Annotated in this window: 55 protein-coding genes and 2 pseudogenes (2 of these 57 running past the window's edge); 37 read left to right on the top strand and 20 right to left on the bottom strand. The window is 71.8% G+C overall.

All coding sequences use genetic code 11. The features are described 5' to 3' along the window. The 5 genes from ileS to ACVGV2_RS15325 all read left to right on the top strand — a co-directional run. Positions 1-1278 carry the end of an isoleucine--tRNA ligase gene (gene ileS, locus ACVGV2_RS15345; RefSeq protein ID WP_459163050.1) on the top strand. The gene continues 1884 nt to the left of window position 1, outside the view, so the window shows 1278 of its 3162 coding nt (coding positions 1885-3162); its start codon lies beyond the left edge, outside the window; the stop codon is at positions 1276-1278. Between the two features lie 137 nt (positions 1279-1415). Then, the gene (locus ACVGV2_RS15340) at positions 1416-1715 is read left to right on the top strand and encodes a hypothetical protein (protein WP_459163049.1); all 300 of its coding nucleotides are present in this window, start codon (positions 1416-1418) and stop codon (positions 1713-1715) included. Between the two features lie 26 nt (positions 1716-1741). Next, positions 1742-2437: a signal peptidase II gene (gene lspA, locus ACVGV2_RS15335; protein ID WP_459163048.1), complete on the top strand. Its 696-nt coding sequence runs from the start codon at positions 1742-1744 to the stop codon at positions 2435-2437. Next, positions 2434-3366, top strand: a complete 933-nt coding sequence (locus ACVGV2_RS15330) for an RluA family pseudouridine synthase (protein ID WP_459163047.1) — start codon at positions 2434-2436, stop codon at positions 3364-3366. The genes lspA and ACVGV2_RS15330 overlap by 4 nt, the downstream gene beginning before the upstream one ends. 81 nt (positions 3367-3447) lie before the next feature. Continuing rightward, the gene (locus tag ACVGV2_RS15325; RefSeq protein ID WP_459163046.1) at positions 3448-3759 is read left to right on the top strand and encodes a hypothetical protein; all 312 of its coding nucleotides are present in this window, start codon (positions 3448-3450) and stop codon (positions 3757-3759) included. 71 nt (positions 3760-3830) lie between these two features. Here the strand turns inward: ACVGV2_RS15325 and ACVGV2_RS15320 are convergent, their stop codons facing one another. Further along, complete coding sequence (locus tag ACVGV2_RS15320; protein ID WP_459163045.1) at positions 3831-4928, bottom strand: AsnC family protein; 1098 nt, start codon at positions 4926-4928, stop codon at positions 3831-3833. A gap of 365 nt (positions 4929-5293) precedes the next feature. Here ACVGV2_RS15320 and ACVGV2_RS15315 point away from each other — a divergent pair. Then, a pseudogene (locus ACVGV2_RS15315) lies at positions 5294-5716 on the top strand (PHP domain-containing protein); the annotation flags it as partial. A 1071-nt stretch (positions 5717-6787) separates the two neighbouring features. Next, positions 6788-9952, top strand: a pseudogene (dnaE, locus tag ACVGV2_RS15310) (DNA polymerase III subunit alpha); the annotation flags it as partial. Positions 9953-10120: 168 nt separating this feature from the next. Here the strand turns inward: dnaE and ACVGV2_RS15305 are convergent. Further along, positions 10121-12136, bottom strand: coding sequence for an arabinofuranosyltransferase (locus tag ACVGV2_RS15305; protein WP_459163044.1), 2016 nt, complete (start codon positions 12134-12136; stop codon positions 10121-10123). Between the two features lie 138 nt (positions 12137-12274). On the opposite strand from ACVGV2_RS15305, the gene ACVGV2_RS15300 reads away from it, so the two are divergent. Beyond that, entirely contained in the window at positions 12275-12886 is a 612-nt protein-coding gene (locus tag ACVGV2_RS15300; protein WP_459163043.1) for a DUF2567 domain-containing protein, read from the top strand. A gap of 52 nt (positions 12887-12938) precedes the next feature. After that, the gene (locus tag ACVGV2_RS15295; RefSeq protein WP_459163042.1) at positions 12939-13697 is read left to right on the top strand and encodes an LON peptidase substrate-binding domain-containing protein; all 759 of its coding nucleotides are present in this window, start codon (positions 12939-12941) and stop codon (positions 13695-13697) included. A 66-nt stretch (positions 13698-13763) separates the two neighbouring features. On the opposite strand, the gene ACVGV2_RS15290 is transcribed toward ACVGV2_RS15295, so the two are convergent. Next, the gene (locus tag ACVGV2_RS15290) at positions 13764-14498 is read right to left on the bottom strand and encodes an NUDIX hydrolase (RefSeq protein WP_459163041.1); all 735 of its coding nucleotides are present in this window, start codon (positions 14496-14498) and stop codon (positions 13764-13766) included. Between the two features lie 95 nt (positions 14499-14593). Between ACVGV2_RS15290 and nadA the strand changes: the two genes are divergently transcribed. From nadA to ACVGV2_RS15270, 4 genes are all read left to right on the top strand, one after another. Further along, a complete protein-coding gene (nadA, locus tag ACVGV2_RS15285; RefSeq protein WP_459163040.1) occupies positions 14594-15607 on the top strand; it encodes a quinolinate synthase NadA in 1014 nt (337 codons plus the stop codon). Then, a complete protein-coding gene (locus ACVGV2_RS15280) occupies positions 15604-17199 on the top strand; it encodes an L-aspartate oxidase (protein WP_459163039.1) in 1596 nt (531 codons plus the stop codon). The genes nadA and ACVGV2_RS15280 overlap by 4 nt, the downstream gene beginning before the upstream one ends. Beyond that, positions 17196-18053 (top strand): carboxylating nicotinate-nucleotide diphosphorylase, encoded by an 858-nt coding sequence (gene nadC / locus ACVGV2_RS15275; RefSeq protein WP_459163038.1) that lies wholly within the window; start codon positions 17196-17198, stop codon positions 18051-18053. The genes ACVGV2_RS15280 and nadC overlap by 4 nt, the downstream gene beginning before the upstream one ends. A gap of 138 nt (positions 18054-18191) precedes the next feature. Further along, complete coding sequence (locus ACVGV2_RS15270) at positions 18192-19106, top strand: CPBP family intramembrane glutamic endopeptidase (RefSeq protein WP_459163037.1); 915 nt, start codon at positions 18192-18194, stop codon at positions 19104-19106. A gap of 62 nt (positions 19107-19168) precedes the next feature. On the opposite strand, the gene ACVGV2_RS15265 is transcribed toward ACVGV2_RS15270, so the two are convergent. Both ACVGV2_RS15265 and ACVGV2_RS15260 read right to left on the bottom strand, forming a co-directional pair. Further along, positions 19169-19759 carry a rhodanese-like domain-containing protein gene (locus ACVGV2_RS15265; protein WP_459163036.1) on the bottom strand — a complete coding sequence of 197 codons (591 nt, stop codon included), beginning with the start codon at positions 19757-19759 and terminating at the stop codon, positions 19169-19171. Positions 19760-19983: 224 nt separating this feature from the next. Further along, positions 19984-20775 carry a carbon-nitrogen hydrolase family protein gene (locus ACVGV2_RS15260; RefSeq protein ID WP_459163035.1) on the bottom strand — a complete coding sequence of 264 codons (792 nt, stop codon included), beginning with the start codon at positions 20773-20775 and terminating at the stop codon, positions 19984-19986. 398 nt (positions 20776-21173) lie between these two features. Here ACVGV2_RS15260 and ACVGV2_RS15255 point away from each other — a divergent pair, with 398 nt between their 5' ends. Further along, positions 21174-21332, top strand: a complete 159-nt coding sequence (locus ACVGV2_RS15255) for a hypothetical protein (RefSeq protein WP_459163034.1) — start codon at positions 21174-21176, stop codon at positions 21330-21332. A 12-nt stretch (positions 21333-21344) separates the two neighbouring features. On the opposite strand, the gene ACVGV2_RS15250 is transcribed toward ACVGV2_RS15255, so the two are convergent. The 3 genes from ACVGV2_RS15250 to ACVGV2_RS15240 all read right to left on the bottom strand — a co-directional run bounded on the left by ACVGV2_RS15250 (position 21345) and on the right by ACVGV2_RS15240 (position 24763). After that, on the bottom strand, positions 21345-22670 hold the full coding sequence (locus ACVGV2_RS15250; protein WP_459163033.1) for a hemolysin family protein: 1326 nt from the start codon (positions 22668-22670) through the stop codon (positions 21345-21347). Between the two features lie 252 nt (positions 22671-22922). Beyond that, positions 22923-23756: a class I SAM-dependent methyltransferase gene (locus ACVGV2_RS15245; RefSeq protein WP_459163032.1), complete on the bottom strand. Its 834-nt coding sequence runs from the start codon at positions 23754-23756 to the stop codon at positions 22923-22925. A 248-nt stretch (positions 23757-24004) separates the two neighbouring features. Continuing rightward, positions 24005-24763, bottom strand: a complete 759-nt coding sequence (locus tag ACVGV2_RS15240) for a YqeB family protein (protein ID WP_459163031.1) — start codon at positions 24761-24763, stop codon at positions 24005-24007. 195 nt (positions 24764-24958) lie between these two features. Here ACVGV2_RS15240 and hisD point away from each other — a divergent pair, with 195 nt between their 5' ends. The 4 genes from hisD to ACVGV2_RS15220 all read left to right on the top strand — a co-directional run bounded on the left by hisD (position 24959) and on the right by ACVGV2_RS15220 (position 28331). Continuing rightward, the gene (gene hisD / locus ACVGV2_RS15235) at positions 24959-26332 is read left to right on the top strand and encodes a histidinol dehydrogenase (RefSeq protein WP_459163030.1); all 1374 of its coding nucleotides are present in this window, start codon (positions 24959-24961) and stop codon (positions 26330-26332) included. A 78-nt stretch (positions 26333-26410) separates the two neighbouring features. Then, complete coding sequence (locus ACVGV2_RS15230; protein ID WP_459163029.1) at positions 26411-27553, top strand: histidinol-phosphate transaminase; 1143 nt, start codon at positions 26411-26413, stop codon at positions 27551-27553. Next, positions 27550-28170, top strand: coding sequence for an imidazoleglycerol-phosphate dehydratase HisB (gene hisB, locus ACVGV2_RS15225; RefSeq protein WP_459163028.1), 621 nt, complete (start codon positions 27550-27552; stop codon positions 28168-28170). Before ACVGV2_RS15230 ends, hisB begins: the two co-directional genes overlap by 4 nt. A gap of 5 nt (positions 28171-28175) precedes the next feature. Next, on the top strand, positions 28176-28331 hold the full coding sequence (locus tag ACVGV2_RS15220) for a hypothetical protein (protein WP_459163027.1): 156 nt from the start codon (positions 28176-28178) through the stop codon (positions 28329-28331). 20 nt (positions 28332-28351) lie between these two features. On the opposite strand, the gene ACVGV2_RS15215 is transcribed toward ACVGV2_RS15220, so the two are convergent. After that, positions 28352-29500 carry an IS30 family transposase gene (locus tag ACVGV2_RS15215; RefSeq protein ID WP_459163026.1) on the bottom strand — a complete coding sequence of 383 codons (1149 nt, stop codon included), beginning with the start codon at positions 29498-29500 and terminating at the stop codon, positions 28352-28354. Positions 29501-29586: 86 nt separating this feature from the next. Then, entirely contained in the window at positions 29587-31089 is a 1503-nt protein-coding gene (locus tag ACVGV2_RS15210) for a cation:dicarboxylate symporter family transporter (protein ID WP_459163025.1), read from the bottom strand. A 191-nt stretch (positions 31090-31280) separates the two neighbouring features. Here ACVGV2_RS15210 and ACVGV2_RS15205 point away from each other — a divergent pair, with 191 nt between their 5' ends. Together ACVGV2_RS15205 and ACVGV2_RS15200 are read left to right on the top strand one after the other, a co-directional pair. After that, the gene (locus ACVGV2_RS15205) at positions 31281-32960 is read left to right on the top strand and encodes a sensor histidine kinase (protein WP_459166011.1); all 1680 of its coding nucleotides are present in this window, start codon (positions 31281-31283) and stop codon (positions 32958-32960) included. Then, positions 32957-33637 carry a response regulator gene (locus tag ACVGV2_RS15200; protein WP_459163024.1) on the top strand — a complete coding sequence of 227 codons (681 nt, stop codon included), beginning with the start codon at positions 32957-32959 and terminating at the stop codon, positions 33635-33637. The genes ACVGV2_RS15205 and ACVGV2_RS15200 overlap by 4 nt, the downstream gene beginning before the upstream one ends. A 228-nt stretch (positions 33638-33865) precedes the next feature. Here ACVGV2_RS15200 and soxR read toward each other — a convergent pair whose 3' ends face one another. Continuing rightward, positions 33866-34360 carry a redox-sensitive transcriptional activator SoxR gene (soxR, locus tag ACVGV2_RS15195; protein ID WP_459163023.1) on the bottom strand — a complete coding sequence of 165 codons (495 nt, stop codon included), beginning with the start codon at positions 34358-34360 and terminating at the stop codon, positions 33866-33868. Between the two features lie 89 nt (positions 34361-34449). On the opposite strand from soxR, the gene hisH reads away from it, so the two are divergent. From hisH to priA, 3 genes are all read left to right on the top strand, one after another. After that, positions 34450-35076, top strand: coding sequence for an imidazole glycerol phosphate synthase subunit HisH (gene hisH / locus ACVGV2_RS15190; protein WP_459163022.1), 627 nt, complete (start codon positions 34450-34452; stop codon positions 35074-35076). Next, positions 35073-35270, top strand: coding sequence for a hypothetical protein (locus ACVGV2_RS15185; protein WP_459163021.1), 198 nt, complete (start codon positions 35073-35075; stop codon positions 35268-35270). Before hisH ends, ACVGV2_RS15185 begins: the two co-directional genes overlap by 4 nt. A 73-nt stretch (positions 35271-35343) precedes the next feature. Further along, the gene (gene priA, locus ACVGV2_RS15180) at positions 35344-36081 is read left to right on the top strand and encodes a bifunctional 1-(5-phosphoribosyl)-5-((5-phosphoribosylamino)methylideneamino)imidazole-4-carboxamide isomerase/phosphoribosylanthranilate isomerase PriA (protein WP_459163020.1); all 738 of its coding nucleotides are present in this window, start codon (positions 35344-35346) and stop codon (positions 36079-36081) included. A 227-nt stretch (positions 36082-36308) separates the two neighbouring features. On the opposite strand, the gene ACVGV2_RS15175 is transcribed toward priA, so the two are convergent. After that, positions 36309-36773, bottom strand: coding sequence for an ArsI/CadI family heavy metal resistance metalloenzyme (locus tag ACVGV2_RS15175; RefSeq protein ID WP_459163019.1), 465 nt, complete (start codon positions 36771-36773; stop codon positions 36309-36311). Positions 36774-36851: 78 nt separating this feature from the next. Here ACVGV2_RS15175 and ACVGV2_RS15170 point away from each other — a divergent pair, with 78 nt between their 5' ends. The 4 genes from ACVGV2_RS15170 (at position 36852) to hisI (ending at position 39717) form a co-directional block, all read left to right on the top strand. Then, the gene (locus ACVGV2_RS15170; RefSeq protein ID WP_459163018.1) at positions 36852-37211 is read left to right on the top strand and encodes an ArsR/SmtB family transcription factor; all 360 of its coding nucleotides are present in this window, start codon (positions 36852-36854) and stop codon (positions 37209-37211) included. Positions 37212-37343: 132 nt separating this feature from the next. Continuing rightward, the gene (gene arsB, locus ACVGV2_RS15165) at positions 37344-38408 is read left to right on the top strand and encodes an ACR3 family arsenite efflux transporter (RefSeq protein ID WP_459166010.1); all 1065 of its coding nucleotides are present in this window, start codon (positions 37344-37346) and stop codon (positions 38406-38408) included. Positions 38409-38599: 191 nt separating this feature from the next. Continuing rightward, on the top strand, positions 38600-39367 hold the full coding sequence (gene hisF, locus ACVGV2_RS15160; protein ID WP_459163017.1) for an imidazole glycerol phosphate synthase subunit HisF: 768 nt from the start codon (positions 38600-38602) through the stop codon (positions 39365-39367). Continuing rightward, positions 39364-39717, top strand: coding sequence for a phosphoribosyl-AMP cyclohydrolase (hisI, locus tag ACVGV2_RS15155; protein ID WP_459163016.1), 354 nt, complete (start codon positions 39364-39366; stop codon positions 39715-39717). Before hisF ends, hisI begins: the two co-directional genes overlap by 4 nt. Before the next feature lie 8 nt (positions 39718-39725). Here hisI and ACVGV2_RS15150 read toward each other — a convergent pair whose 3' ends face one another. Beyond that, positions 39726-40364, bottom strand: coding sequence for a TetR/AcrR family transcriptional regulator (locus tag ACVGV2_RS15150; RefSeq protein WP_459163015.1), 639 nt, complete (start codon positions 40362-40364; stop codon positions 39726-39728). 136 nt (positions 40365-40500) lie between these two features. On the opposite strand from ACVGV2_RS15150, the gene ACVGV2_RS15145 reads away from it, so the two are divergent. From ACVGV2_RS15145 to lgt, 6 genes are all read left to right on the top strand, one after another. Then, positions 40501-42111, top strand: a complete 1611-nt coding sequence (locus ACVGV2_RS15145) for an anthranilate synthase component I (protein WP_459163014.1) — start codon at positions 40501-40503, stop codon at positions 42109-42111. Continuing rightward, on the top strand, positions 42108-42713 hold the full coding sequence (locus tag ACVGV2_RS15140) for a Trp biosynthesis-associated membrane protein (protein WP_459163013.1): 606 nt from the start codon (positions 42108-42110) through the stop codon (positions 42711-42713). Before ACVGV2_RS15145 ends, ACVGV2_RS15140 begins: the two co-directional genes overlap by 4 nt. Positions 42714-43040: 327 nt before the next feature. Then, complete coding sequence (gene trpC / locus ACVGV2_RS15135) at positions 43041-43850, top strand: indole-3-glycerol phosphate synthase TrpC (protein WP_459163012.1); 810 nt, start codon at positions 43041-43043, stop codon at positions 43848-43850. A 22-nt stretch (positions 43851-43872) separates the two neighbouring features. Then, positions 43873-45129, top strand: coding sequence for a tryptophan synthase subunit beta (gene trpB, locus ACVGV2_RS15130; protein WP_459163011.1), 1257 nt, complete (start codon positions 43873-43875; stop codon positions 45127-45129). Positions 45130-45140: 11 nt separating this feature from the next. Further along, a complete protein-coding gene (gene trpA, locus ACVGV2_RS15125; RefSeq protein WP_459166009.1) occupies positions 45141-45938 on the top strand; it encodes a tryptophan synthase subunit alpha in 798 nt (265 codons plus the stop codon). Between the two features lie 129 nt (positions 45939-46067). Further along, entirely contained in the window at positions 46068-47123 is a 1056-nt protein-coding gene (lgt, locus tag ACVGV2_RS15120; protein ID WP_459163010.1) for a prolipoprotein diacylglyceryl transferase, read from the top strand. A 98-nt stretch (positions 47124-47221) separates the two neighbouring features. Here the strand turns inward: lgt and ACVGV2_RS15115 are convergent, their stop codons facing one another. The 6 genes from ACVGV2_RS15115 to ACVGV2_RS15090 form a co-directional block, all read right to left on the bottom strand. Next, positions 47222-47374 carry a hypothetical protein gene (locus tag ACVGV2_RS15115; RefSeq protein WP_459163009.1) on the bottom strand — a complete coding sequence of 51 codons (153 nt, stop codon included), beginning with the start codon at positions 47372-47374 and terminating at the stop codon, positions 47222-47224. Continuing rightward, positions 47371-47523, bottom strand: a complete 153-nt coding sequence (locus ACVGV2_RS15110) for a hypothetical protein (protein ID WP_459163008.1) — start codon at positions 47521-47523, stop codon at positions 47371-47373. The genes ACVGV2_RS15115 and ACVGV2_RS15110 overlap by 4 nt, the downstream gene beginning before the upstream one ends. Positions 47524-47606: 83 nt before the next feature. Then, on the bottom strand, positions 47607-48389 hold the full coding sequence (locus tag ACVGV2_RS15105) for an ABC transporter ATP-binding protein (RefSeq protein ID WP_459163007.1): 783 nt from the start codon (positions 48387-48389) through the stop codon (positions 47607-47609). Beyond that, a complete protein-coding gene (locus tag ACVGV2_RS15100) occupies positions 48386-49399 on the bottom strand; it encodes a FecCD family ABC transporter permease (RefSeq protein ID WP_459166008.1) in 1014 nt (337 codons plus the stop codon). The genes ACVGV2_RS15105 and ACVGV2_RS15100 overlap by 4 nt, the downstream gene beginning before the upstream one ends. A gap of 154 nt (positions 49400-49553) precedes the next feature. After that, positions 49554-50585: an ABC transporter substrate-binding protein gene (locus tag ACVGV2_RS15095; protein WP_459163006.1), complete on the bottom strand. Its 1032-nt coding sequence runs from the start codon at positions 50583-50585 to the stop codon at positions 49554-49556. A gap of 370 nt (positions 50586-50955) precedes the next feature. Then, complete coding sequence (locus tag ACVGV2_RS15090) at positions 50956-51693, bottom strand: IclR family transcriptional regulator (protein WP_459166007.1); 738 nt, start codon at positions 51691-51693, stop codon at positions 50956-50958. A 203-nt stretch (positions 51694-51896) separates the two neighbouring features. Here ACVGV2_RS15090 and ACVGV2_RS15085 point away from each other — a divergent pair, with 203 nt between their 5' ends. The 4 genes from ACVGV2_RS15085 to hxlB are packed head-to-tail and all read left to right on the top strand — an operon-like array spanning position 51897 to position 55316. Then, positions 51897-53201 carry an MFS transporter gene (locus tag ACVGV2_RS15085; RefSeq protein ID WP_459163005.1) on the top strand — a complete coding sequence of 435 codons (1305 nt, stop codon included), beginning with the start codon at positions 51897-51899 and terminating at the stop codon, positions 53199-53201. Next, positions 53198-54139, top strand: coding sequence for a sugar kinase (locus tag ACVGV2_RS15080; RefSeq protein ID WP_459163004.1), 942 nt, complete (start codon positions 53198-53200; stop codon positions 54137-54139). The genes ACVGV2_RS15085 and ACVGV2_RS15080 overlap by 4 nt, the downstream gene beginning before the upstream one ends. Positions 54140-54141: 2 nt before the next feature. Next, on the top strand, positions 54142-54765 hold the full coding sequence (locus tag ACVGV2_RS15075) for an orotidine 5'-phosphate decarboxylase / HUMPS family protein (protein WP_459163003.1): 624 nt from the start codon (positions 54142-54144) through the stop codon (positions 54763-54765). After that, the gene (hxlB, locus tag ACVGV2_RS15070) at positions 54762-55316 is read left to right on the top strand and encodes a 6-phospho-3-hexuloisomerase (RefSeq protein ID WP_459163002.1); all 555 of its coding nucleotides are present in this window, start codon (positions 54762-54764) and stop codon (positions 55314-55316) included. Before ACVGV2_RS15075 ends, hxlB begins: the two co-directional genes overlap by 4 nt. A 173-nt stretch (positions 55317-55489) precedes the next feature. Here hxlB and ACVGV2_RS15065 read toward each other — a convergent pair whose 3' ends face one another. Then, positions 55490-55751, bottom strand: partial view of an Lrp/AsnC family transcriptional regulator gene (locus ACVGV2_RS15065; RefSeq protein ID WP_459163001.1) — the 3' portion only. Its footprint extends 215 nt past the window's final position; the window shows 262 of its 477 coding nt (coding positions 216-477); its start codon lies beyond the right edge, outside the window — the gene reads right to left on this strand; its stop codon occupies positions 55490-55492.

The following is a 55751-nucleotide window of genomic DNA, read 5'->3' as shown; positions in this document are numbered from 1 at the left end:
AAGGGCAACTACCCGGACGTCAACGAGGTCTTCGACCGCGACGGTGCGGACGCGATGCGCTGGTTCCTCATGTCCAGCCCGATCCTGCGCGGCGGTGACCTCGTCGTCACCGAACGCGGCATCCGCGACGCCGTGCGCCAGGCCGTGCTGCCGCTGTGGAACTCGTGGTACTTCCTCGCGCTGTACGCCAACGCGGAAGGCCTGTCCGGACGACCCCGCGCCGACAGCACGCACGTGCTCGACCGCTACATCCTCGCCAAGACGCACGAACTCGTCGGCGACGTGCAAGCCAGCATGGACGTCTACGACCTGGCGGGAGCATGCGCGAGCGTGCGGGAGTTCCTCGAGGTCCTGACGAACTGGTACGTCCGCCGCTCGCGGGAGCGCTTCTGGAGCGGTGACCGCGACGCGATCGACACGCTGCACACGGTCCTCGAGGCGACCTGCCGCGTGGTCGCCCCGCTGCTGCCGCTGACCGCCGAAGCCGTGTGGCGCGGCCTCACCGGCGGGCGCTCGGTGCACCTGGCCGACTGGCCGCTGTTCGACGAGCTGCCCGCCGACGCGGCGCTCGTGTCCGCCATGGACCAGGTGCGGCGCGTGTGCTCGGCGGCGCTCGGCCTGCGCAAGACGCACAAGCTGCGCGTGCGCCTGCCGCTGGCCCGGCTCGTCGTCGCCACGCCCGACGCGGAAGCGCTGCGGCCGTTCGTCGACCTCGTCCGCGACGAGGTCAACGTCAAGGAGGTCGAGCTCACCGAAGACGTGGCCGCCCACGGGCACTTCGAGGTCTCGGTCAACGCGCGCGCCGCCGGGCCGCGCCTGGGCCGCGATGTGCAGAAGACCATCAAGGCGGTCAAATCCGGCGAGTGGACCCGCACCGCGGCCGGCACGGTGCTCGCCGCGGGGGTGGAACTGCAGGAGGGCGAGTTCACCGAGCACCTCGTGTCCACCGGCTCCGGCGCCGCCTCCGCCCTGCCCTCGGGCACCGGCCTGGTGGTGCTGGACACCGAGGTCACCCCGGAGCTCGCCGCGGAAGGCGTGGCCCGGGACGCGGTCCGCGCGATCCAGCAGGCGCGGCGCGAGGCCGACCTCGACGTTTCCGACCGGGTCACCGTCACCGTGTCCGCACCGGAGGAGGTGCTCGCCGACGTCTCCGCGCACCGCTCCTTCATCGCCGGGGAGACCCTCGCGCGCGCCGTCGAGTTCGGCCCGGTCGAGGACGGGTTCACCGGGAGCGTCGGCAACGGCGCGCAGATCCGCATCCACGTGGCCAAGGCGTGAACCGCCATCGCCGGGGGCAAGTACGTCACCCTGTCGAGTGGTTTGAACTTTTCGCGAAAAAGTACGCACACCTGGGCTCGCGTCGAATTGATCACCGCTGCTGCGGAGATCCGGACCGCTGCCGGACAATGTCCGGTATGGCAGTAGTGATGCGCATCGACGACGTTCCGGACGAGGTCTACCGGGAACTGCGGGGGCAGGCGCGGGCCGCCGGCCGCTCCCTCGGCGACTACCTCCGCGACCGGCTCGGTGAGCTGGTCCGGCCCGAGCCGGCCCCCGCCCCGCGCACGACCGCGCAGGCCGTGCGGACCGCGGAGAACGTGCCGCTGCAGATGCGGCGCCGCATCGAGGAGGAGCACGCCGAGCCGATCCACCCGGACTACACAGATCACCCGGACCACCCGGACCACACTGCGTCGGCCCGCTCGACCGAGTAACCCGCGCACTGCGCGACAATGGTGCGGTGAGCACAGAACAGCCCCCCTCGGAGCAGCCGCGCGACGCGGAGGGCTCCGCCGCGGAGCCGGAGCGATCATCGGACGGGGAGCGATCATCGGGCGGGGACGGCCGGGCTGCCGAGCCCGGCGGCACCGGTGCTGGCGGCGGGGAGCACACCACCCGCGAGCGCGGGTCGCGTCGCCTGCTCGCCGTCCTGTTCGGGATCGCAGCGGGCGCCCTCGTCCTGGACGTGTTGACCAAGGTCGCCGTGGTCGCCACGTTGGAAGGCGGCCCGCCGGTGCGGGTGCTCGGCGGACTCGTCTACCTGGACGTCCTGCGCAACCCCGGTGCCGCGTTCTCCCTGGCCACCGGCATGACGTGGGTGCTGGCCCTGCTCGCGATCGGGTTCGTGGCCGGCATCGTCTGGTTGGCCCCCAAGCTCCGTTCGACGGGGTGGAGCATCGGTCTCGGCCTGATCCTGGGCGGCGCCTGCGGCAACCTCGTCGACCGGTTGTTCCGCGAGCCGGGTCCGCTGCGCGGGCACGTGGTCGACTTCATCTCCGTCTTCGCCCCGAACGGCGCCTACTTCCCGGTGTTCAACATCGCCGACTCCAGCATCGTCTGCGGCGGTGCGCTGGTGATCCTGCTGTCGTTGCTGGGGCGCGACTACGACGGAACCGTGCAGCGCAAGCGAGGAAAGCGAGCTGAGGACGACACGTGAGCGACCTTCGATCCTTACCGGTGCCCGACGGGCTGGACGGCATGCGCGTGGACGCGGGACTGGCCAAGCTGCTGGGGCTGTCCCGCAGCGCCGTGGCCGCCATGGCCGAGTCCGGCGACGTCGTCGTCGACGGCGCGCAGCTCGGCAAGTCCGAACGGTTGATCGCCGGCAGCTGGCTGCAGGTCAGCCTGCCCGAGCCGGAGCGGCCGCCGGAGGTCGTCGCGGTGCCCGTCGAGGGACTGGAGATCCTGCACCAGGACGACGACATCGTCGTCGTGCACAAGCCCATCGGGGTCGCGGTGCACCCGAGCCCGGGGTGGGAGGGGCCCACCGTGATCGGCGGGCTCGCCGCAGCCGGGGTGCGCATCGCCACTTCCGGACCGCCCGAACGCCAGGGCGTGGTGCACCGGCTCGACGTCGGCACCACCGGCGTCATGGTCGTGGCCAAGAGCGAACGCGCCTACTCCGCGTTGAAGCGCGCCTTCAAGGAGCGCACCGTGGACAAGCACTACCACGCGCTGGTGCAGGGGCACCCGGATCCCACGCGCGGCACGGTCGACGCGCCGATCGACCGTCACCCCCGGCAGGACCACAAGTTCGCCGTCGTCACCGGTGGCAAACCCAGCGTCACCCACTACGAAACGGTGGAGGCGTTCCGGGCGGCCTCGCTGCTCGACGTGAAGTTGGAAACCGGTCGCACCCACCAGATCCGCGTGCACTTCGCCGCGATGCGCCACCCCTGCGTCGGCGACCTGACCTACGGTGCCGATCCGGTGCTGACGCGCAAGCTCGGGCTGAGCCGTCAGTGGTTGCACGCGCGCACCCTCGTGTTCGATCACCCCGCCGACGGCACCCGGGTCTCCTTCGACAGCCCCTATCCGGATGATCTGCAGCGCGCCGTGGCCCTGCTGCGCGAGCCGGAAGGGTAGGCTTCTGCGGATCAGCGAGACCGTCCGGGCCGGCTCCGGGCAGGTGGCCCGGACGGTGCGGACCGCGGACGGAGGAACCCCATGAACCGGCCGAATCCCGAAGAGCAAACCCCGGGTGGGGAAGGCGCACCGCTCGAGGACGAGACCGCCACGCCGCCGGCGGGCATGTCCGCGCTGGGGGACCTCGAGCAGGCCTCCGGGGCGGACAACCTGGCCGACGTGATCAGGGCCGAGGACATGGGCTCCGCGGCGCCGAGCGTGCTCGGCGCCGCACCGGATCCGGACTCCTCCGCAGGCCCGGGGGAGTGGCCCACGTTGCAGCGCGAGCGTTCCCATTCCGAGGACGAGTCCTCCGGGAAGGGGATGTTCGACCGCTGGTTGCGTCCCGAGTGAGCCGGGGGCGGAGAATTTCGCCGAGTCGTCCCGCCCGCCCCCAGCGGACGGAGCGGCCCGGCGAAGTTCCACTACAGGTCGGTGATGTCCCAGGTGAGGGTCCACCAGGTGTCCTCGGCGGTGGGCGACCATCGCACCGAGACCAGCCGCGTCGATTCGGGCACCACGTACACGGTGTGGCCGCCGGCAGTGGCGCCCGGCTGGATCGGGGCGCCGTGCGGGGGACGTGAGGTCAGCGTCGTCGCCGACTTGTCCAACGTCGTGCCGTCATCGGCGACGAGGAGGAGGTGCTCGTCCGGAACCTGCTGGTAGGCCACCGGGCTGCGGTTGGTGAACTCGGTGTGCACCACCACGGCGCGTTCCTCCGCGCCGAGGCCGTGCCCGGCGGCGCTGAAGAAGTAGTCCGCGGGGTCGACGACCTCCACCAGCTGGATCGCGAGCTCCCCGCCGGGGCCTGCGATCTCGAGCGTGCTGCCGGTCTTTCCCCGGCGCGGGTTCATCGCGGGCCGGGTGCGTTCCGCCGCGAGCGGGTCGACGGCGCTGCCGCCCGCCTGCGGTCCCGGGGCGGAGTGCTCTCCCCGCGTCCAGCCCGTCGACCCGGCGGGTGGCCCCCACGTGTGCATCGGGTCGGGCTGTGCAGCACCCATCTGCTGCGGTCCGGAGTGCTGCGGTCCCGACTGCTGCGGTCCTGATTGCTGGGGTCCCATCTGCTGCGGTCCGGACTGCTGGGGTCCCATCTGCTGGGGTCCCGAGTGCGGTCCTGAGGGCGGGCCGGACGGGGACGGCGGTGCGGGCTGTACCGGATAACCCCCGCTGGGGTGCTGGTGCGGCGGCCCGGGCGGCGGGACGGGATAGCCGCCGCTGGCGGTCACGGGCGGCGGCGCCCCCGGTGACGGTGCTCCCGGCGGCTGCGGTGCGTTCGGCGGCATCCCCGGTGCCGGTGGGGCGGCAGTGAACGCCTGCGCCTGGGCGACCGCGTTGCGCAGGCCGCGCTGGTCGCAGTCCACCTGCACGGTCAGCGCAAGGCCGGTCGTGGACAGCGCGGCCAGTCGCGCCGCGACGTCGCGCACGTCCATGCCGAGGCGTCCGGCGAGCTCGGGCACCGTCGTGTCGCCCGCGTCCGCGAGGGCGCTGAGCAGTCGTACGTCTACCGGATCCGGACCAGCCACGTCGTGCCACGCTACCCGCTCGACACGCGGAAGCGGGCGAGGGCGGAAGCGGGCGGGGGAGGCCGCGCGGGCGCGGGTCCCCGTGGAGCGCGCCGACCGGAGCCAGGAGGTGAATGGGGGAGGCCGCGCGCGGGTCCCCGGCGCGGCCGCACCGGTCCTCGCGTTCGCGGCGGACTGTCGGTGGCCGGTGGCAGGCTGGCCGGTGGCAGGCTGGCCGGTGACAGGTTCGCTGACAACAGGTGGCTCGCGCGAGCGCCGCGCTGGTCCGGACTGTGCGCGCGACACCCGGCGGCCGGTCGCCGGTCCCGCGGGCGCGGATCGGTAGGCTGAAGCCGCCGCTCCCGTCAGCACGCGAAGGAGGACCCGTGTCTGTTGACCCCTTCGTCCACTTGCACGTACACACCGAGTACTCGATGTTGGACGGTGCGGCGAAGGTGGGCGCGCTGTTCACCGAAGCGCAACGGCTCGAGATGCCCGCTGTCGGGATGACCGACCACGGCAACATGTTCGGCGCCGACGAGTTCTACCAGCAGGCGCGGCAAGCGGGCATCAAGCCGATCATCGGCATCGAGGCCTACATCGCGCCGAACAGCCGGTACCATAAGAAGCCGGTGTTCTGGGGGGAGACGAAACAGCGCGCCACCGACGAGTTCGGCGAGGGCGGCGACGTCTCCGGCGCCGGCGCGTACACGCACATGACGATGCTCGCTGCCAGCGCCACCGGCCTGCGCAACCTCTTCACCCTGTCCAGCCGCGCCAGTTTCGAAGGTTTTTACAAGAAACCGAGGTGTTTGCTGCCGGGGCAGGAGATCACCACGCGCGAGGGCCTCAAGCGCATCGAGAACGTGCGCGTCGGCGACGAGGTGCTCACCCACCGCGGGCGGTTCCGCCGCGTCACCGAGGTGATGGAGAACCACCACGAGGGCGAGATCTACGGTGTGCGGCTGAACGGCCGCTACGACCGCGTCACGTGGATGACCGGCGAGCACCCGGTGCTCGTGCGCGGCCGGGACGGCAGCCGCTCGTGGGTGCGGGCGCGCGACCTCGTCGGCGCAGGTTCGGGCACCCGCGGGGGCGCCGAGCACTGCACCAGCTGGGTCTGCCTGCCCCGCACGCGCTCGGACGCGCCGCGGATCGACGAGGTGCGCACGGCCGAGCACGTCGCGGGGCTGTCCGAGACGATTCCGCTCGACTACGACTTCGGCCGCTTCCTCGGCCTCTGCGCCGCCGCAGGCAGCATCGACCGCGGTGCGTGCGTGCGGTGGCACTTCCACGAGTCCGAACAGGACCTGGTGGACTTCTGCGCGAAGATGGTGGAGCGCTGCACCGGCGAGGGGGTCGCCGTCCACGACCGGCCGGAGCAGCGCGGTGTCACCGCCAGCGCCGCCTCCGCCGAGCTCGCTGCGCTGATCGAATCGCTGTGCGGCAGCGGTGCGGGCAGCGAGCAGTTGCCCGACTTCCTCTTCGACGCCCCGGAGTCCTTCCAGCGCGGCGCGTTCGACGGCGTCCTGGCCGGTGGGGGTTCGCAGCAGCGCGACGGCGTGGTGCCGCTCGGTGCCGTCTCCGAGGACCTGATCTGGCAGCTGCGCACGCTCGCGGCGCGGCTGCACGCCGACTTCGTCGACATCGCACCCGACGAGCGGCCCGCGGAGGAGCTCGCCCGGGGCCGTCGCGGGAACTTCGCACGCGGGAACTTCGCACCGGGGGCCGGGCTGCGGCACAGCGAGGCCCGCAGCGACGAGGAGTTCGTCTACGTGCCGATCCGGGACGTCGTCACCGAGACCTACACCGGTCGTGTCCACAACATCGAAGTCGCCGACGACCACTCCTACGTCACGGACTTCGCGCTGCACAACTGCGATCGCGAGCTCCTGTCCGAGTACGCCGAGGGCATCATCGCCACCACCGGCTGCCCCTCGGGCGAGGTCCAGACGCGGCTGCGCCTGGGCCAGTTCAAGGAGGCCATGCAGGCCGCGTCCGACTACCGCGACATCTTCGGTCCGGACAACTTCTACCTGGAGCTGATGGACCACGGGCTGCCGATCGAGCGGCGCGTGCGCGAGGACCTGCTGAAAATCGGCAAGGAACTGGACATCCCGCCGCTGGCGACCAACGACAGCCACTACGTCACCGCCGACCAGGCCGACTCGCACGGCGCGCTGCTGTGCGTGCAGTCCGGCAAGACGCTCAGCGACGAGAACCGGTTCAAGCTCGACGGCGACGGCTACTACCTCAAGTCCGCGGAGGAGATGCGCGGGTACTGGGACAGCGAGGTCCCCGGCGCCGCGGACAACACGCTGCGGGTCATGGAGCAGGTCGAGTCCTACGAACAGGCCTACACCTACCAGGACCGGATGCCCCGCATCGCCAGTTCGGAAGGCAAGAGCGAACGCGAGCAGCTGGCCGCGGAGATCGAGCACTACCTGCCGTCGCGGTACCCGGAGGGGCCGACGCAGCAGTGCCGGCAGCAGATCGAGCTCGAACTCGACGTGCTGGACCAGAAGGGCTACTGCGCCTACTTCCTCGTCGTCGGTGACATCACCCGCTGGGCCAAGTCCGAAGGCATCCACGTGGGACCGGGCCGCGGTTCCGCGGCGGGGTCGCTGCTGGCCTACGTCCTGTACATCACCGACCTCGACCCGCTGGCGCACGGGCTCATCTTCGAGCGGTTCCTCAACCCGGAGCGCGACTCCCCGCCGGACATCGACCTCGACTTCGACGACCGGCACCGCGACGACGTGCTCGAGTACGCCATCGACAAGTACGGGCAGGACAAGGTCGCGCAGGTCATCACCTTCGGCAAGATCAAGACGAAGGCGGCGATCAAGGACGCGGCCCGCGTGCACCACGGCCAGCCGGGCTTCGCGATCGCGGACAAGATCTCCAAGGCGCTGCCCCCGCCGGTCGCGGCCAAGGACATCCCGCTGGAAGGCATCGTGGACCCCGAGCACGAGCGCTACGCCGAAGCGGCCGAGGTGCGCGGTCTCATCGAGAACGACCAGTCCGTGTCGCAGATCTTCGACACCGCGCGCGGCCTGGAGGGGCTGATCCGCAACGCCGGTGTGCACGCCTGCGCGGTGATCCTCTCCTCGCAGCCGCTGCTGGGCACGGTTCCGCTGTGGAAGCGCGACGACGGTGCGATCATCACCGGCTGGGACTACCCCTCGTGCGAGGCCATCGGTCTGCTGAAGATGGACTTCCTGGGGTTGTCCAACCTCACCATCCTCGGTGACGCCCTGCGGATGGTGCGGGACAACCACGAGCTGGAGATCGACCTGTCGACGCTGTCGCTGGACGATCCGAACACCTACCAGCTGCTGGCGCGCGGGGAGAGCCTCGGCGTGTTCCAGCTCGAGGGCGGCGGCATGCGCGAGCTGCTCAAGCGCATGCAGCCGACCGAGTTCGGCGACGTGGTGGCGGCCAACGCGCTGTACCGGCCGGGCCCGATGGAGGTCAACGCGCACCTCGACTACGCCGACCGGAAGAACGGCAAGAAGCCGGTCGAACCGATCCACCCGGAGCTGTCCGAGGACCTGGCCGACATCCTGGCCGAGACCTACGGCCTGATCGTCTACCAGGAGCAGATCATGGCCATCGCGCAGCGCGTGGCCAGCTACAGCCTGGGACGAGCCGACCTGCTGCGCCGCGCCATGGGCAAGAAGAAGAAGGAGGTGCTGGACCAGGAGTACGAGCACTTCCACGCCGGCATGCGGGGCAACGGCTACTCGGAGGAGGCCATCAGCACGCTGTGGTCGACGGTCCTGCCGTTCGCCGGCTACGCGTTCAACAAGTCGCACGCCGCCGGTTACGCCCTCATCGCGTACTGGACCGCCTACCTCAAGGCCAACTACCCGGCCGAGTACATGGCCGCCCTGCTGACGTCGAACGGCGACAACAAGGACAAGATGGCCGTGTACCTCGCCGAGTGCCGCCGGATGGGCGTGCGGGTCCTCTCGCCGGACGTGAACGACTCGCGCGAGACGTTCGCCGCCGTCAACGGCGACGTCCGCTTCGGCCTGTCGGCCATCCGCAACGTCGGCACGAACGTGGTCTCCGCGATCGAGTCGAACCGCCAGGAGGTCGGCCGCTACGGTTCGTTCACGGACTTCCTCGACAAGTCCGAGATCGTGGTGTGCAACAAGCGGGTCATCGAGTCGCTGGTCAAAGCCGGCGCGTTCGACTCGCTCGGGCACTCGCGCATGGGGCTGGTGCAGCAGCACGAAGCCGCTGTGGACGCGGTCACGGGCATCAAGCGGCAGCAGGCCATGGGCCAGTTCGACCTCTTCGGCGGGGGCGACACGGAGGACGGCGGCAGCGAGTCGTCACCGCTGGCGCACATGCGGTTCAGCTCCGAGGAGTGGCCGCGCAAGCAGTTGCTGTCCTACGAGCGGGAGATGCTCGGGCTGTACGTGTCGGCGCACCCGCTCGACGGGGCGCAGCGGCTGCTCGCGCCGTACCAGGACACCGGCATCGCCGAGCTGGTCAGCGGGGAGCGCGAAACGAGCGGGTCCGGCAAGGAGCAGATCCGCGTCGCGGGCATGATCTCCGGAATCCAGCGGCGCATCAACAAGAACGGGCAGCCGTGGGCGATCGTCACCCTGGAGGACCTCGACGCGGGCGTGGAGGTGCTGTTCTTCCCCAAGGCCTACGAGATGTTCGGCGACTGCCTGGTGGAGGACACGGCGATCGCCGTGAAGGGCCGCATCAACGAGCGGGAGGGCGCCATCAGCGTCTTCGCCTCCGACGCGGTTCCGGTGGACATCTCGGCGGCCGAGACCGACCCGGGGGCCGAACCGGCCTTCGTGATCAAGGTGCCGGTCAGCCGGGTCGACGAGTCCTTGGTGCAGGAGCTCAAGCGCACCCTGCGGGCGCATTCCGGCACCACTCCGGTGCACGTGAAGCTGCAGAGCCCGCGCGGGACCACTCGCATGGCCCTGTCCAGCGACTTCTTCGTCTCCACGGAGAACGGTCTGCAGGGCGAGCTGAAGGGGCTGCTCGGCGCCGGCTGCTTCGAGGCCGTGTAGGCCGGCGGGTACCGGCAACCGTCCGACCGTCGGTGTCCGCCCGCCGGCGTCTACCCGCCGGTGTCCGACCGTCGGTGTCCGGCCGCCGGCGTCCTGCGGATCCGAGCTCGCGCGGCTCCCGGTCGCAGGCGCACTGCCGCAGGGTCCGGTTCAGCTGCGGACGGCGGTTCAGCTGCGGACGACGACGCGGTACTGGCCGACGTCGCGGTGCTCGAACTCGGGGGAGTTGAACACGGCCGGGTCGAAGAACACCTCGTAGTCGTCCACGTTCGGATCCTTGGGGAAGACATCGGCCTTGAGCTGCAGGCTCAGGTCATCGGTGGCGTCGTCCGGCGGCGCGGCCGAGCCGCTCGCGGGGCCGCTCTCGGGCAGGCGGAGCACGAAGGCGTTCGGCGCGGGGAATTCGCTGGAGTCGAGCATGCGCACCAGCTGTTCGCCGTTGCGGGCATCGGACCAGCGTTCGATCTCCGCGGCGCGCCGGTCGTATTCGGCCAGCGGATTGGCGTAGTGCGGCGTCTCCTGCTGGAAGCCCCAGTACGGGCGGAACGACATGATCTTGTAGTCGGTCGTCAGGACGATGTTCTGCTGCGGCGCGCGTCCGGTCATCGAGCGGATCGCCCGGTCCACCGCGGCGGTTTCGGCGCCGGGTTCCGAGCGGTCGGTGCCGCCGAAGGCGTTGGTGCCGTTCGGGTAGTAGTCCTCGTGCGCGGTGGTGATCGACGTGGCGAGCTCGTCACCCACCGCGGTTTGCGCGAGCGTCATCGCACCGAAGAACGCCGCGGCGAAGCTGACCGCGCTGACGCGGACCGCGTGGTGCGCCGGCACGCTCCGGTGCACCCGCGAGGCGATGTCGACGAGCGCGAACACACCGGTCACGGCGAGTGCGGCGTCGAGGACGACGTTCAGCCGGAAAGCCAGCAGCGTGGTTTCGGCGATCAGCGCGAACGTCGACAGGACGAACCAGACGTACACGGCGAGCACGATCGTGAGCATCGCCGCGGCGACCGCGTTGCGGCGGCACCGCAGGATCAGCCACACCAGCCCGATCAGGGCCAGCACACCGAGCGCGTTGGCCTCGGACATCGGGATCGGCAGGTACGCACCGGATTCCGGCAGGTAGTGCTGGGCTGCGCTGCGGGGGCTGTTCAGCAGGAAGTCGGTGGCGATCAGGTACGGCGTCCACACCAGCAGGGCGAGCGCGAGGCTGACCAGGCCGATCGGCAGCAACCGGAGGAACAGCCGCCGGATCGTGGCACCCCAGGGGTGGCCGGAGCGGATGCGGAACGCGCCGATGACCACGGCCATGGTCACCACCAGCAGCACCGCGAATCCGAAGTGCAGGGTGTAGGTGACGGCGGCGAATCCGACGTAGCAGCCGACGAGCCCGTAGACCCACCGCGGCGAGGGGTTTTCGTGCCGCAGCACTTGCCAGACCAGCACGGCGATCGGCAGCAGCCACGCCGCCGACGGCCAGGCGTAGGGCTCTTCGATGCCGTGCAGCATGCCGGCCAGCGCGGTGACGAGCGCGGCGAGGAACGCCAGCCTCCGTCGCACGACGAGGCTCCACAGGGTGAACGCGACGACGGCGGTGACCGCCACCCAGGTCAGTGCGTACGGCTTGTACGCGGCCCAGCCGTCCCAGCCGATCAGGTTGGCGAAGCGGCCGCCGAGCCAGAACCAGCCGGCGGGGTAGTACGGCGCCAGGTGCGCGTAGTTCATGTCGACGAGACCGGCGTTCTCGGCCATGCGCGTCATGTACTGCAGCCGGAACCCGTTGTCCACTGAGGACCCGCCGAAGTAGAAGCGGGTCGACTGCAGCGGAATCGCGAGGACAAAAGTGACGAATGTGGACAGTCCTACCCAGACTCCACCGAGGTGGGACCAGCGCGGCAGGCGCCGCCGCCCGAAGGTCAGCGCGCCGAGCAGGGCTGCCAGCACGAGCGCACCGCTGACGACGGCGAGCGCTTCCGGGGCGTTGCTCGGTTCGATGATGGTGAACCGCGTGATGACGAACTGGATCAGCAGGCTCACCACCGCGCTCACCGCGATGCCGAGGAGCAGTTCGGCGATCGTGGTGCGCAGGGGCAGGCGGACGGTCGCACCGCGGTCATCGACCGGGTCCGGCCCGGTCAGCAAGGAACTCGGCAGGATTCCGGTCAATCTCGTGTCCTTCGCGTCAGGCACGGGGCGTGCGCGCAGAATAGTGGATGTCGGTGCGCCGCCGGGGTCACGGGTGATGGGTCCGGCGCGGGCGGGCGGTTAGGCTGTGCGAGCACGGCCGTTCAACGATGTGCAGCGTTTCACCCCGGAGGAGGTTGGCGGGTGCCCGAGGAACCGGAGAACGGCTCGCGCGCCGCGTCGTCCTGGGCCGCACCGGCAGGGCCCGCCGATGACGCTTTCCTGCTCACCGCGCCGGCGCCGCGGCCCCGCGCCGTGGTCAAGGCGGATCTGCTGCCCGGGCTCAGCGCGGTGTCGCTGGTGGCGCTGCTCGGAGTGCCGTTGGGGCTCGTGTGGTCGCTGCTGACCCCGTCGCGGCAACGCGAGGTGGCGCCGAGCGGGGAGCTGGTGCCGCTGCTGACGGACACCTACCACGCGTTCGACGCGGTGGCGATCTTCGCGCTGCTGGCCATGACGGCCGGCGTGTGGACGGGCGCGGTGATGTGGATGGTGCGCCGTCGGCGGGGTCCGGTCTACGTGATCGCCGGGGTGCTCGGTTCGGTCGGGGCGTCGTGGCTGGGCACACAGCTGGGTGTGACGTTCGCGGCGTTGTGGTCGCCCTCCGTCGAGCAGCCGCGGCCGGGAGACGTGCTCACCACGCCGCCGGAGGCGCCGACGGCGTGGGTCCTCGTGGCGCAGCCGATGGCGTTCGTGCTGGTATACGCGTTGGCCGCGGCGTGGAACGGGCGGGACGACCTCGGCAGGCGCACCGGTTGATCACCTCCTCGCGGGAACGAGGAGGGGTTGCGCTTCGGTTATCGTGTGGCTGATGCCTGCTTCCAGCACGCATCACGACTCGTCCTTCGGTGTGATGTGCGAGGCCACTGTGGATCTTCCGCTGTTCCCGCTCAACAGCGTGCTGCTGCCCGGCGGATCCCTCCAGCTGCGCGTTTTCGAGAAGCGCTACCGCGAGCTCGTCAGCGATCTGTGCGAGCACGTCGTGCCGGATTTCCGGTTCGGGATCGTGACGATCCGGCAGGGGTGGGAAGTGGGCACCGACAACGTCGATGCGATGTACGACATCGGCGTCATCGCCCGGATGTCCAAGGTGACCTCGCTGCCCGCCGACCAGTACGAGATCACGGCCACGGGCGAGCAGCGGTTCCGCCTGCTGCAGGTCGACTACCACGCCGCGCCGTACCTGATGGCGCACGTCGAGCCGCTGCCCGACACCGAGTCGGAGTCCGACTCCCCGCAGCGGCGCGCACAGCTGGCCGAATCGGCCCGCCGGGTGCGGCGCGAGTACCGGGCCGTCGCGGAGTCGGCCCACCAGCCGGGCGATCCGGAACCGGCCGCGGCGTCCGGGACGGGCGAGGGTCCCGAGGACGTCGCGCAGCTGTCCTACCGGCTCGCCGATGACTGCGTGTTGAGCTCCGAGGACCGCCAGGACGTGCTCTCCGAGACGGATCCGCTGGAGCGGCTGCGGTTGACGAACCGGCTGGTGCGGCAGGAGACGTTCTTCCGGTACCGGCTCGGTGCGGTGCCCGCGGCCCTGGCCGAGTTCTCCCAGGACTCGAGCTCGAACTGATCGCCGTGGCGGTCGCTCGCGGACCGCATCCGCGGCCGGAAGGGCGGCCCGCCGCGGGCGCACCGGTCAGTCCGGCGCGGCCCGCGGGTGGTTGCCGGCCTCCGGCGGGCGGAACACGGCGAACGGGTCGGTGACTTCGAGCTCGTGGTGGGTGAAGCGGAACAGCGCGGGCGGGCGGCCGCCGGAGCGCCCCGCGGGCACGGTGCGGCCGGTGGCGGTGATCGCGCCGCGGCGGGTGAGCACGCGCTGCAGGTTCGTGGCGGCCACTTCGTACCCGAGGGCGGCGGAGTACAGCCGCCGGAGTTCGGTGATGGTGAATTCGCCGGGGGCGAGGGCGAATCCGAGGTTGGTGTAGGACAGCTTGGCGCGCAGTCGTTCGCGCGCGGCGTAGACGATGTGGTCGTGGTCGAAGGCGGTGCTCGGCAGCGCGTCCACGGGCCGCCACTGCGTGTCCGCGGGGATCGCCGGACGGGTGTCGCTGGGCACGAGGCCGAGGAACGCGGTGGCGAGCACGCGTGCGCCGGGCACGCGCTGCGGACCGCTGAAGACCTGGAGCTGTTCGAGGTGGCTGAGCGTGCGCACGTCGACCTTGTCGGCGAGCTGGCGGCGGATCGAGGTGGCCACCTCTTCACCGGTGCTGAGCCGTCCTCCCGGGAGTGACCAGCGGTTTTCGTGCGGCGGGCGGGCGCGCTGCCACAGCAGCACGTGCAGGCGCGCGTCGTGCACCTGCAGCACCGCGGCCAGAACTTCGTGACGTATCTCGCTCCCCGTCGGATCGGTTCCGTTGCTAGGATGAGGCACGTTTTCGATTGTAAGGCGAAAACTGCGGCGGCGAAACGACGCAGTGCAGAAACCGGCCGACCGGCCGGGGGCGTCGTTCGGGACGGGAGGTTCGCATGGCCGCTGACGCCCAGCTCCGGGACCGGGCCGCGGAAGCCGACGTGGTGCCGGACGAAACGTGGGCGCGGGAGATCCGCCGGCTCGCGGACGAGCGCGACGCGGTCATCCTCGCGCACAACTACCAGCTGCCGGAGATCCAGGACATCGCCGACCACACCGGTGACTCCCTGGCGTTGAGCCGCATCGCGGCCGGCAGCACCGCGAGCACCATCGTGTTCTGCGGAGTGCACTTCATGGCCGAGACGGCGAAGATCCTCGGCCCGGACAAGACCGTGCTCATCCCCGAGGAACGAGCCGGTTGCTCGCTGGCCGACTCCATCACCGGCGAACAGCTGCGCGAGTGGAAGGCCGACAACCCCGGCGCGGTGGTCGTGTCCTACGTGAACACCACTGCCGAGGTGAAGGCCGAGACGGACGTCTGCTGCACCTCGTCGAACGCGGTGGACGTGGTCGACTCCATCCCGGCCGAGCAGCCCGTGCTGTTCTGCCCCGACCAGTTCCTCGGCGCGCACGTCCGGCGCGTCGCGGGACGGGAGAACATGGCCGTGTGGGCCGGTGAATGCCACGTGCACGCCGGCATCAACGGTCCGGAGCTGACGCGTCGCGCCGAACAGAACCCGGACGCCGAACTGTACGTGCACCCCGAATGCGGCTGCGCCACCTCGGCGCTCTACCTCGCCGGCACGGGCAGCGTGCCGGACGAACGCGTGAAAATCCTGTCCACCGGGGGCATGCTCGACGCGGCCGAGCAGGCCGAGGCGTCCTCGGTGCTCGTGGCGACCGAGGTGGGCATGCTGCACCAGCTGCGCCGGGCAGCCCCCGAGGTCGACTTCCAACCGGTGAACGAGCGGGCCAGCTGCCGCTACATGAAGATGATCACGCCGGGGGCCCTGCTGCGCTGCCTCACCGACGGCACCGACGAGGTGGACGTGCCCGCCGAGATCGCGCGACGCGCGCGCGGCGCGGTGGAACGCATGGTCACGATCGGCACCCCCGGGGGTGGCGAGTGAACTGGGAGACCCGGTGCGACCTGGTCGTGGTGGGCAGCGGCGTCGCCGGACTCACCGCAGCCCGCACCGCCCGCCAGGCGGGTCTGCGGGTGCTCGTCATCAGCAAGGCCGACTTGAGCACCGGCAGCACCGCGTGGGCCCAAGGCGGCATCGCCTGCGTCGACGGCACCGGCCCCGGCGGGGACAGCGTGCAGCGCCACGTCGCGGACACGCTGACCGCGGGTGCGGGCCTGTGCTCGCCCGAAGCGGTGCACGGGGTCCTCGCCGAGGGCGGCGGTGCGCTGCGTCGGCTGCAGGACAGCGGTGTGCGGTTCGACCGGGACGCCGACGGCGGGCTCGCTCGCACTCGCGAAGGCGGGCACACCGCGTTCCGCGTCGTGCACTGCGGCGGTGACGCCACCGGCGCGGAGGTGCACCGGGCGCTGACCGGCAGCGCCCGTGGTGCGGGCACGCCCGTGCTCGAGCGGCACTGCGTCGTCGACGTGCTGCGCGGTGAGAGCGGAACCGTGGCCGGCGTGCTCGTGCTCGACGAGCACGGCCGCCCCGGGGTGGTGCGCGCCCCGGCGGTGCTGCTGGCCACCGGTGGACTCGGCCAGCTGTACGCGGTGACCACCAACCCCGGCATCGCCGCGGCCGACGGGCTGGCGCTGGCGCTGCGCGCCGGGGCGTGCGTGGCCGATGTCGAGTTCGTGCAGTTCCACCCGACCGTGCTGCGCGCGCCCGACGCCCCAGCCGGCAGCCGGCCGCTGATCACCGAAGCGGTGCGCGGCGAAGGCGGCGTGCTCGTCGACGACGGGGGACGGCGGATCATGGCCGGCGCGGACCCGCGCGCCGACCTCGCGCCGCGCGACGTGGTCGCGGCAGCGCTCGACGAGCACCTGCGCCGCACCGGCGGCAGCCGCGCGTTCCTCGACGCCACGGGCGTGCAGCGGTTCGCCGAGCGCTTCCCCACGGTCACCGAGGCCTGCCGCGCAGCGGGCATCGACCCGACCGCCGAACCGATCCCGGTCGCGCCCGCCGCGCACTACGCCTGCGGCGGGGTCGTCACCGACCTGTCCGGGCGCACCAGCGTTTCCGGGCTGTACGCCGCGGGCGAGGTGGCCCGCACCGGGCTGCACGGGGCGAACCGGCTGGCTTCGAACAGCCTGCTGGAAGGTCTCGTCGTGGGCGAGCGCGCGGCGCGCGCGGTCGCCCGGGACGCGTCCGGCCAACACGGCCGCTGCCGCGCGGCGGATCCGGAGATCCCGGCCCACCCCGTGGTGAACCGGGAGCTGCTGCAGCGCACCATGACGCGGCACGCCGCGTTGCAGCGTTCTGCCGAGGGCCTGCGGGAGGCCGTCGACGCGCTGGACCGCACCGCCGTGGTGCGGCCGCTGCAGGACCGCAGGACCGCGGAGGACTCCGCGCTGGCCCTGGCGGGGCGGACGATGCTCACCGCGGCCGGGTTGCGCACCGAGTCGCGCGGGTGCCACCGGCGCGGCGACTTCCCGGACGCCGATGCGCAGCAGGCCCGCAGCGTGGTGCTGCGGCTGGACGTCTCCGGCGCGCTCATCCGCACCGCGGACGCGGGATCGGCGAGGACGGCGGCATGACCGGCAGCGGTGCGGGGTTGGACGCCGAGTACGTCCGCGCCCTCGTGCGCACGGCCCTGGACGAAGACCTGGCCCGGGGCCCCGATGCGACGACGCGCGCCACCGTCGGGCAGGCGCCGCTGGATGCGGCGATGCACACGCGCGGTGACGGAGTGCTGGCGGGGCTGGAGTTCGTCCGCGAGGTTTTCGACCAGGTCCTGGGGGCGGACTACGAGTGGGTCCGCGACCGCTCCGACGGGGACGCGGTCGCCGCGGGCGACCGCGTGCTGCGGGTGCGCGCGCCCGGTGCGGGACTGCTGACCGCCGAGCGGACCGCGCTGAACCTGCTGTGCCATCTGTCCGGTGTGGCCGGTGCGACCGCCGAGTGGGTGCGGGCCGTGGCCGGCACCGGCTGCCGCGTCCGGGACAGCCGCAAGACGCTGCCGGGGCTGCGCGCGGCGCAGAAGTACGCGGTGCGCTGCGGCGGTGGGGTCAACCACCGGATGGCGCTGGGCGATGCACTGCTGGTCAAGGACAACCACATCGCCGCGGCCGGTTCGGTGGGCGAGGCGATCGGCGCGTGCCGTCGCAGCGCCCCGGGGCTGCCGCTGGAAGTGGAAGTGTCCACGCTGGAGGAACTCGTCGAGGCGCTCGAAGCGGGCCCGGACCTGGTGCTGTTGGACAACTTCACGCCCGCAGGATGCGCGGAGGCGGTGCGCCGGACGCGCAGCAGCGCCCAGCAGGTGCGGTTGGAGGCCTCCGGAGCGTTGACGCTGCAGCGCGCCCGCGACTACGCCGACACCGGTGTGGACTACCTCGCGGTGGGGCGGCTGACGCATTCCGCTCTCGCGCTGGACGTGGGACTGGACATGTAGCCGTGCCGCGAGTCGCGCGTGCGCGGCCGTGCAGCGGCCCCGGCGCGTCCGCGCGCACCCGCGGAGGGCATGATCGCGCCGTGCGGGTCGTGCGGCGCGTGGCCGCACCGCACGCGGCCGAAAGGGGGCGGTGTCGCGATGAACGCGGCCGAGCGCAGCAACGCGCTGCTGGACGGACCGGCGCGGGGACGCAGGATCACCGGACCCGTGCTCGGTGTGGTGGTGGTCCTCGCGTGCCTGCTGGCCGGGCAGTACCTGACCGGCCTGGTGCTGTACCCGCTGCTCGGGGCTTCGCCGCTGGCCGTGCTGCGCGGCGGTGTCGGACCGGTCGACCAGGCGGCGATGCTGCTCAGCGGTGCGGGAGCGCTGGTGCTGCTGGCGCTGTGGCTGCGGTTCAAGGAAGCTCGTCCGTTCGGCAGCCTCGGTTTCCCCGCCACGCGCCGCGTGCCGGCGGTGCTGCTGGTCGGTGCCGCGGTCGCCGCGGTCGCGCTCAGCCTGCCGGTCGCCATCAACCTCCTCGGCGGACAGTACGAGGTGCGCGCGGTGAGCGCCTCGGCGATGGTGCTCGCGCTGCTGCTCGCATTCGCCGTGCAGGCGAGCACCGAGGAGGTCCTCACCCGCGGTTACCTGCTGCAGATCACGCACCGGCGGTGGGGTCTGCCGGCGGCGCTCGCGGTGCAGGCGGTGCTGTTCACGCTGCTGCACGTGACGAACCTCGAGGTCAGCGTCATCGCGTTGGTCAACATCCTGCTCATCGGCGTGCTGCTCGGGTTCTGGGCGGTGACCGAAGGAGGCCTGTGGGGCGTGTGCGCCTTCCACACCGTGTGGAACTGGGCGCAGGGCAACGTCTACGGCATCGAAGTGTCCGGAATGGACCTGGGCACCACCTGGTGGGACGTCTCCGCCGATCCCGCCGGCGCCGCCCCGATCACCGGTGGCGGGTTCGGCGTGGAAGGCAGCGCGATCACCACGCTCGTGCTCGCAGCACTGCTGGTCGCGGTGGTGCTGGTCCGGCGACGCGCCCGGACCGCGGGCGTCGGGGACTCCCGGTGAGCACGCCTCGGGCAGTGGTCGAGAACCGGGTGTGGTCCCGAGCCGGGCCCGGCCGCCACGGGTCAGTTCACGGTGCTGCGCGGGAGGGTGACCGCCGACAACCGCTCCGGCTCCTCGGCCGCGGGTTCGCGGTTGTGCGGCAGCAGTGCCAGCAGTCGGGCCATACCGCAGGTGTTCGTCACCGCCGAGAACACCAGCCCACCGCCGATGGCGGCGGCCAGCCACTTCGCCTTCGGCGCGAGGGTGCTGCCGAGCACGCCGGTGAGCACGAGGCTCCCGGCGGCGAGGCGGACCTGCCGCTCCATCGCCCACTTCTGCCTGTCGTGTTCCACCGGGCCGCCCTGCTGCCGCCAGGCGGCCATACCGCCGTCGAGCACGACCGGATCGCCCAGCTCCGTCCCGGCCAGCAGTCTGCGGGCCTCCTCGGCCCGCGCCCCCGAGCCGCACACCAGCAGCAGCGGATCGTCGTGCGCGCCGGTCAGGTGGTGGCTGTGCGCGCGCAGCAGGTCCAACGGCACGTTGCGCGCACCCGGGATGTGCTCGGCGCGGAACTCGGCCGGGGTGCGCACGTCGATGACCCGGGCGTTCGGTGCGGAGATGAGCAGGGCGCGCGCCGCGCCCTGGTCCAGGCTCTCCGGAAGTAAACTGCTCAAAACCACTCCTCCTCGTACTCGCCGGGGATTCTTCCAGAGAGCACGCCCTGCTGGGGCTGCGCAGGCCCGAACGCCGTGGGTCCAGCTGGATTCGGCGGATCCGGCGGAGGTGAGCGGCACCCCGGGGGCCGCGGGCAGTTCATCCCCCTTGTCGTGCTCGGCTGTCTCGCGGCGCACGTCGCGCGGTTCACGACGCGCCCTGCGGAGTGCTGCCTCCGACGTGGTCAGAACCGGCGGTTGGCGAGCACGGGCAGGCTCGAGCGCGCCTCGTCGACGGTTTCCTGGTCGACGTCGGTGACGAGTACCTCGGGGCTCTCGCCGGCCTGCGCGCGGATCTCGCCGAACGGCGTGGCCGCGAGGCTGTAGCCGATGCCGGTGGGGGCCTTGTCGCTGGGCTCGCGCCCGATGCTGCGCGGGTTCGCCTGGCCGCAGGCCAGCACCCACGTGGTCGAGTCGAGCGCACGTGCGCGGGTGAGCAGTTCCCACTGCTCCCGCTTGCCGGGGCCCGCGCCCCACGAGGCGGCGGTGAGGACCACCGTCGCGCCGCGGTCGGCCAGCGCGGTGTACAGACCGGGGAAGCGGACGTCGTAGCACGTGCTCAGACCGAGCGTGGTCGCGCCGACGGTGATGGTGGCGGGCTCCTCGCCACCGGTGACGGTGCGCGACTCGGCGAAGCCGAAAGCGTCGTAGAGGTGGATCTTGTCGTAGGAGGTCTCCACGTCCGGCCCGGTCGCCAGCAGCGTGTTGCGCACGCGTCCGTCCTCGCCCGGGGTGAACATGCCCGCGACCACGGTCAGTCCCGCCTCGCGCGCCGTGCGGCGCACTTCGTTCGCCCACGGGCCGTCGAGCGGCTCGGCCAGCGGTGCCAGGCGCACGCCGAAGCACGCCATGGTCGCCTCGGGGAACACGGCGACCTGCGCCCCGGCCTCGGCCGCTTCGCGCACGCGGCCGCGAACGAGTTCGAGGTTCTCGCCGGGGTCTGGGGTGGACACGATCTGGCACGATGCGATGCGCATGTCGCCTCCCTCTCTTCGCGGACTTCTCGGCGTGTATACCAGCGTGGCCGGTGCTCGGGGAGGGGAGCGCGGCGTGCGCGCGCGTGCGGCGAGCGCGGTGCGCGTCCACAGTGGGCGGAACGAGCGTGAAACGCATTCGTACGGACGGGGATTGCGCCCGTGCGCACGCCCGGTCCCGGGTGCCTGGCCCTCGGACCCTTGGGCGCGCGGCGGGAACGCGGTTTTGGCAGGATCCGCGGAAGAGGTGACCGCTCCCGGTCACACGCATCGCTGAATGTGGTGGTGCAGTTGCGGCACGTGTCAACGTTCGCGCGTTCCGGCCGATATGACAGGCTGGAAGGACCGCGCGCGGCGAACGGCACGAGGACCCCGCGCACGACGAGACGAGGAGTCGGTTCATGAGTGAGGGCGACGGGACCACCTTCTTGCAGTGGAAGGAACGGGCTCAGTCCGAGACGCGCGAGGACGCGCCGCGGTTCCGGATGATCCTGATGATCGGGGTGATCGTGGTGGTCGCCGCCATCGTGCTGGGATCGCTGGTGCTGTTGCTCAGCTGAGACCATCGCTGCTCAGCTGCGCTCCGACTGCGGGGAAGCCGGGGCGTCGAGCGGTCGGATGTGCAGTCGGGCGATGCGGTGCCCGTCCATGGCGCGCACCGTGAAGCGGTGCCCCAGCGCATCGAGGGTGTCGCCGGACGTCGGTAGTTTGCCGAGCCTGCTGAGCACGAAACCGGCAACCGTGTCGTAGGGGCCCTCGGGCAGGGTCAGACCCACCTGTTCGGCGAGGTCGTCGCAGTGCAGCAGGCCGTCCACGACGTAACCGCCCGCGGAGACCGGGCGCACCGGGGCGGCGTTCGGGTCGTATTCGTCCCAGATGTCCCCGACGACCTCCTCGACCAGGTCCTCGACCGTGACGATGCCCGCGGTGCCACCGTATTCGTCGATCACTACGGTGAGGTGCCCGTGCTGGCGCATCAACGACAACGCCTGCAACACGGGTTTGCTGGTCGGCAGCGACGTGACCGGACGGGCCAGGTCGCCCACGCGGTGGGCTCGGCCGCCCGTCGCGGTGGTGGTCGCGGTGATGTCGGCCAGCAGCAGGTCGCGGACGTGGACGAAGCCGACGACGTCGTCGGCGGTCTCCCGTCGCACCGGGTAGCGCGAGTGCGGTTTGCCGCGGATCTCGCTGATCGCCTCTTCCAGCGGCAGCGCCTCGTCGAGGAAGTCCACTTCCGTGCGCGGCACCATGACCTCGCCGAGGACCAGGCCGCTGGCGTGGAACGTGTCGGTGAGCAGATGCCGTTCCTCCACGCTGAGCTGTTCGTTGGTGCGCACCATGTCGCGCAGCTCCTCCTCGGAGACCGTCTGCGTCGCCGCCTTCGGGTCGAGCCCCAGCAGGCGCACCACGGCGTTCGTGGACACCGACAGCAGCCAGATCAGCGGGCGGGCCAGGGTGGCCATGCGGTCCAGCACGTCGGCCGCGGCCAGGGCGGTGGCTTCCGTGCGGTGCAGCGCCAGCCGCTTGGGAACGAGTTCGCCGAACACCAGCGACAGGTAGGACACGAACAGCGTCACCACGACCAGTGCCACGGATGCGGCCAGACCTGCCGGAAGTCCCCAGTCGCTCAGCGAGGGCTCCAGGCGCACGGCGATGGTCGCGCCGCCGTAGCTGGAGGCGAAGAACCCGGCGAAGGTGACGCCGATCTGCACCGCCGAGAGGAACCGGTTCGAATCGGCCCGCAGTCTCGCCACGCGGGCACCGCGTTTGCTGCGCTGCTCCAGCTGGTGCAGCTGGCTGTCGCGCAACGAGACCAGCGCGATCTCCGCCGCGGCGAAGTAGCCGCCGATCAGGACGAACACCAGCACGAGTAGCAGGTTCCACACGACACCGCTCATCGGCCGAGTCTCGCATCGCGCGGAGATCCACACCGAGCGTTCGACCCCGTGCGCAGGTGCGCTCCGGCAGCTCACTTCTCGCCAGACCGGAAGTGGGCGGCGGGCGACGCGCGCGAGATGCGCCCACTCGTCCGCGCGATCCAGCTGGGTGGCAACCGGGGGCACCGCTGCTGACCGCTGCACGTGCAGTCCGCGAGGCGCGGCACGGCGCTGCCGACCGGTACCGCGCAGCCGCGCCGGAGCAGCTGGTGATCAGCCGCCGGAGCCCGCGCCGAAGGTGAACCGGTGCAGGCGCATGGCGTCGCGGAAGGTGGGCACCGCGGTGTAGGCGCGGAAGATCGCCCGCAACAGCGGGTCGTGCACGGACCCGGTGGCCAGCGCGGCCGCGCTGCGGTCGTCGCAGCGCCGCAGTTCGGGACGGCGGGCGGCGAACTCCTGTTGCCGGTACGTCCAGTGGAACCGGATGTCCTGAGGCAGGACGCGACTGGTGAGCTCGGCGGCGCGTGCGGTCCACGGCGCCACGGTGTCGAAGGCGATCCGTCCGGAGGTCAGCGTGCTCACCGCCTGCTCCAGCAGCGCGTGCACCTGCTGCGGGTGCAGGTACATGAGCACGCCCTCGGCGAGCACCAGCGTCGGGCGATCGCGCGCCACCCGGTCCCACCAGCAGGGATCGGTGACCGAGGAGGGGATCTCCTCCACGGAGGAAGGCAGGTCGTACAGGCGTCGGCGCAGCTCGATCACGTCCGGGTAGTCGACGTCGACCCAGCGTGCCGAGTCCGGCCGCGCCACGCGCAGCGGTCGGCTGTCCAGGCCGCATCCGAGGTGCAGCACCTGGCCGTGCGGATGTTCGGCGAGGAACTGCTCGGTCCAGGCATCGAGGCACCGCGCTCGGGCGCAGATCACCGGCGCGTCGCCGGCGGCGACCAGGCGCAGGCGGGCGGAGTCGTAGTCGATGCGTTCCAGCACGTCGGCGGCGTAGCGGTCACCGAGGATCGGGTGCGGTGACCGCGCGTCCCGCGCCCGCATGTACAGCATCACCAGCAACGTCGCCGCAGCGCCGCGCAGGTCGACCCGCTCGGTGGTCATCTCACCGCCTCCTCGCCGCCCGTCTCGCTGCCGGTCTCCGGCCGGCCGTGCTCTTCCAGGAACCGCCCGATGCGGCGCAGTCTGGCAGATGCAGTTCCGCAGCTAATCCGATGGTGTGGTGATCATTTGTCCTCCAGACGCGTGGGGACAACTCGCAATTTTCATGAAAATTGTGTTCTCTGGGATGGTTCCAGAAAGCTGCTCGCTCGGGGGTGCGGTCGCGGACGGGGCCGCGGAGGTGGAAGGGGTCAGCCCGCCGGGTCGGGTGGGGGCTCGGCGAAACGCCAGTACTGCTCGCGGTCGCGGTCGCGCACGACCACGTCGAGCTCGCGCAGGCGCAGGCGCAGCGCCTCCGGATCGGCGTGGTTGTTCGGCCGCAACGCCCGCTGCCGCTCGGCGAGCAGCGCGTTCGCGCGCAGTGGCAACTCCGGGTCGTCCTCGTCCCACCGCCGGTACCGACCGGCGTGCGGATCCTCGGCGGACCACCGGTAGCCGTGCTCCTGGAACGCCAGCCGCAACTGCCGCGCGTCGAGATTCGCCGCGTACCGCGCCAGCTCCGCGCCGCGCGGGGTGAGCAGCACCAGTTGCCGCCCGTCCAGGAACGCGATGCCGATCGCGTCCGCCTCGAACCGCCGGGTGCGCGTGCCCTGGTGCACCTCCACGGCCTCGCGGGAGACGGTCAGGCTCAGCCGTTCCCGCGCCCACAGCCCGGGAAAGCCCGCACCGATCGCCGCCCCCACCGCGGCGGCGACGGTGCTCGCCCACGGCTCGTCGAAGTACACCGCCAGCTCGAACACGCCCTGGAACGGGAACCACTCCAGTGTGCTGATCCACTCGGCCGCCAGGCGGACGAGCAGGGCGATCACCGCGCCGACCACCGGCATCAGCACCCACGCGCCGCGGCGGACCCAGGCGGAAGCCCGTACGGTGCGTCCGACCGCGGCCTGCCCGCCGGCGGCTGCCGGCTCGGCAGCAGGGGTTCCGGAGGTGGAGGATTCGGTGCTCATGGCGCCAGTATGGCCGCCCGGTCCGACCGGTCGTGCACCCCTCGCGCCGAGCAGCACTGTGACCTGCGTCTCCGCGGAGCCGCGAACGAGGCCCGTGCGGCCGGATGCTGGTGTGGCGTGCGCCGGGAGCGTGCCCGGCGCTGCTCACCGGCGACTACCCTGAACAGGGACGGTCCCGGTTCTGGAAGGATGCCCATGCTTAGCCGTTCCGACCTGCGCGGTCGTGCCCCGTCCACCGTCGAGCTGCGCGCGAGCCTGCCGCGCGCCGAGATGGACGTCGAACACGTGGGGCACGAGGTCGAGCCCGTGCTGGAGGCGGTCCGGCAGCGCGGATCCGAGGCCGCGTTGGAGCTGACCGAGCGCTTCGACGGAGTGCGTCCCGAGTCGGTCCGCGTGTCCGCGGCGGCGATGCGCCGCTCCCTCGACGAACTGGACCCGGCCGTGCGCAAGGCGCTGGAGGAGTCCATCGCCCGTGCCCGCGCGGTGCACCGCGACCAGCGCCGCAGCGACGTGCGCACGCAGGTCGTGCCCGGTGGCACGGTGACCGAGCGCTGGGTGCCGGTCAGCCGCGTGGGGCTGTACGCGCCGGGCGGCCTGGCCGCCTACCCGTCCAGCGTGGTGATGAACGTCGTGCCCGCGCAGGAAGCCGGGGTCGAGTCGCTGGTGGTGTGCAGCCCGCCGCAGGACGCCTTCGGCGGGCTGCCGCACCCGACGGTGCTCGCCGCGGCGCAGCTGCTCGGCGTCGAGGAGGTGTGGGGCATCGGCGGAGCGCAGGCGGTCGCCCTGCTCGCCTACGGCGCCCACGACACCGACGGCGCGGAACTCACCCCGGCCGACATGGTCACCGGCCCCGGCAACGTGTTCGTCACCGCCGCCAAGCGCCGGCTGCGCAGCGTCATCGGCATCGATTCGGAAGCCGGTCCGACCGAGATCGCGATCCTCGCCGACGACGGCGCCGACCCCGTGCACGTCGCCGCGGACCTGATCAGCCAGGCCGAGCACGACACGCTCGCCGCGAGCGTGCTGGTGACCACGTCCGAACGGCTCGCCGACGCGGTCGACGCGGAACTGCGGCGCCAGGCGGCGCGCACCCGCCACGAGGAGCGGATCCGCACCGCGCTGGCCGGGCAGCAGTCCGGGTGCGTGCTCGTGTCGAGCGTCGAGGACGGGCTGCGCGTGGTGGACGCCTACGCCGCCGAACACCTGGAGGTCCAGACGGCCGACGCGGACGACGTGGCCGCGCGGGTGCGCAACGCGGGGGCGATCTTCGTCGGTCCGCACGCCCCCGTGTCGCTGGGCGACTACTGCGCCGGGTCGAACCACGTGCTGCCCACGGGCGGTTGTGCCCGCCACTCGTCCGGGCTGGGCGTGCAGAGCTTCCTGCGCGGCATCCACGTGGTCTCCTACTCGGAGCAGGCCCTGCGCGACAGCGCCGACCACGTGGTCGCGCTGTCCGCGGCCGAGGACCTGCCCGCGCACGGGCAGGCCGTCGCGCTGCGCTTCCCGGCGGAGTACCGGGCACTGGCCGCCGAACTCGATCCCGCCCTGGAAAGCCGCGGCGAGCAGTGACGCGCCGCGGGTGAGCACCAGTCGGCCCCGCGCCCGCACGGGCGCCGGGGCTCGCCGAACAACCCGAGGATTGAACCGATGAACGACCTGCCTGGCACGGGCCTGCCGGGAAGCGGCACCGCGCTGTCCGACCTGCCGCTGCGGGAGGACCTGCGCGGCAGCAGCCCCTACGGCGCGCCGCAGCTGGAGACGACGGTGCGGCTGAACACGAACGAGAACCCGTTCCCGCCGCCGGCGGCGCTCGTCGACGACGTGGCCGAGTCGGTGCGCGAGGCGGCGACCGCGTTGCACCGCTACCCGGACCGCGATGCGGTCGCGCTGCGCGCCGACCTGGCGGCCTACCTCACGCGGGCCACCGGGGTGTCCCTGGGCACGGAGAACCTGTGGGCGGCCAACGGGTCGAACGAGGTGCTCCAGCAGCTGCTGCAGGCCTTCGGCGGTCCCGGGCGCACCGCGCTCGGCTTCGAACCGTCCTACTCGATGCACCCGATCCTGGCCTCGGGCACGCGCACCGAATGGCTGTCCGCGCCGCGCCGCGCGGACTTCGGCCTCGACGGGGAGCGGGCCGCCGCGCTGGTGGCGGAGAAGCGGCCGGACGTCGTGTTCGTGACCAGCCCGAACAACCCCACCGGTCAGTCGTTGGAGGTGGCGGAGCTGCGGCGGATCCTGCGGGCAGCTCCGGGCCTGGTCATCATCGACGAGGCCTACGCCGAGTTCTCCGCGGAGCCCAGCGCGCTGACCCTGCTCGCCGAGTTCCCCGCCCAGCTGGTGGTCAGCCGCACCATGAGCAAGGCGTTCGCCTTCGCCGGCGGGCGGCTCGGCTACCTGGCCGCGGCGCCGGCGGTGATCGAGGCGCTGCTGCTGGTGCGGTTGCCGTACCACCTGTCGGCGCCCACCCAGGCCGCTGCGCGTGCCGCGCTGCGGCACGCCGAGGCCACGCTCGGCTCGGTGCAGCGGCTCGCCGACGAGCGCGACCGGGTCGCTGCTGCGCTGCGCGAGATGGGATTCGACGTGGTGCCCAGCGACGCCAACTTCATCCTGTTCGGACGGTTCACCGAACAGCACCGGGCCTGGCAGCGGTATCTCGAGTCCGATGTGCTCATCCGCGACATGGGAATCGCGCACTACCTGCGCACGACCGTCGGCACGCCGGAGGAGAACGACGCGTTCCTGGCGGCGAGCAAGGGCGTGCTCGACGAACTGGAACGAGGTGCACAGTGACGACTTTCGCTTCCGGAACCCGCGTCGGACGGGTGGAACGCACCACCAAGGAGTCCTCGGTCCAGGTCGAAGTGGACCTGGACGGAACGGGGAAGGCCGATGTGGACACCACGGTGCCGTTCTACGACCACATGCTCGGTTCGCTGGGCACGCACGCGGCGTTCGACCTGACGGTGCGCGCCGGCGGGGACACGCACATCGACGCGCACCACACCGTCGAGGACACCGCCATCGTGCTGGGGCAGGCGCTGCGCCAGGCCCTGGGCGAGAAGAGGGGGATCCGGCGGTTCGGCGACGCGTGGATCCCGATGGACGAGACCCTGGCGCACGCGGCCGTCGACGTCTCCGGCCGGTCGTACTGCGTGCTGGACGGGGAGCCGGAGAAGTACGACGCGTTCACCATCGGCGGCAACTACCCGTTCGTGCTCAACCGGCACGTGTTCGAGTCGATCGCCTTCCACGCGCAGATCAACCTGCACGCGCGGGTGATCCACGGGCGGGATCCGCACCACATCACCGAAGCGCAGTACAAGGCGATCGCTCGTGCGCTGCGCGCGGCCGTGGAACCGGATCCGCGGTTCGCCGACGCGGTCCCCTCCACCAAGGGAAGCCTGTAGGGCTCATGCGAGATTTTCTGCCGATCCTGCTGCTGGGGCTGGCGGGCTTCCTGGGCGGTGGTGCCTACACCACGTGGAAAACCGCGCGGGGCATGGCGATCGTGCTCACCGCGGCTGCGGTGATGGCGGCGGTCGCGGGAATCGGCTGGCTCTTCGGGTAGCGGACATTTCTCGGGCGGGTTCAGGGGGTGGGTGCAAGGGTGGGGTGGAGTGTTTCGGCGGGGGTGGCCCAGTTGAGGGTCCAGCGGGGGCGGGCGTTGAGTTTGTTGGCGATGGTGTCGAGGTCGGCTTGGCTGTGTTGGGCCAGGTCGGTGCCTTTGGGCAGGAAGTCTCGGAGCAGTCGGTTGGTGTTTTCGTTGCTGCCGCGGAGCCAGGGGGTGCCGGGTGGGCAGAAGTAGACGGGCAGGCCGGTGGCGACGGAGAAGTGGGCGTGGTTGGCCATTTCCTTGCCCTGGTCCCAGGTGAGGCTGCGGCGCAGCTGGGTGGGCAGGCGGGTGATGATGCTGGCCAGCGCCTCAGCGACGGCGTCGGCGGTTTTGCCGTGGGGCAGGGCGGTGAGCATCACGAAGCGGGAGTGCCGCTCGACCAGGGTGGCGATTGCTGAGCCACCGCGGCCGAGGATCAAATCGCCTTCCCAGTGGCCGGGCACGGCGCGGTCCTCGGCGTCGGCCGGCCGGGCCGACAGCGGCACCGCGTCCGGCAGCCGGCCCCGCGTTTCGCTGACACGGGTCTGCGGCCGGCGGCGGGAGTGGCGCCGCCGCAGGTAGCGGGTCAGTTCGCGGCGGAACTCGCCGCGGGACTGCACATACAGGCTGCGGTAGATCGTCTCGTGCGAGGTGCGCATGTCCTCATCATGCGGAAACTCCTGCGGCAGCCGGGCCGCGATCTGCCGCGGCGACCACCGGTCGTAGACCAACCGGTCGGCGATCCAGGCGGCCAACTGCGGCCGCTCGGCCAGGGCCGAGCGTTTCGGCCGCCGCGCCCGATCGGCGGCGGCCTGCTCGGCCTGGGCCGGCCGGTAGTGCTCCCGACCGCCGTTGCGGCCCACCTCGCGCGAGACCGTCGACACGGACCGGCGCAGTCCGGCCGCGATCGCGGTAAACGTCTGCTGAGCGGCCAGACCAGCGAAAATATCCTCCCGCTCGGACAGCGTCAACGCCTGCGGATGCCGCCGCCGCGGCGCAGGCGCCATCCCGCCATGCGCATTGAGGACACCCTCCACCGCCGTAGACGACACCGCAACCAGCCGAGCAATCGCGGCCACGGTCGCTCCCTGACGATGCCACCACCACACCCGCTGCTGCTGCAACGACGACACACTCGTAGGCATACCGCCAGTCTTGCACCCACCCCTTGAGCACCCACGAGAAAAGTCGCCGACATTTCTCGAGAAATGTCCGCCTCCCTTCCGGGGAACTAGCGAACGGCGCGGGCGGGGTCGGTGGAGCTCGCCTCCTGTCCGTCGTCATTGGCGTCCCTGCTGCTCGGGGGCGGGCCGGGAGTGGCCGCAGAGGAAGCAGCTGTGTTCTTCGCCGAGCCCCCGGGGCCCGCCGAGCCGTCGGGGGCCGCCGAGTCCGCGGCGCCCGCCGAGCCGTCGGGGTCCGCCGAGTCCGCGGAGTCCTGCATGGTGGCCTCGTCGAACGGTTCCGCGCCGGCGAACACCGCGTTCATGCGGTCGCGGTCGATCTCCTTGGTCCACGCGCCGACGAGGACGGTGGCCACGGCGTTGCCGGTGAAGTTCGTCAGCGCGCGGGCTTCGGACATGAACCTGTCGATGCCGACGATCATGCCGACGCCGTCGACGAGTTCCGGGCGGTGCGACTGCAGGCCGCCGGCCAGGGTGGCCAGGCCCGCGCCGCTGACGCCGGCGGCGCCCTTCGACGCGATGATCATGAACAGCAGCAGCGAGACCTGCTCGCCGACCGACAGCGGATCACCCATCGCCGAGGCGACGAACAGCGAGGCCATGGTCAGGTAGATCGCCGTGCCGTCCAGGTTGAACGAGTAGCCGGTCGGCACGGTGATGCCCACGACCGGTTTGCTCACCCCGAGGTGCTCCATCTTGGCGATCAGGCGCGGCAGCGCGGCCTCCGAGGAGGAGGTGGCCACGATGAGCAGGTACTCGCGGGCGAGGTACTTCAGCAGCGTGAAGATGTTCACCCGGGCGACCAGCCACAGGATCGGTCCCAGCACGACGAACACGAACAGCACGCAGGTGACGTAGAAGCCGAGCATGATCACCGCGAGGCCCTGCAGCGCGTCCACACCGGTCGCGCCGACCACGGCGGCGATGGCGCCGAACGCGCCGACCGGAGCGATCCACATGACCATCGACAGGATCTTGAACACGAGCTTCTGCAGGTGTTCGATCCCGCGCAGGATCGGTTTGCCCGAGTCGCCGAGGGCCTGCAGCGCGAAGCCGGTCAGCAGCGCGACGAGCAGGGTCTGCAGCACTTCGCCGTCGGTCAGCGCCGACACCAGCGAGGTCGGGATGATGCCGAGCAGGAACTCCGCGGTGGACTCGCCGCCCCCGTCGAGCTGCTGCGCACCCTGGCCGGCCATCTCCTGGGTCATCTGCATCCCCTCTCCGGGGTGCAGCACGTTGCCCACGAGCAGGCCGATGATCAGCGCCACGATCGACATGACCATGAAGTAGGCGAGCGCGAGCCCGCCGACCTTGCCGACCTTCGCCGCTTGCCGGATGCTGCCGACGCCGAGCACGATCGTGCAGAAGATGACCGGTGAGATCATCATCTTGATCAACTCGACGAAGGCGCTGCCCAGCGGTTTCAGCGCCGTTGCCGCGTCCGGGGCCGCGAACCCCAGCGCGATCCCGCCGAGCACCGCGGCGATCACCGCGATGTAGAGGTAATGCGTCCGGTCCCGGCGCCGCGCGGGCGCCGCTGCACGCGCAGTCATGCACACTCCTTTGCCGCCGAAGGGGCTCGTGACCCGCGCGTTCACGGACCGTGTCGCGGGTCACGCCACAAACCGGAGGAAACTATCGGAGCCGGTTGTCCCCGTCGTCACGGTTGTGTTCATTGAGTTCACGTTCGAGTCATCGAGCCGACACCGCGCGCTCACCGGGCGGGTGGTCTCGTCCGGCGCGGCTGCGGCGGTGGAGCCTGGCGCGCCGCCTGTTCGTGCTGCAGGTGGTGGTCGTCGCCGTCGTCGTGCTGGCCGGTGCCGGTCTGGCCTGGTACGACGCGTCCCGGCGCACCCATCGCGAGGCCACCGAAGAGGTCGCTGCGGTGGCGCGCACGCTGGCGTCCCTGCCCGAGGTGCGACGCGCCGTGCGCGGGCCGGAGCCGAGCCGGGCGTTGCAGCCGCTCGCGGAACAGGCGCGCGCCGAGACCGAAGTCGCCTTCATCACGATCATGTCGCCGGCGGGCGTGCGCTACACCCATCCCGACCCGCGGCGCATCGGCGAGCACTTCGTCGGGCACATCCCCCGGGGTGGCGGGCAGCTCACCGAGACCTACACCGGAACGCTCGGACCGTCGGTGCGGGCGGTGGTGCCGGTCAACGACGACGCGGGCGGGCTGCACGGGTTCGTCTCCGCGGGGATCAAGCTGCAAGTGCTGGGCAGCGAGCTGCGCACGCAGCTGCTCGCCCTCGGTGGCGTGGCGGTCGGTGCGCTGGCCGTCGGCGGTGCGCTCACCGCGCTGGTCAGCGCCCGGCTGCGCCGCCACACCCACGGGCTCACCCCGGAGGAGCTCGCGCGGCGCTCCGACTTCCACGAGGCGACGCTGCACGCGGTGCGGGAGGGGTTGCTGCTGATCTCCCCGCGCGGTCGGGTGGGCCTGTGCAACGACGGCGCCGCCGAACTGCTCTCCCGGCCCGTCGAACAGCTGGAGGGCGCGCGGGTGGTCGAGCTCGGCCTGCCCGCGCAGCTGACGGACGCGCTCGCCGGCCACGAGTCGGTGCGCGACGAGGTGCACGTGACCGACGACCGGGTGGTGGTAGTCAACGTGTCCCCGGTGCGCAGTTCCGGGATGCAGGAGGGGACCGTGGTGACCCTGCGCGACCACACCGAGCTGCAGGCGCTGAGCGGCGAGCTGGATTCGGTGCGGGGGTTCGCCGAGGCCCTGCGCTCGCAGGCGCACGAATCCGCCAACCGGCTGCACGCGGTGGTTTCGCTGGTCGAGCTCGGCCGCACCGAACGGGCCGTCGAGTTCGCCACGGCGGAGCTCGCCGCGGCGCAGGAACTCACCGACCGCGTCGTCGGGGCGGTGACCGAACCGGTGTTGGCGGCGCTGCTGCTGGGCAAGAGCGCCGATGCCGCCGCTCGGGGAGTGGAGCTCGTGCTCGCCGAGGAGATCGAGGTCGACGATGCCATCATCGAGCACGTCCGACCGGGCGACCTGGTCACGATCGTCGGCAATCTCGTCGACAACGCGGTGGAAGCGGTGCAGGACCGGTCGAATCCGCAGGTGACCGTGGACGCGCGGTCCGAACCCGACGGGGTGTGGTTCGAGGTCGCCGACAACGGTCCCGGCGTCGACGCGGAGTCCGTGCGCAGCCTGTTCCGGCGCGGCTGGTCGACGCGCGGCGGGTCCGACCGCGGCCTCGGGCTGGCCTTGGTGGGGCAGGCCGTGCGCCGTCACGGCGGGAGCGTTGACGTGCAGTACGACGAGGGGGCGGTGTTCACCGCGTGGTTGCCGGCCGCGGGCAGCGCCGGTGCGCAGCACGGGGCGGAGGCGCAGGACCCCGACGCGGAGCAGGACCCCGACGCGGAGCAGGACCCCGACGCGGGGCGCGGGAGCGACCGGACGGAGGGACAGGCTTGATCTCGGTGCTGGTGGTGGAGGACGACCCCGTCGCGGGACAGGCGCACGACAGCTACGTGCGCCGCATCGACGGGTTCACCGTCGTGGGCAGGGCCGCCACCGGGCAGGAGGCCCTGCGGTTCGTCGAGCACCATCCGGTCGACCTCGTCCTGCTGGACGTCCGGTTGCCGGACATGGACGGGCTGCGGGTGGCGCGGGCGCTGCGCACCACCGGCAGCGGCACCGACGTGATCGCGGTCACCTCGGCCCGCGACCTGAAGGTGGTGCGCGCGGCGGTCTCCAGCGGCGTGGTGCAGTACCTGCTCAAACCGTTCACGTTCGCCGCCATGCGGGACAAGCTGGAGCGCTACGCCCGGTTCCGCGCCACGCTCGGCGACGACCGGGACGTCAGTGGGCAGGCCGAGATCGACCGCGCTTTCGCCGCCCTGCGGGAGGAGAGTCCGACCGCTCTGCCCAAGGGCATGGCCGAGGAGACGCTGGACGCGGTGATCGCCGTGGTGCGCGCCCACCCGGAGGGGGTCTCGGCCGGGGAGGTCGGAAGGGAGACCGGAGCCTCGCGCGTGACCGCCCGCCGGTATCTCGAGTACCTCGCGCAGCAGGCGGTGGTGGTGCGTGCGCCGCACTACGGTGGCGTGGGCAGGCCGGCCGTGACCTACCAGTGGGCCGACGCGGAGTGACTACCCAGTAAGGAGTTTTTCAAATTGGTTTGCGTAGCGAGGTCGGTGGCGGAACCTCAGCGCTTCCCTGGACTGCGGGTGCCCCTCCTCATGTAGCCACCTACACAGCGTCGGGACCGTCCTCGCCAGGAAAACGCTGAGAACCCGCAGGCACTGTCGTTGCTCAGACGAGTCAGAGCAAGCGGCTGCACCGCTGATGAAACAGGCCGCAGCAGGGACTTTGTCGGGTCATTCCGCGTGCGGGGCGGGGCGCTCGCCGGTGCGGCCGCGGCGGTCGGCGCGGGGTTGCAGCACCGGTGAACCCGGCCCCTGGGCGGCGAGCGCGTCGTCCGGGTTGTGCAGCGAGCAGGCGCGCAGCGACAGGCAGCCGCAGCCGATGCAGCCGGTGAGCCGGTCGCGCAGGCGCTGCAACCCGTCGATGCGCGCGTCGAGCTCGTCGCGCCAGCGCCGCGACAGGCGCGCCCAGTCGGCCTTCGTGGGTGCGTGCTCGTGCGGCAGGGTGTCCAGCGCTTCGGCGACCTGCTCGAGGCTGAGCCCCACGCGCTGGGCGGCGCGGATGAACGCCAGCCGGCGCAGCACGGCGCGTTCGTAGCGGCGCTGGTTGCCGCTGGTGCGACTGGCGGTGATCAGGCCGCGGTCCTCGTAGAAGCGCAGCGCCGTCTGCGGGACCCCGCTGCGCCGCGCGACCTCGCCGATCGTCAGCTGCTCCGCTCGCTTGGTCATGCCCGCAGCCTACGCGGACTTCGACCATACTTCAGAGATGCACGGGGTGGACGGCCTGCGCGCCGGGAACGGCGGGTACTCTGAGGTCCGTGACACGAGTGGTCGTACTGGATTACGGGTCGGGCAACCTGCGCTCCGCCGAGCGCGCGCTGGAGCGCGCCGGTGCCGAGGTCGAGGTCAGCTCCGACCACTGTGCTGCCGTGGAGGCCGACGGGCTCGTCGTTCCCGGGGTGGGTGCGTTCGCGGCGTGCATGCGCGGCCTGCTCGCCGTGGGCGGCGACAAGATGATCGACCAGCGGCTCTCCGGCGGGCGACCGGTGCTGGGGATCTGCGTCGGTATGCAGGTGCTGTTCGAGCGCGGCGTCGAGCACGGCATAACCGCCGACGGGTGCGGCCAATGGCCCGGTACGGTGCAGCGACTGCACTCCGAGGTGCTCCCGCACATGGGGTGGAACACGGTGCAGTTCCCCGCCGGCAGCACCCTGTTCGCCGGTCTCGACGAGGGGACGCGGTTCTACTTCGTGCACTCCTACGGTGTGCTGGACTGGAACTCCGCGGACTCCGGATTCTCGCCGGCGCGGGTGAGCTGGGGCGAGCACGGTGGTGCCTTCGCGGCGGCGGTGGAGCAGGGACCGCTGGCGGCCACCCAGTTCCACCCGGAGAAGTCCGGTGAAGCCGGAGGCCAACTGCTGCGGAATTGGGTGGCGGCGCTGTGACACGACGCTACGGACTGATGGGCCAGGGCAAGGCGACTCGCATGATCGCGGTGCTGCTCGTGTTCGGGCTCGCCGCCGGCTTCGGCCTGCCCCACCTGTCCCAGGCGGGTGTGCCGATGTGGCTCGTGCTCGTGCTCGCGATGCTCCTCGTCGGCCTGCCGGTGTACGCGGTGGCGCGCGCCGAGCGCCGCTGACCGCTGCTGGCCGTCGCCGGTCGGCGTGCGGACCGCGCGTCGGGTGCGGCCGCGGGCGTCGTAGGCTGGTTCCGTGAGTTTCACGTTGCTTCCCGCAGTCGATGTGGCCGATGGCCGGGCAGTGCGCCTGGTGCGTGGCGAGGCCGGAACCGAAACCTCCTACGGCGACCCGTTCGAGGCCGCGCTGACGTGGCAGCGGTCCGGTGCCGAGTGGATCCACCTGGTGGATCTGGACGCGGCGTTCGGCCGCGGGAGCAACCGCGAGCTGCTCGCCGACGTGGTGCGCCGGTTGGACACGCGGGTGGAGCTGTCCGGCGGCATCCGCGACGACGATTCGCTGCGCGCCGCGCTGGAGACCGGCTGCGCGCGGGTGAACCTGGGCACGGCGGCGCTGGAGGACCCCGCGTGGGCCGACCGCGTCGTCGCCGAGCACGGCGAGCGGATCGCCGTCGGGCTCGACGTCCGCATCACCGAGCAGGGCCACCGGCTGGCCGCGCGCGGCTGGACCTCCGAGGGCGGCGACCTGTGGGAGGTGCTCGCCCGCTTGGACGCCGCCGGGTGCCGGCGCTACGTCGTCACCGACGTCAGCAAGGACGGCACGCTCGGCGGTCCGAACACGGAGCTGCTGCGCGCGGTGTGCCGCAGCACCGATGCGGCCGTGGTGGCCTCCGGCGGGGTGTCCAGTGTGGACGACCTGCGTGCGCTGGCGCAGCTGTCCGGCGAGGGGCTCGAGGGCTCGATCGTCGGCAAGGCGCTCTACGCCGGCAATTTCACGCTGCAGGAGGCCTTCGCCGCCGTCTCCGGCTCGTAGCAGGACGCTGGCGAGTCGTTCCGCGCACGCCCCTGGGTGCGCACGAGTTCGGCAGTTTCAGTCGCCGCACCTTGTTCGGCGGCGGTGAACGCGGATCGCGAGCACGTGGGGAGGCGGCAGCTGGCCGCGCGGATTCATCGTTCTCCCGAGAAGGTGAGGGCGCCGTCTGGTTGGTGGGGGTGCTGAGCCCTCGCGGATGCGGCCGAAGGGCCCGACGGGAAGTCGGGTCAGGCGCTGGCGACGGCCGAGGTGGTCTCGGTGGTGCAGCACTCCGAGTCGCAGCACTCGGCCGGTTCGGTGGTCGGGGTGTCCTGGCCGAACTCGGCTGAGTCGGTCTTGACGACGTAGATCTCCCAGGGCTCGCGACCAGGCCCGTGCGCCCAGACCTTGTCCTGGGTGGCGTAGCAACAGGTCGTGTCGTCTTCGACCTGGGTGAACAGCCCCAGCTCGGACAACCGCTGGGTGGCGTCGTGGACGGTGTCGCTGTCGGCGACCTCGACGCCGAGGTGGTCCATCACGGTGGCCTGACCGGGCTCGCCTGCCAGGAGCACGAGCTTCAGCGGTGGCTCGGCCACGGCGAAGTTGGCGTAGCCGGGCCGCAGCTTGGCCGGCTCGGCGCCGAACAGCTTGCTGTAGAAGTCGATCGAGCTCTGCAGGTCACCGACCCGCAGGGCCAGCTGGATCCGGGACATGACCACTCCCTGATTAGATTCTTGTCGAACCAACAGTCGTAGTTTGCTCCTTGGGTTGATGCCTGTCAATATAGAGACATGTCGAAACAGTCGCAGGATGCGCAGCGGTGGTGCTGCTCGCCGACGACCGGCGACCCCCTGTCGGCCGAGCAAGCCGCCGATCTGTCGGCGGTGTTCAAGGCGCTGGGCGATCCCGTGCGCCTGCGGCTGTTGTCGCTGATCGCCGCCCACGCCGGTGGTGAGGCGTGCGTGTGCGATCTGACCGGGGCGTTCGAGCTGTCCGGGCCGACGATCTCGCACCACCTCAAGGTGCTGCGCGAAGCCGGTGTCATCACCGGCCGGCGGCGCGGCACGTGGATCTACTACCGAGTGCTGCCGGAGGCGCTGCAGCAGCTCTCCGCCGTGCTGGGCCCGGCTCCTGCCGCCGCATCCGCCTGAGCTGCACGCGCCCGACGAAACCCAGGTGAGCGGGACGTTCCCGCATCACCCAGCGAAACGCGAACTCGAGCGAGAGGTGCCGAGGTGACCCGGACGGTGGCAGAACCACCCGCGTCCACGGTGGTGGGCCGCATGTCGATCCTGGAGCGGTTCCTGCCGATCTGGATCGGGGCGGCCATGGTGCTCGGTCTGCTGGCCGGCCGGTTCCTCCCCGGGCTGGACGCGGCGTTGAACTCGCTGCACGTGGTCTCCGGAGTCTCGTTGCCGATCTTCATCGGGCTGCTGGTGATGATGTATCCGGTGCTGGCCAAGGTCCGCTACGACCGCCTGGACACCGTGACCTCCGACAAGCGGCTGCTGGTCAGCTCGCTGGTCATCAACTGGCTGGTCGGCCCGGCGGTGATGTTCGCCCTGGCCTGGACCTTCCTGCCCGAGCTGCCCGAGTACCGCACCGGCCTGATCGTCGTCGGGTTGGCCCGCTGCATCGCCATGGTCATCATCTGGAACGACCTCGCCTGCGGCGACCGCGAGGCCGCCGCCGTGCTCGTGGCGCTGAACTCCGTGTTCCAGGTCCTGGCCTTCGCCGGGCTCGGCTGGTTCTACCTCAACGTACTGCCCGGCTGGCTCGGACTGTCCCAGGTCGGACTCGACGTCTCCGCCTGGCAGATCGCCCAATCCGTGCTGATCTTCCTCGGCATCCCCTTGATCGCCGGCTACCTCTCGCGCCGGTTCGGGGAACGCGCCAAGGGCCGCGCCTGGTACGAGACGCGGTTCCTGCCCACCATCGGTCCGATCGCGCCGTGCGGACTGCTGTTCACCATCGTCGTGCTGTTCGCCCTGCAAGGAGACGCGATCACCAGCCAGCCCCTCGACGTGGCCCGCATCGCGCTGCCGCTGCTGATCTACTTCGTGATCATGTGGGCGGGCACGTTCGCCCTCGGCAGGGGACTGCGGATGTCGTACGAGCGCTCGACGACGCTGGCGTTCACCGCCGCGGGCAACAACTTCGAACTCGCCATCGCCGTGGCCATCGCGACCTTCGGCGTGACCAGCGGCCAAGCCCTGGCCGGCGTCGTCGGCCCGCTGATCGAGGTCCCCGTCCTAGTCGGGCTCGTCTACGTCTCGCTGGCCGCCCGACGGTGGTTCACCACCCCCGCTGCGTCCTCCGCCTCTGCCGACGCACCGCAGCGGCAGTGATCCCCACGACCGCGCGGCCCGAGGAGCATTCCGCGCCTGCTGTCGCTGCGGGCGACTAGGACAGTGACGCAGCAGTGACGCAGCAAAGCGCTCGTAGGACTTCGTGAAGCGGCCCCCTTCGGCGCGTGCCGCCGCACCGCACGGTGCGGCGGGCTCGCCGGTGCGCGCGCTCGGCCCGGTACCCTGCGGGCATGACCGTTGCGGTGCGCGTGATCCCGTGTCTGGACGTCGACGCGGGACGAGTCGTCAAAGGTGTCAACTTCGCCGACCTGCGGGACGCGGGCGATCCGGTGGAGCTGGCGCACGTCTACAATGGAGAGAGCGCGGACGAACTGACCTTCTTGGACGTGACCGCCTCCTCCGCGGACCGCGAGACCACCTTCGAGGTGGTGCGCCGCACCGCCGAGCAGGTCTTCATCCCGCTCACCGTCGGCGGTGGCGTGCGCAGCACCGACGACGTGGACCGGCTGCTGCGCGCCGGGGCTGACAAGGTCAGCCTGAACACCGCCGCCCTGGCCCGCCCGGAGCTGCTGCGCGAGGCCTCGGAGCGCTTCGGCGCCCAGTGCGTCGTGCTGTCGGTGGACGCGCGCCGCACCGGTGACGACCGGACGGCCTCCGGTTTCGAGGTCACCACGCACGGCGGTCGCGAGGGCACGGGGACGTGCGCCGTCGAGTGGGCCCGCCGCGGGGAAGAGCTCGGCGTCGGCGAGATCCTGCTGAACTCGATGGACGCGGACGGGACCAAGGCCGGCTTCGACCTGGAGATGCTGCGCGCCGTGCGCGAGGTGGTCAGCGTGCCGCTGATCGCCAGCGGTGGCGCGGGCGCCGTGGAGCACTTCGCCCCCGCGGTTCGCGCGGGGGCCGACGCGGTGCTCGCCGCCAGCGTGTTCCACTTCGGACAGATGCGGATCGGCGAGGTCAAGGCGGCCATGGCGGCGGAAGGGATCACGGTGCGATGAGCGCACTCGATCCGGCGGTGGCCGACCGCCTCAAACGCGACGAGCAGGGGCTCGTGGCCGTGGTCGTGCAGCAGCGCGGCACCGGCGAGGTGCTCATGCTCGCGTGGATGGACGACGAGGCGTTGCACCGCACGATGACGACCCGGCGCGCCACCTACTACTCCCGCAGCCGCGGCAGCTACTGGGTCAAGGGCGAGACGTCCGGGCACACCCAGCACGTGCACGAGGTGCGGCTGGACTGCGACGGGGACGCGGTGCTGCTCCTCGTCGACCAGGTCGACGGTGCCTGCCACACCGGGGACCGGACCTGCTTCGACCGGGACGTGCTGCTCGAGCAGGAGCAGCAGTAGCGTCGCGCTCAGTCCGGCTCGTCCGCGATGACCTCGGCGGGCAGCTCGCCGGTGAGGTAGCGCTGCACGTTCGGGGCGATCGACGCCACCACCGCGTCGTGCTCGGCCGTGGCCAGCGGTTCCAGCCGGAGCACGTAGCGGGCCATGCCCAGGCCGATCATCTGCGTGGCGCACAGCGCCGCGCGGTGGTGCGGGCGGTCCGCCCCGAGCCACGTGGTGACCTGCTCGAACAACGCGGTCTGCAGGAACTCGCGCAGCATCGCCGCAGCCTGCTCGTGCCCGGCCAGGCTGCGGACCAGCGCCGCGAACGCGCCGCCGCCCACCTCGTCCCAGACGGTGAGGAACCGGCGCACGATGCGCTCGCCGAGCCGTTCGGGATCCCCCTGCAGCACGCGGGAGACCTGCTCGGCCGGGTTGATCGGCAGCGCCACCGCGGCGGTGAACAGCCCGTCCTTGCCGCCGAACCAGTGGTTGACCATGGCGGGGTCGACTCCGGCGCGTCCGGCGATCAGGCGCACCGTGGCGCGGTCGTAGCCGTGCTCGTGGAACACCGCGCGCGCCGCGTCCAGCAGCGCGGTGCGCGTGTCGCCCTCACCGCCGCGCCGCCCGCGGCGCGCTCCGCGGTCGGAGGAATCGGAATCGTGCACGGGTGCATCCTCGTCGGTGCGTGCGGGCGCGGCAAAGCCCTCCGCGCCGGTGGGTGCGGAAGACCGGTGGTGGGGAAACGGCCTGCGCGGCGGAGCCGCCACCGGGCGGGGACGGGGCGGCAGGCACAATGTTGCCATGGTCGGTGACGGCGAGATCGGCAGCGTCAGCCCGGGACGTGCGGAATTCCGCGAGCTGGCCACTGATCACCGGGTGATCCCGGTGGTGCGGCGGCTGCTGGCGGACGAGGAGACGCCGCTGAGCGTGTACCGCAAGCTGGCGGAGGACCGTCCGGGCACGTTCCTGTTCGAATCGGCGGAGAACGGGCGCTCCTGGTCGCGGTGGTCCTTCATCGGTGTCCGCAGCGCCGCCGCGCTGACCGTGCGCGACGGGCAGGCGCACTGGACGGGCACGCCGCCGGTGGGGCTGCCCGCCGACGGCGATCCGCTGGCGGCCCTGCGGGAGACGGACCGGCTGCTGCGCACCGAACCGCTGCCGGGGCTGCCTCCGCTGACGGGCGGGATGGTCGGCTACCTCGGCTACGACATCGTGCGCCGACTGGAGGACATCACCGCGGACACCACCGATGACCTGCACATCCCCGAGATGGGCATGCTGCTGGCCACGGACCTGGCGGCGCTGGACCACCACGAGGGCACGGTCACGCTCATCGCGAACGCCGTGAACTGGGACAACAGCCCGGAGCGGGTCGACGCCGCCTACGACGACTCGGTGCGCCGGCTCGACGAGATGACCGAGCGGTTGTGCACCGCCAGCGAACCGACCGTGGCGACCTTCTCCCGGCCCCGCCCCGGCTTCCGGCGGCGGCGCACCCAGGAGGAGCACTTCGCCGCGATCGAGCGGGCCAAGGAGGCCATCCGCGCGGGCGAGGCCTTCCAGGTGGTGGTCTCGCAGCGGTTCGAGATGGACACCGGGGCCGACGGGCTGGACATCTACCGCGTGCTGCGCACCACGAATCCCAGCCCGTACATGTACCTGCTGCGCATGAGCGACGAGACCGGGGCGCCGTTCGACATCGTCGGTTCCAGTCCCGAGTCGCTGGTCACCGTCCGGGACGGTCAGGCCACGACGCACCCGATCGCTGGCACGCGGTGGCGCGGTGCGGACGAGGAGGACGACCTGCGGCTGGAGAAGGAGCTCGCGAACGACGAGAAGGAGCGTGCCGAGCACCTCATGCTCGTCGACCTGGGGCGCAACGACCTCGGGCGGGTGTGCCGGGCGGGGTCGGTGCGCGTCACCGACTTCTTCCGGATCGAGCACTACAGCCACGTCATGCACCTGGTGTCCACCGTGACCGGGGAGCTGGCCGAGGGGTGCACGGCTTTCGACGCGGTGACCTCGTGCTTTCCGGCGGGGACGCTGTCGGGGGCGCCGAAGCCGCGCGCGCTGCAGCTGATCGAGGACCTCGAGCCGACGCGGCGCGGGTTGTACGGCGGGGTCGTGGGCTACCTCGACTTCGCGGGCAACGCCGACACGGCCATCGCCATCCGCACCGGGCTCGTGCGGGACGGCACGGCCCACGTGCAGGCGGGCGGTGGGATCGTCGCCGATTCGGACCCGGCGGCCGAGGACGACGAGTGCCTGAACAAGGCCCGGGCAGTGCTGAACGCGGTGGCCACCGCGGAGACGCTGCGGCTGCCCGCGGACCGGGAACCGCCCGCGGAGCAGGAACTGCCCGCTGATCATGGAATGCCCGCGGAGCAGGAACTGCAGGGAGGACGAGGTTGAGCACCGGTTCGGCGCCCCGGACACCGAGTCGCGGGCTGCTGGGCGCGGTCATCCTGCTCGCGCTCGCCGCGGCCGGGCTGCTCTGGGGTGCGAGTTCCATGACCTGGGTCGAGCAGGCGTACCGGGACACCTTCGGGCGGCAGGACGCGGTCACCGCCGACGGTGCGCGGCTGTTCCCGGAGCTGGTTCCGGTCGCGCTGGCCGCGCTGACGGCGATCGCGGCGGTGCTGGCGACGGCCCGGTGGCTGCGGCGCCTGGTGGGCGTGCTCGTCGCCCTGGCGGGCGTGCTGCTCGTGTGGCGGGTCGCCGGCCGCGTGCTCAGCGGAGCGCTCAGCGGCGATCGCGTCCCGCCGGGGACGACGCCGCTGGCCCGGCCCGAGGTGCACCTGGCCGGGTCCCTGCTCGCGCTGGGCGCGGGGGTGGTGCTGCTCGTCGCCGGTGCGCTCGTGGCCGGCTGGGCGCGCCGCCTGCCCGTGATGGGGGCGAAGTACTCGGCCCCCGGCGCGGCGAAGGAGCGGCCGAAGGACCCCGATCGGGTGTTGTGGGACGAGTTGGACGAAGGGCGCGATCCCACGGTTCGGGATGACGACAAGAATCACTGAATCGGTCAGGGGGCCCACAGCAGGACAGATCGGACGGTCTCCGGTGCTGCTCTCGCGCGGGCAGGCGCGGTGGGCGGCAGGGCTGCGGTGCGGGTGCGGCGCCCGCACGCGGAGGGCACTCGGCACGCGGGCAACCACCGCCGCGCGGGACCAAGGTCCCCGGTGTGCTGGGACGTTCGGACGACCCCTGGCACGGACCGGCGGCGCGTGAGGTTTAGCATCAGCGATGCGACGGCACGGCGGGAAGGGGAGTGTCGTGATCTGGCGCAACGAGTTCGTCAACGCACAACCGCGGGTTCTTCGGGAATCGGCCTGCGAGGTGTTCGCGTGAGCGTGTTGGAATCCATCATCGACGGCGTTCGCGAGGACTTGGCCGAGCGGGAGGCCGCGGTCTCCTTCGAGGAGATCAAGCGGCGGTCCGCGCTGGCTCAGCCACCGCGCGACGCGCTCGCCGCGCTCGGCGAACCCGGAGTGGGAGTCATCGCGGAGGTCAAGCGGCAGAGCCCCTCGGGGGGCGCACTGGCCGACATCGGCGAGCCCGCCGACCTCGCCGCGGACTACGCGGCCGCGGGGGCGCGCGTGATCAGCGTGCTCACCGAGCCCCGCAAGTTCGGGGGCTCGCTGGCGGATCTCGACACGGTCCGCAGCCGGGTGAACGTGCCGGTGCTGCGCAAGGACTTCGTCGTCACGCCGTACCAGGTGCACGAGGCGCGGGCGCACGGCGCGGACATGGTGCTGCTCATCGTCGCCGCGCTGGAGCAGAACGTCCTCGAGGCGCTGCTGGACCGGGTGGAGTCGCTCGGGATGACCGCCCTGGTCGAGGTGCACACTGCCGAGGAGGCGGACCGGGCGATGGAGGCCGGGGCGAAGATCCTCGGCATCAACGCCCGGAACCTGCACACGCTGGAGGTCGACCGGGACGTGTTCGGGCGCATCGCCCCCGGTCTGCCGCTGGGGCTGCTCAAGGTCGCCGAGTCCGGGGTGCGCGGGCCGAGCGACCTGATGGCCTACGCCGGTTCCGGTGCGGACGCGGTGCTGGTCGGTGAAGGCCTGGTGACCAGTGACAATCCCAAGACGGCAGTGACCCAGCTGGTCACGGCGGGATCGCACCCCGCCTGTCCGCGGTCGAGTCGCTGACCGGAAGCAGGAGGCAGCAGCGATGAGCGGCGCGAACCTCGGCCGTGCGCACCAACCGGGCAAGCCGGTCCCCGAGGGGCACGACCCCGACGCGGCCGGGCACTTCGGCGAGTACGGCGGCCGGTTCCTGCCGGAGGCGCTGGTCGCCGCGCAGGACGAGTTGGCCGAGGAGTACGCCAAGGCGCAGCGGGACCCGGAGTTCCTGGCCGAGCTCGACCGGCTGTTCCGCGACTACGCGGGGCGCCCCTCGCTGCTGACCGAGGCGAGCCGGTTCGCCGAGCACGCGGGTGCGCGGGTGCTGCTCAAGCGCGAGGACCTCAACCACACCGGTTCGCACAAGATCAACAACGTGCTCGGGCAAGCGCTGCTCGTCCGGCGGATGGGCAAGCGCCGCGTCATCGCCGAGACCGGCGCGGGCCAGCACGGCGTGGCCACGGCCACCGCTTGCGCCCTGCTCGGGCTGGACTGCGTGATCTACATGGGCGCGGTCGACACCCGGCGGCAGGCGTTGAACGTCGCCCGCATGCGGCTGCTCGGTGCGGAGGTCGTGCCCGTCGAGAACGGTTCGGCCACGCTCAAGGACGCGATCAACGAGGCGCTGCGCGACTGGGTCGCCAACGTCGACTCGACGCACTACCTGCTGGGCACCGTCGCCGGCGGACATCCGTTCCCGCTCATGGTGCGCAACTTCCACCGGGTCATCGGTGACGAGTCCCGCGCCCAGAGCCGCGAGCTGCTCGGCCGGCTGCCGGACGCCGTCACCGCCTGCGTCGGCGGCGGGTCGAACGCCATCGGCATCTTCCACGGCTTCCTCGACGACCCGGGCGTGCGCCTGCTCGGCTGCGAACCCGCCGGGCACGGCATCGACAGCGGGGAGCACGGCGCCACCCTCGGCGAGGGCAGCCCCGGCACGCTGCACGGCGCGCGGTCCTACCTGCTGCAGGACGACGACGGGCAGGTCACCGAGGCGTACTCGATCTCGGCCGGGCTCGACTACCCGGGCGTGGGGCCGGAGCACTCGCACCTGAAGGACAGCGGCCGCGCCGAGTACCACTCGGTCACCGATGACGAGGCCATGCACGCCTTCCAGCTGCTGTGCCGGACGGAGGGCATCATCCCCGCCCTCGAGTCGGCGCACGCGCTCGCCGGCGCCCTGCGGGTCGGCCCGCAGCTCGGGCCGGACGGGGTCGTGCTGGTGAACCTCTCCGGACGCGGCGACAAGGACATGGACACCGCCGCCCACTACTTCGGGCTGGTCGACGGGGAGGAGACGGCGTGAGCCTGCACGCGATGTTCCGCGAGTGCCGCGACGCGGGGCGGGCCGCGTTGATCGGCTACCTGCCCGCCGGTTTCCCCACCGTCGCCGAGTCGGAGCGGTTGCTGAGCGCGATGGTCGACGGCGGTTGCGATCTCGTCGAGGTGGGCTTCCCGTTCTCCGACCCGGTCATGGACGGGCCCACCATCCAGGCGGCCAGTGCAACGGCGCTGCGCGCCGGCTTCCGCACCGCGGACGTGTTCGACGTCGTCTCCGCGGTGTCGGCGGCGGGTGGACGCGCGGTCACGATGACCTACTTCAACCCGGTGCACCACTACGGCCAGGACGCGTTCGCGCGCGACCTCGCCGCGGCCGGCGGCCTCGGTGCGATCACTCCGGACCTCATCCCGGACGAGGCGTCCGAGTGGATCGCCGCCACGGACGCGCACGGGCTGGAGCGGATCTTCCTCGTCGCCCCGTCCTCGACGGAGCAGCGGTTGGCGCTGACGACGAAGGCGACCACCGGCTTCGTCTACGCCACCTCGGTCATGGGCGTCACCGGTGCCCGCGACAGCGTCGGCGCTGCGGCCTCCGGGCTGGTCTCCCGCACCAGGGAGCACACGGACCTGCCGGTGTGCGTGGGACTGGGCGTGCGGTCGGCGGAACAGGCGGCGGAAGTGGCCGGCTTCGCCGACGGCGTCATCGTCGGGTCGGCGTTCGTCGACCGGGTCCGCTCGGCCGGCTCCACCGACGAGGCGGTGCAGCGGGTGCGCGACCTCGCTGCCGAGCTCGCCGGCGGTGTGGCGCGCGGCCGCCAGGCCGTGCGCGGCTGAGCCGCAGCCGCCGTTGCGCCGTCCGGTTCGCCCGGCCCGTTCCTGGGCGCCGGGCGGTTCCCGCCGCTGCGGATCACCGGCGCTGGCCCCGGCCCGGTGCGGGCGGTGCGGAGCGATACGCTGTGCCTCGTGAGTGCCCCGGTTGCCGCCTCGGCGAGCGCGTATCTGGCCACGATCCCCAGTCCGGATCGTGGAGTGTGGCAGATCCCGATCCCTGGCTTGGATCTGTCGATCCCGATCCGCGCGTACGCGCTGTGCATCGTCGCGGGCATCGTCATCGCCGTCTGGTGGGGCAGCCGGCGCTGGGTCGCCCGGGGCGGGCGGCCGGGCACCGTCGTGGACGTGGCCGTGTGGGCGGTCCCGTTCGGCCTCGTCGGTGGGCGCCTGTACCACGTGGCAACTGATTACGACAAGTACTTCGGGCCGGGGCAGAACCCGCTCGACATCCTCAAGGTGTGGCAGGGCGGTCTCGGCATCTGGGGCGCGGTGGCGCTCGGCGCGCTCGGCGCGTGGTTCGGCTGCCGCAGCCGGCGCATCCCGCTGCCCGCCTTCGCCGACGCCGTGGCTCCGGGCATCGTCCTCGCCCAGGGCATCGGGCGGCTCGGCAACTGGTTCAACCAGGAGCTCTACGGCGCTTCCACGGACGTGCCGTGGGGGCTGGAGATCTACCGCCGCATCGATCCGTCCACGGGGTTGGCCGACCCGATCGGCGGGGTCGCGCTGGACCACACCCCGATCGCCGTGGTGCATCCGACGTTCCTCTACGAGCTCGTGTGGAACGTGCTCGTGTGCGCGGCCATCGTGGTGCTCGACCGCAGGTTCCGCATGGGCCGCGGTCGGGTGTTCGCGCTCTACGTCGCCGGCTACACCTTCGGCCGGTTCTTCATCGAGATGATGCGCACCGACGAGGCGACGCACCTCCTCGGCGTGCGCATCAACGTGTTCACCGCGGCCGCCGTGTTCCTGCTCGCCGTGGCCTACCTCTTCTTCGTCCGCGGTCGGCGGGAGGAGCCGTCCGAGCTGCGTGGCCGACCGATGCCGGGCGAGGAGGACGAGCAGGACCTCGCCGCGCGGGACGGCGACGAGCCGGCGGGCGGCACGTCCGTCGAGAGCGGGCAGGGGACCGACACCGGCTCCGCCGAACGCGAGCGGCGATCCGGCGAGGACACCGGCGGCTCCGCGTAGCGGCGCGCAGCGGGCCCGGTGGGTTTCCCCGACCTCGGCGCGGCACGACCGCCCGCGGTTCCGCCTCGGCCGTCGACGAGAACTGTTGACGGAATTCGTCAACAGTCGATGTCGACCGGCAGTGCGATTCGAGTCAGCGACGACACCCGCCGCCGCGGCCCCGAGCTGACCCGGACGCCGAGCCTGCTCGCCAGCGCGGCGCGCTTGCCCGGATTCAGGTCATCGCTGCCGGCGGTGCGGGTGACCGTCACCGCTCGGCTCCGAACTCGTCCTCGAGTTGCTTCTCGTAGCGGTCCAGCCCGGACAGCCGGCACGAGAAGGTGTGCACGATCGCCAGCAGATGCTCGACCTGCCCGTCCTCGATGCGGTCCATCAGGTTCAGGAACTTCGGCCGGTGCATGTTCATCCCATATGAACGAGAAATCATCCACTGGCCAAGCCCCCGAGAGCAGGGGGCGTCGGCAGCCCCGGACCCGTCCGCGCTCAGGCCCCGTCCGCGCGCACGGGGGCGATCACGGGCGCTCCGCCCGGGGTGCGCAGCACGGTCACGCGCGCCGCGTATCGCTCGCCGAGCGTCTCGGCGGTGAACACGTCCTTCGGTGCGCCCGCGGCGGCCACGCCGCCCTCGTGCAGGAACAGCACCCGCTCGGCGTACTGGGCGGCCAGGGTGAGGTCGTGCAGCGTGGAAACGACCGTCGTGCCCAGCTCGTGCCGCAGCTCGTCGACGAGGTCCAGCAGCCCCTGCGCGTGGCCCACGTCCAATCCCGTGGTGGGCTCGTCGAGCAGCAGCACCCCCGCGCGCTGGGCCAGCGCGCGCGCCAGCACGGTCCGCTGCCGCTCGCCGCCGGAGAGGGTGGACAACCACCGCTCGGCCAGCCGCGTCAGGTCGAGCCGGTCGAGCAGTTCGCGCACCAGCTCCAGGTCCGCGCGTCCCTCGCGGCCGAGCGGGCCCAGGTGCGGCGTTCGGCCCAGCAGCACGTAGTCGGTGACGGTGAGCCCGATCGGCAGTTGCGGGATCTGCGGGGCGTAACCGAGCACGCGGGCGCGTTGCCGGCGCGACAGCGCGCCCACCGAGCGCCCGTCCACCGACACCTCGCCGCTGTGGCGCACCAGCCCGGCGATCGTCTTCAGCAGGGTGGACTTGCCGGAACCGTTCGGACCGATGACGCCGAGCCAGCCCCCGGCGGGCACCTCGGCGGACACGTCGCACAACACCGGCGTGTTGCGGTAGCCGGCGCTGAGGCCGGCGATGCGCAGCTCGCTCATGTTCGCCTCCGGTGCAGCAGCGCGGCGAAGAACGGGGCACCGGTGAACGCGGTGATGACGCCGATCGGGATCTCCGCGGGGGCGAGCAGGGTGCGCGCCAGCATGTCCGCGAACACCAGGAAGATCCCGCCGAACAGCAGCGACAGCGGCACGATGACGCGGAAACTGCCGCCCGCGGCCAGCCGCACCAGGTGCGGCACGACGAGTCCGACGAATCCGATGAGCCCGGCCACCGACACCGCGGCGGCGGTGGCCAGCGATGCCGCGCCCAGCACGAGCAGGCGGACCCTGCCGGGGCGCACGCCGAGGGCACTGGCTTCTTCGTCCCCGGTGCCCAGCAGGTCGAGCAGGCGGGAGCAGGGCAGCAGCACGGCCGCGGCCACCGCCAGGTACGGCAGCACGATGAGCACTTCGCTCCAGCCGGTGGTGCTCAGCCGGCCCAGGATCCACAGGTAGACGGCGTCCAGCGATTCCAGGTTGAGCTGCTGGGTGAAGCTCTGCACCGCGGTGAGGAAAGCGCCCACGGCCACGCCGGCGAGCACGAGCGTGCCCGTGTCCCGCCCCGCCGAGCGGCCCACCGCCCAGGTCAACCCGACACCGGCGAGCGCGCCGGCGAAGGCCACCAGCTGCACGATCCCGGAGGAACCGGCCGCGGGTGCGGTGGCCAGCACGATCGTGACCGCCAGCCCGGCGCCCGAGGCGGCCCCGAGCAGGTACGGGTCGGCCAGCGGGTTGCGGAACACGCCCTGGAACGCGGCACCGGAGACGGCCAGCGCGGCGCCGACGAGAACCCCGAGGACCACGCGCGGGGCCCGCAGCTCCCAAAGGATGGCGGCTTCGCGTTCGGAGAGCGGGGAGACACCGCCGGTGAGCTGCGCGCCGATCTCGGCGAGCACGCGGTCGGCACCGAGTTCGGCCGCACCGAGCACGAGCGAGGCGAGCGTGCTCACCGCCAGGACGGCGACCGCGATCACCAGGTGCTGCGGGCGCAGCCGCGAGCGCCGGGGCACGGGCGCGGGCGTGCGCGCGTCGTCCCGGTCGTGGCGGGGGTGCGCGCCGTCCTCGCTCACTGCGTTCGTGCTCGCCCTGCGTGTGGACACGGGGACCACGGTGCACGCGGGGCGAACTGGGCCGCGTGCCGGGGGATGCGCCGGGTCGTCTGGCTCACGGAGCGCCCGGGTTCTCCGCGCCGCTCGGCTGCGCCCCGCCGGGGTTCTGGGCCCCGCCGGGGGTCTGGCTCCCGCTGGGGCTCTGCGTGGCGGTCGGTCCCTGCGCCTCGGTCACGGCCTTGCCGATGCTGCGGACCAGCTCGACCACGCGCGGGCCCCACCGCGAGGCGACGTCCTCGTCGAGTTCGACGACGTTGTCGCGCCGCACCGCGGTGAGCGAGCCCCAGCCGGGCCGGTTGCCGACGTTCTCGGCGGTCGCCGGGGTGGACTTCGTGTCGGCCAGGAAGACCAGGTCCGGGTCGGCCTGCACCACGCGCTCCTCCGACAACTGCGGGAACGGCCCGGCTTGCTCGGCGATGTTGCGCAGGCCGAAGCGCTCGTAGATGCTGCCGACGAAGCTGTCCGGACCCGCGGTGTACCCGTCGGGGCTGACCTCGTGGTAGAAGCTCAGCGGCCGGTCGGGCTTCGGCGTTTCCTCGATGATGCGGTCGATCTCGGTGCGCATCTCCTGGGTGAGCCGTTCGGCCCGCTGCCCGTGCCCGGTGGCCTGCCCGAGCGCCTCGACCTGCTGGTACGCCTCGTCGAGGTTGTTGGCCGCGGGAGTGAGCAGCACCGGCACGTCGGCCGCGCGCAGACCTTCGGCCAGATCGCGCGCGCTGCCCGGGGCGATCACCAGATCCGGGTTGTGCCCGGCCACGGCGGCCGCGTCCGTGTTGAGCGCGGACAGCTCCGTGCGCGGCGCCCGCTGCGGGTGGTTCGAGTCCTTGTCGGTGGCCACGACCTCGTCGCCCGCACCGATCTCGTACAGCGTCTCGGTCGCGGTCGGCGACAGCGAGACGATGCGCTTCGGCTGCTGCGGCAGGGTCACGGGGTCCTGGCCGGGCAGTTCCACGCGGACCGGGAACGCGGAGGCCGGATCGTGCTCCGGGGGCTGCGGGTCCGAATGCGGCCGGCTGGCACAGGCGCCGAACCCGAACAGCAGCGGCAGGGCGAAGAACAGTGCGAGCAGACGGCGGAACCGGGTCATCTCATTCCTCGGATCGGTTGCGATCGTGGCCCCCCGGATGCGTGGCCGGGCCGGGACAGCTTCCTGCGCACCCGTGGCGACGAGTGTCTGAGCTGGAAAGATACCAGGAGACGATCGGTTGGTCGCGTCCGCTGGCGAAGCCCGAGGCGTGCGGGTTCCGCTGCGGCGACGGAACGCGGGCTGCCCGTCGGCGGTGGTGATCGCGCGGTGAGCGCGCCGACGAGAGGCGATTCTCACTCCGTCCTGCACCGATCCGCGGGAGGTGGCGGGGAGTTCATCGACGGCCGGTGCGGGACGCCCCGGCCGCGTGCGTCGAGGGGTCGATGCCGCGCCAGGGTGCGTCCTGCGTCGGGGGATCAACGCCGGCGGTTCAACGCCGCGGCAGTCCGACCGCGAGCTCGCGGGCGGCCTGCTGCAACACCGGCAGGTGTGCGCGCAGCTCCTCGGTGGTGCTGCGGAAGGCGGGCACGGCGGTGGACACCGCCGCGGCCGCGACGCCGGTCGCACCGAGCACGGGCACGCCGACGGCCAGGATGCCCTGCTCGTGCTCCTCGTCGGCGATGGCGCAGCCGTCGCTCCGGACGGCGTCGATCTCCGCGCGGAACCGCGTCCGGTCGGTGATGGTTTTCGGGCCGAGCGCGGTGAGTTCCAGTCCGGCCAGCAGTTCCTCGCGGACGTTCTCCGGGGCGAAGGCGATGAGGCACTTGCCCATGGAGGTGCAGTGCAGCGGCCCGCGCTTGCCCGGCTGTCCGGTGATCTGCACCTGCCCGGTGCCTTCGACGAAGTGCACGTACAGCTGGTGCTGCCCGTCGAGGACGGACATGAGCGTGGATTCGCCGGTGTGCCGGGTGACGCGTTGCAGCACCGGGTTGGCGATGTCGGCGAGCCCGCGCGCCTGCAGCACCCGCTGGCCCACCTCGAACATGCGCAGTCCGAGCGTCCAGCGGCGCTGCTCGTCGAGCGCGGCGAACCCTTCGCGCGCGATCGTGTTGAGCAGTCGGTGGGTGGTGCTGACGGGATAGCCCGCCTGGCGGGCCAGGTCGGACAGCGCGACTCCGTGCGGCTGTTCGCTGAGCAGCACGATCAGGCGCAACGCCTTCGCCGCCATGTCCCCGCGCGGGGGCTCCGGCGGCGCCGGGTCCTCGGACGTGTCCGGCAACTGGTCCTCCTCGCGTCGTCGACCGTCGCGGATCGTATCGGTGCAGGCAGTGGTGTTGACCGCGTTGAGGCTGCTTCGTAAAGTCACCGCAGCTTTTCATCATACAGGAATGTTTCCCGTATCGCGGTAAATAGCGACGAAGGAGTCGGCCCGTGAACACTTCCGCGGCAGAGCCGGCCGAGCTCGGCAGGCAACGCTGGTTCCGATTGCTCCCGGTCGCGTTCGTCACGTACTCGCTGGCGTATCTCGACAGGTCCAACTTCGCCATCGGCGTCGCCGGGGGCTTGCAGCAGGACCTGCAGCTCAGCGGGGCGATGTCCGCGCTCATCGGAGCGTCGTTCTTCCTCGGCTACTGCCTCTTCCAGATCCCCGGCACGCTGTACGCCGAACGCCGCAGCGTCCGCGAGCTGATCTTCTGGTGCACGCTCATCTGGGGTGCGCTCGCGGCGGTCCAGGGGCTGCTGCACTCCGCCTGGCTGCTCGTCCTCGTGCGCTTCCTGCTCGGTGCTGTGGAAGCCGCCGTGCTGCCGGCGATGGTCGTGTTCCTCGCGCGCTGGTTCACCAAGCGCGAGCGCGGCAGCGCCAACGCGATACTCATCCTGGGCAACCCGGTCACCGTGATGTGGCTCAACGCGGTGTCCGGTTACATCATCGAACTCACCAGCTGGCGCGAGATGTTCATCATCGAAGGCCTGCCCGCCCTGGCGTGGGCGTTCGTCTTCCGCGCCCTGGTCACCGACCACCCCGAGCAGGCCCGCTGGCTCAACGAACCCGAACGGCGCGGGCTCACCGCGGAACTGTCCGCCGAGCGCGGCAACAGGACACCGGCGAGCTCGTTCCTCGACGCGCTGCGCTCGCGGGTCGTGGTGGTGCTGTCGGTGCAGTACCTGCTGTGGAGCATCGGCGTGTACGGCCTCGTGTTCTGGCTGCCCAGCATCGTCACCGCGGGCACCGGGCAGGGGATCGGGATGAGCGGACTGCTCTCGGCCATCCCGTTCGCCGTAGCCGCCCTGGCCATGGTGGTGAACTCGCGGGCCTCGGACCGGGCGGGCAGCCGCCCGCGGTACGTGTGGCCGTGGTTGGGGCTCGGTGGCCTGGTCTTCTTCCTGTCCTACGTGGTCGGACCGGACCACTTCTGGATCGCGTTCGTCCTCCTCGTGGTGGCGGGCGGTGCGATGTACGCGCCCTACGGGCCGTACTTCGCCTACGTCTCCGAGAGCCTGCCGGCGAACTTCGCCGGCGCCGGGGTGGCCGTGGTCAACACGGCCGGTTCCATCGGCGGGTTCGCCGGGACCTACTTCGTCGGCTGGCTCAACGACGCCACCGGCGGCAACGCCGCCTCGTTCGTGCTGATGGCGGGCACTCTCGTGCTCTCCGCGGTGCTGACACCGCTGGTGCGCGCCGGCTCGTACGAGAGCACCGGCAGCGGCGAGCAGTCGCAGGCGGCGAACCGGTGACCGAAGTGCTCACCTTCGGCGAGGTCATGGCCATGTTCGTCGCCCGCGAGGGTGGAGATCTGTCCGCAGTGGACCGCTTCGAGGCACGGCTGGCCGGTGCCGAGATGAACGTCGCGGTCGGGTTGAGCCGGCTCGGGCATCGCGTGCGCTACCTCGGCTTGGTCGGCGACGACCCGTTCGGCCGGCGCGCACGCGCGCGGTTGCGGGCCGAAGGGGTCGACGTCTCCGCGTTGTCAACGGATCCCGACGCCCCGACCGGTTTCCAGCTCAAGGAGCGGGTCCTCGGCCGCGACCCGGAGGTCGTGTACTTCCGCCGCGGTTCGGCCGGATCCCGCTTGCACTGGAGCGCTGCGGCCGAGGACGCGGTGCGCCGCACGCGGCACCTGCACCTCACCGGCATCGCACCGGCGCTGAGCGCGCGGACGCGGGATTTCGCCTTCCGCGCGGTGGAGACGGCGCGGAGTTCGGGAGCGAGCGTGTCGTTCGATCCGAACGTGCGGTCCGCGCTGTGGCCGGACCGGGCGGAGATGATCGCCGTGCTCAACGAACTCGCCGCCCGCGCCGACTGGGTGCTGCCCGGTGTCCACGAAGGACAGGTGCTCGCCGGCACCGGGGATCCCGACGGCATCGCCGCGTTCTACCGCTCCCGCGGGGCTTCGCACGTCGTCGTCAAACTCGGCGGTGCCGGTGCCGCGGTGCACGGGCCCGCCGGTGTCGTCCGGCAGCAGGCGCTGCCCGTCGACGTGGTCGACACCGTCGGGGCCGGGGACGGGTTCGCCGCCGGCTGGATCAGCGCCCGCCTCGACGGGGCGGACGACGAACGAGCCCTGCGGCGGGCCTGCGCGGTCGGCGCGCTGGCAACCACGAGCGAAGGCGACATGGACGGCATGCCCACCCGCCGAGCCCTGGACGAGCTGGCGGCGGCAGGAGGAGGATGAGGATGCAGCTGCAAGTGGCACTGGACCGGCTCGGCCTCGACGAGGCGGTGCACGTCGCCGGTGCGACGGCGCCGCACGCCGACTGGATCGAAGTCGGCACTTCGCTGATCAAGCGCTACGGCATGCGCAGCGTCTCCGAGGTGTCCGCGGCGGCAGCGGACGTGCCGGTGCTGGCCGACCTGAAAACCGCCGACGACGCGGCGACCGAGTTCACCATGGCTTTCGAGCACGGAGCCCGCGCTGCCACGGTGCTCGGTGCGGTGGCCGATGCGACCCTCGACCGGTGCGTGCGGCTGGCCGAGGAGGCCGGAGCGGAGGTCGTGGTCGACCTGCTGGCCGTGGACGAGGCGCGCCGCGCCGAGCTGCTCGAACGCCTGCCCGAACACGTCGTCTTCGCCGCGCACCTCGGCAAGGACGTGCAGGACGGCGGTGCCGCCGCGGACGCGCTCGGCTCGTGGGCGCGGGACCGCCGCGTCGCGCTGGCCGGCGGGCTGCGGCGCGAAGACCTGCCGGGACTGCGCGAATACCCGCACCTGCGCGTGATCGTCGGCTCGGCGATCACCCGCGACGAACAACCCGCGGCGCGGGCGCGCGAATTCACCGCTGCCGTGGAAGGAGTGTCATGACCACCGATCCGCTGGACCTCATCCGCGACGAGATCACCGGCGTGCTCGCCGAGACCGACCGCGAGGTGGTCGAGCGGTTCGCCGTCGAACTCGACGCCTCCTCCCGCGTTTTCGTCAGCGGGGCGGGGCGCTCCGGGTTCGTGGCGAGCGCCTTCGCCATGCGGTTGGTGCACCTGGGACTGGCCGCGCACGTGGTGGGCGAGGCCACCGCACCTGCTGTGCGCGCGGGCGACACCCTCGTGGCGGTGTCCGGTTCCGGGGGCACCGCCGGAACCGTGCGCACGGCCGAGGACGCCGCCGGCCGCGAGGCGCGCGTGCTCGCCGTGACCACCGACGAGGATTCGCCGCTGGCCGGCCTCGCGCGGGACGTGCTGCTCGTGCCCGCCGCGACCAAGCACCGCCGCGCGGGTGAGGCGGCGAGCGCGCAACCGCTGTCGAGCCTGTTCGACCAGTGCGCTCTCGTGCTGCTCGACGCGGTGTGCCTGCGCCTGGCCGCCCGGCGCGGCGTGGGCAACGAGGCCGCCAAGGCTGCGCACGTCTCCGGGGAGTGATCCCGCGGCAGCCGATCCGCATTCTGGCTGGTGGAACATTTCTCGAGAAACGTCGCCGACATTTCTCGAGAAATGTTCCACCAGCTCACTCGGGTGGGCGGGATCGGGCGGCTCACCCACCGCCACCGAGCGTGTTGGCGAGCCAGTCGAGGAGCTCGGCGCCGTGCCCGTCGTCACTCGGCAGGCGGTAGCAGTGGGCCGCCATCCCAGCGTTGGAAGATGAGATTGGTGTGCACCAGGGCCACTTCGTCGCGGGCGGTGAATTCGTCGAGGACGAGTCGTTGCAGGGCGTGCGCGTTTTCCGCAGCCACGTGCACGAGGAAGTCATCAGGGCCGGTCAGGTGGTAGAGCTCGCGGGTTTCCGGTTGGGACAGCACGTGCTCGACGAAGGGATCGACCAACGGACGCCGGTGCGGCTGCACGCGGATGTAGAGC

It is taken from the genome of Bounagaea algeriensis, from assembly GCF_054491375.1.
The sequence above is the reverse complement of the archived record's forward strand: the minus strand, read 5'-3'. Positions and strand labels throughout refer to the sequence as shown.

Bases quoted from the DNA above. Each gene is read 5' to 3' on its own strand.
- ACVGV2_RS15220 (WP_459163027.1), top strand. From the start codon at position 28,176: ATGCGAGATTTTCTGCCGATCCTGCTGCTGGGGCTGGCGGGCTTCCTG.
- ACVGV2_RS15240 (WP_459163031.1), bottom strand. From the start codon at position 24,763: ATGAGCACCGAATCCTCCACCTCCGGAACCCCTGCTGCCGAGCCGGCA.
- nadA (WP_459163040.1), top strand. From the start codon at position 14,594: ATGGCCGCTGACGCCCAGCTCCGGGACCGGGCCGCGGAAGCCGACGTG.
- ACVGV2_RS15215 (WP_459163026.1), bottom strand. From the start codon at position 29,500: ATGCCTACGAGTGTGTCGTCGTTGCAGCAGCAGCGGGTGTGGTGGTGG.
- trpB (WP_459163011.1), top strand. From the start codon at position 43,873: ATGAGCGGCGCGAACCTCGGCCGTGCGCACCAACCGGGCAAGCCGGTC.
- ACVGV2_RS15175 (WP_459163019.1), bottom strand. From the start codon at position 36,773: ATGTCCCGGATCCAGCTGGCCCTGCGGGTCGGTGACCTGCAGAGCTCG.
- hxlB (WP_459163002.1), top strand. From the start codon at position 54,762: ATGACCACCGATCCGCTGGACCTCATCCGCGACGAGATCACCGGCGTG.
- nadC (WP_459163038.1), top strand. From the start codon at position 17,196: ATGACCGGCAGCGGTGCGGGGTTGGACGCCGAGTACGTCCGCGCCCTC.
- ACVGV2_RS15340 (WP_459163049.1), top strand. From the start codon at position 1,416: ATGGCAGTAGTGATGCGCATCGACGACGTTCCGGACGAGGTCTACCGG.
- ACVGV2_RS15095 (WP_459163006.1), bottom strand. From the start codon at position 50,585: ATGACCCGGTTCCGCCGTCTGCTCGCACTGTTCTTCGCCCTGCCGCTG.
- arsB (WP_459166010.1), top strand. From the start codon at position 37,344: ATGTCGATCCTGGAGCGGTTCCTGCCGATCTGGATCGGGGCGGCCATG.
- ACVGV2_RS15105 (WP_459163007.1), bottom strand. From the start codon at position 48,389: ATGAGCGAGCTGCGCATCGCCGGCCTCAGCGCCGGCTACCGCAACACG.
- ACVGV2_RS15260 (WP_459163035.1), bottom strand. From the start codon at position 20,775: ATGCGCATCGCATCGTGCCAGATCGTGTCCACCCCAGACCCCGGCGAG.
- ACVGV2_RS15210 (WP_459163025.1), bottom strand. From the start codon at position 31,089: ATGACTGCGCGTGCAGCGGCGCCCGCGCGGCGCCGGGACCGGACGCAT.
- trpA (WP_459166009.1), top strand. From the start codon at position 45,141: ATGTTCCGCGAGTGCCGCGACGCGGGGCGGGCCGCGTTGATCGGCTAC.
- hisI (WP_459163016.1), top strand. From the start codon at position 39,364: ATGAGCGCACTCGATCCGGCGGTGGCCGACCGCCTCAAACGCGACGAG.
- ACVGV2_RS15090 (WP_459166007.1), bottom strand. From the start codon at position 51,693: ATGGCGGCGAAGGCGTTGCGCCTGATCGTGCTGCTCAGCGAACAGCCG.
- hisF (WP_459163017.1), top strand. From the start codon at position 38,600: ATGACCGTTGCGGTGCGCGTGATCCCGTGTCTGGACGTCGACGCGGGA.
- soxR (WP_459163023.1), bottom strand. From the start codon at position 34,360: ATGACCAAGCGAGCGGAGCAGCTGACGATCGGCGAGGTCGCGCGGCGC.
- ACVGV2_RS15230 (WP_459163029.1), top strand. From the start codon at position 26,411: ATGAACGACCTGCCTGGCACGGGCCTGCCGGGAAGCGGCACCGCGCTG.
- ACVGV2_RS15110 (WP_459163008.1), bottom strand. From the start codon at position 47,523: ATGCACCGGCCGAAGTTCCTGAACCTGATGGACCGCATCGAGGACGGG.
- ACVGV2_RS15270 (WP_459163037.1), top strand. From the start codon at position 18,192: ATGAACGCGGCCGAGCGCAGCAACGCGCTGCTGGACGGACCGGCGCGG.
- ACVGV2_RS15075 (WP_459163003.1), top strand. From the start codon at position 54,142: ATGCAGCTGCAAGTGGCACTGGACCGGCTCGGCCTCGACGAGGCGGTG.
- ACVGV2_RS15250 (WP_459163033.1), bottom strand. From the start codon at position 22,670: ATGAGCGGTGTCGTGTGGAACCTGCTACTCGTGCTGGTGTTCGTCCTG.
- ACVGV2_RS15145 (WP_459163014.1), top strand. From the start codon at position 40,501: ATGGTCGGTGACGGCGAGATCGGCAGCGTCAGCCCGGGACGTGCGGAA.
- hisD (WP_459163030.1), top strand. From the start codon at position 24,959: ATGCTTAGCCGTTCCGACCTGCGCGGTCGTGCCCCGTCCACCGTCGAG.
- ACVGV2_RS15170 (WP_459163018.1), top strand. From the start codon at position 36,852: ATGTCGAAACAGTCGCAGGATGCGCAGCGGTGGTGCTGCTCGCCGACG.
- ACVGV2_RS15245 (WP_459163032.1), bottom strand. From the start codon at position 23,756: ATGACCACCGAGCGGGTCGACCTGCGCGGCGCTGCGGCGACGTTGCTG.
- ACVGV2_RS15295 (WP_459163042.1), top strand. From the start codon at position 12,939: ATGCCTGCTTCCAGCACGCATCACGACTCGTCCTTCGGTGTGATGTGC.
- ACVGV2_RS15255 (WP_459163034.1), top strand. From the start codon at position 21,174: ATGAGTGAGGGCGACGGGACCACCTTCTTGCAGTGGAAGGAACGGGCT.
- ACVGV2_RS15325 (WP_459163046.1), top strand. From the start codon at position 3,448: ATGAACCGGCCGAATCCCGAAGAGCAAACCCCGGGTGGGGAAGGCGCA.